Below are 57671 nucleotides of genomic sequence, written 5' to 3' on the forward strand. Positions count from 1 at the left end.
GCAACGATCTTGGCATTGCGCACCACTTGAGCTTGGTAAGCCTTGAACTCGGGGGTTAGGGCTTCTTTGAAAGCCACAGCCTTGGCAGCAATCACATGCATCAAAGGGCCACCTTGCAGGCCGGGGAAGATGGCGCTATTGATGGCCTTCTCGTGTTCTGCCTTCATCAAGATGATGCCGCCACGGGGGCCGCGCAGGCTCTTGTGCGTGGTGGAGGTCACTACGTCAGCGTAGGGTACTGGGTTGGGGTACACGCCTGCGGCAATGAGGCCGGCATAGTGGGCCATGTCTACCATGAAGATGGCACCCACGTCTTTTGCCACTTTGGCAAAGCGAGCGAAGTCAATGGCCAAGGAGTAGGCGGATGCGCCGGCAATGATCAGCTTAGGCTTGGTTTCGTGGGCCTTGCGCTCCATGGCTTCGTAGTCAATGGCTTCATTGGCATCCAAGCCGTAGGACACGACGTTGAACCATTTACCGCTCATGTTCAGAGGCATGCCGTGGGTCAAGTGACCGCCCTCAGCCAAGCTCATGCCCATGATGGTGTCGCCAGGCTTCAAGAACGCCAAAAACACAGCTTCGTTGGCCGATGCGCCGCAATGGGGCTGCACGTTGGCGGCATCTGCTCCGAAAATTTGCTTGATACGATCAATAGCCAGTTGTTCGGCTACATCGACGTGCTCGCAGCCACCGTAGTAGCGGCGGCCGGGATAGCCTTCGGCGTATTTGTTGGTCAGCTGGCTGCCTTGGGCGGCCATGACGGCGGGCGAGGCGTAGTTTTCGCTGGCGATCAACTCGATGTGGTGTTCCTGGCGAGCGTTTTCGGCCAGGATGGCGGCCCAGAGTTCGGGGTCGGCTTGTTCAACAAGAATGTTGCGGTCGTACATGGCAGTCCTTTGAGGAGATCGGGCCTGTGGGTCAATGGTGACAACAGGGCTGCCCAGGCGAACGGCTAATCACACAAACCGTGCAGGTCGTGCGGCACGCTTCCCAGTGGTGTCCCACGTCAGCAACCGGCTTCCTGAGGAAGACGGCGCCTATCGCCAGTCGCGTGCGAGCGAGAGTTTAACCGACTCAGGGCGCCCCGCGTCCGGTCAGGAAGGTTGAGTCAAGGCCGCCACATTCTCAACGGAGGGTGGAGCGGACGGTTCAACTACCGGCGTTATTACCGCCGGGTTAGGCTGAATGCTCTGGATAGGTTTGCCGGACACAACGCTTTGCAAGCGCGCGTATTCGGCCAAGACTTTGGCTGTATAGCCGCCATCCGACTTCATATTGCCGGCTCCCACATACAGTTTGAGCCCACCTTCGATGGATCCAGCACGGGCGATGCATTCCTTTAACACTTTGGCGCCAACACGCAGATTGGACACAGGGTCAAACGCGGCCAGTTTGCCGCCATAGCCCTCGTATTTTTCACTGTGAACTTTGGTCATAACCTGCATTAGGCCTTGGGCACCTACATGGCTTTGGGCAAAAGGGTTGAAGCCTGACTCCACCGCCATGACAGCCAATATCAGGGTGGGCTCTATTTTGGCGCGCCGACCCGTTTCAAAAGCCTCTGCAACTAACGCACTCAGCGGCTCTGGAGCGACGCTGTATTTCTTACTCAACCAAAAGGCGACCGCCGCCTGTTGCTTGGGGAGTTCTTGGGGATTGGTGGCCGTTGCGCGCTCAATGGCGTCAGGCTCCAAGCTCACGCTTATGCTCGGTGCATGGCGGTCTTGAAGCCATCCCATGAGGCGCATTTCAGTTTCAGTACGGATTTCTGGGTGGTAAACAAATGTGATGATGGCGAACATCACGGCTAGGCCAAGAAGTGCAAAACCGTTGTGTGTAATTTCAAAAAAACCTTGGGCGATGTCGTTCGCAACAGTGCGAATGCCTTTGGTGATGCGGGTAGTCGCTGTCATAGCTCTTCCTTCTTTGGCGGGGGTGGCCGGCCAGGTTTGCCAGGTCGGCAAGTCCTTGCAGGTCCCCTCGTTTGGGTTGGTACGCTATCAATATCCTGCGGCGTCGTCTCGACATGTGCAGCGATTTGAATATGCCGGGTTCGGCAGCGGGGCGGGTAATCCCTAGGCGGGATTTAAATTGGACGGATTCTATGGGTGCTTTATATGCCAAGTCAACCATATCAATCTTATTTGATATGGTTGACAGATTCTAAAAGATCGATTTTTCTCCGTTTTTGGGCTCGGAACTACCTTGGGACAGGGTACCTGCAGTGCAAGTCCAAAGGGTGCAAGAAAGGCTTTGCTTTTTCATCGGGTGTGTTTATGGGGACCTATGCAGCATCTATATATAAAGCAGCCGCCGCTGCAGTGCACTTACCCCAAGGGGAGGTCGGGGTGTCCGAATGAAGCCGCCACCTCTTTGCATTTTTGGTCTGCAAAGCTCACGCCTATGGCACGCTCTTCGGTCAAGAGAGGAGGGGCAAAACACGCTGTCGTCGAGGACTTGCTCCCCGGCTTTTTCGGTTCCTGCGTGCAATGCGCCAAAAACAATGCGGATTGTGTTGAAAACGCAGCGAAAATACGAAGTTGCTTATTTCATACCCACTTTACTCTGAGCTCGCTGTGACGTCGAACCAATCTGCTAAAAACACTGATATCGCCTCTCTGGACCGTCTGACTGGCGGAGCCTTTACCGCTGCCACTGCGGGGGAGCGTGCGTCCCGCATTCGTGACTGGTTGTTGACCCAGCCGGGCCACGAGCAGTTGGCCGACGTCTTCAAAGAACTCAGCGTGAAAGACAAGGGCGCCGCCAAATTGGTGCGAGAAAAGCTTGATGAGGCCCGTCGTGCCAAAGGTCAGGAAGCACTGGGTGCTGAATGGGCTGCCAAAGCGCAAGCCCTGATCGACACCGCCAAACTCAATATTGCAGACGCCCTTGCTTGGCAACGTGATGCCGCCAAAGCGGGTGCACCGTTGAGTAAAGAGCCATTGCTCACCCTGAAGGGACAGCTCTCTGAGCGTGTAAAAGGGATCGAAGACCTGCAACACCAGGTGCAGGTCCAGCGCGAAGCGGCAGTATTGCTGGCTCAGCGTATTGAAGTGCTGTCCACCAAAGCATTGGCAGATGCGCAAACGGCAGTTGATGCCCTGCGCACCGATGTGCAGCATTGGCAGAGCCAAGCCGAAACCTTGGTTTTCAACAGCAACTGGGTAAGTGTGGATGCCAAGTTCCCGGCTTTGTTGGATGCATCCAAAGGCCAGTTGTTGGTGGTGTGGGACGCTTTCCAGGCCGCATTGGCACTCGCCCTGACAGCGGCGCAAGATGCGGCGGCACCTTTGCCTCCCGTGCCGGTGTGGGCCGACGAGATCCGTGCGCTGCGCGGCGTGCCGGCAGAGGTGGCCCCCAAGGTTTCCAAGCCCAAGGTAGATCCCGAGTTGCGCGCACAAGCGCAAGCTGCGGTCAAGGCCGCGTTGGCCACCGTCGAGCAAGAAGTGAGCGAGGGCCATGGCAAAGCCAGCGCCGGTGCTGCAGCAGGCCTGCGCAACGCCCTGAAAGAGTTCGGCAAGCTGATTGATGCCAAGCTTGAAAACCAGGCCCACGCCGCTTTGTCGGCTGCAGGTGAGTTGGAAGGTTGGCAGCGCTGGCGTGCAGACCAGATCCGTGAGGAGCTGGTGGGCAAGGCTGAAGGTCTGCTCAAGCGCCCCGATGGTCAGGCGATCGGCGGCCGCAAGATGCAAGAAACCTTGCGCAGTCTTCGTGACCAGTGGAAGCAAACCGACCAGGGCGGCGTGCCCAACCATGCGCTTTGGAAGCGTTTTGACGAAGCCTGTAACGAAGCCTACAAGGTGGTGGAGAGCTGGTTGGAAAAGGTGAAGGCGGAGTCTGCCGAACACCGTGCCCAACGATTGGCGCTTATTGACGAGGTCAAAGCGTGGGCTGCGGCAAACCGTACCGCATTGGATGACGACTGGAAAGGCTTCAATCGCATCCTCTACCAGTTTTCCGACCGCTGGCGTGAAGCTGGCCATGTGGGCGAAAAAATGTTTGCTGAGCTGCAACCCTTGTGGAAAGCAGCGTTTGCAGAAGCAGCAGCTCCACTGGAGGCGGTTCAGGCTCAGAGCCTTGCAGCCCGCCAAGCCATGATTGAAGAGGCTAAGCAGCTTGGTGCCATGCCGGTACTGCGGATCGATGCGGTCAAATCCTTGCAGCAACGCTGGCAAGCCCAGGCCCACGCGATCCCGGTCGATCGCCGCCAGGAGCAAAAGCTGTGGGATGCTTTCCGCAAGCCGATTGACGATGCCTTTAATCGCAAAAGTGCAGACCGCGAAAAAGCAGAAGCTGCCTTGGGTGCGCGCGACCGTGCGGTGCTTGATGCGGCCAAAGCATTGGAAGCCGCTAACGCCTCTGGCGATGCAACCGCCATCCGTGCGGCCATGACAGCGCTCGACGCTGCGCTGCACGGTCAAGCCCAAGCCCAAGCGGATGTGGCCGCGGCAGGCGCCGGTGAACAGGCAGCACAAGGCTTGGTTCAGCAAGAAAATCCAGTGTCTGCCCAAGCAGAGTCTGCGCCGGTAGCTATCGAAAATGTAGCAACAGAAGCGGCTGCAGAGGTGGGGGGGGACTCCTCGGCCGCCGTGGCGCCTGTGGTCGCTCCCAAGCCAGCTCCCAAGCCGGTGGTGGCGGTGCGCGGAGACGACCGTCCCGGTATGAAGAAGGAGACTCCTGCAGATCCCCGCGCGTCCAAATTTGGCGACCGTAAGGATGCGGGACGGGGCGGACGTGATGCCGGCAAGCCCGGGTTCGGCGACCGTGCGCCTCGTCGCGATGACCGCGCCGGCATGGGCGACCGCAACGGTGCACCCATGAGCAGCGCGCCACGTTTGGGTGACACCGCTTTCCGTGCGCAACGCGAAGCGATGGAAAACGCCCAATTCGCCCTCAAAAAGCTGGCAGCTCAAGCCCATGGCGAGGCCTTGGTGCAATTGTTGTCTGCGTGGGAAAAGCGCGATGCTGCCCTGTTACCTACGGCTCAAAACTTGGGTGGTCGTGCTGCGGGTCAGGCCCGTAGTGCGTGGGTGAAGGCTGTCAGTGCCACGACTGCTGTGAAGCCTGAGGCGGCTTCGCAACACTTGTTGCGCCTTGAAATGGCCGCGGAGGTACCGACGCCTGCCGAGCATTTGGATGCCCGACGTGGCATGCAATTGCAACTATTGACCCGTCGTAATGACCCCGCACCTGCTCAAACTTGGGCGGAAGATACCGCGCAGGTATTGGCAGCAGCGTACGACGCAACACAAGCACGCCGTTTGCAAAATGTGTTGAAAGTTCTGTTGAAGCGTTAAACACGCAGCTCCGTGCCGCATAGCTTTGCGGCGCGGAGCACATTACGAGCCTGCTTGGTTGATCAGCAGGCGTTGTGCGGTGAGAGGCGGGTCCAGATGAGGGAGTCCGACATCGGCTGTAGCTCTAGCCTTAATACCTCGGCTCTGTCAGTCGCTTTTCCCTGGATATGCCAGTCGCTCAGGACCCAGCGCTGTGTTCCGTGCTCCATCTCGTGGGTGGCGGGTTTATGCGTGTGGCCGTGGATGAGATGCGTAGCTTTGGCAGAAGCAAGCGCTTTTTGCGCTACGTCGTGGTCCACATCTGCGTAGCTGGTCACTTCTTTCTTCTTTTCACTCTGCGATCTGATGTCGCTTGCAATTCCCCGGCGTTCTGCTAGCGGGCGCTTGAGAAAGTTGGCTTGCCATTCGGTAGACCTTACGGTGCGACGGAATGCCTGGTAATCCACATCATCCACACACCAAGCATCTCCATGGGTCAACACAATCCGGTGAGATGCGAAAGTCAGCGTGGTAGGGTCAGGCAATAGCTGAGCTTGTGCCGCAGTAGAGAACGTTTGGCTGAGCAAAAAATCGCGATTACCAACGATGCAACACACCGGTATCCGCGCTGCGGTGCTGCGAATAGTCGATACACAGGCTGACTCAAAACTCTGTGCATCCGTGAGGGTGTCATCGCCCACCCAGACTTCGAATAAATCGCCGAGTATGAAGAGTGCGTCTGCCTTGGTGTCCCGCATATAGCGGGCCCAAACTGCGTATGTTTGGGGCTCGCTGGAGTGCAGGTGGAGATCCGAGATGAAATCCACCCGCCGCCAGTGGGGCTGTGCAATCAGTTCCACTGGCATTTTTCCATTTACAGCGCCACGGCTTTTTCGATGATCACGTCCTCTTTAGGCACGTCATCATGGAACCCTTTTTTGCCGGTTTTGACAGCCTTGATTTTGTCAACCACTTCAGAGCCGACGATCACTTTGCCGAACACAGCGTAGCCCCAGCCTTGCATGCTGGGTGCGGTGTGGTTCAGGAAGCCGTTATCAGCGACGTTAATAAAGAACTGTGCAGTCGCAGAGTGCGGGTCGCCAGTGCGCGCCATAGCCAGGGTGTACGTCGAATTTTTCAAGCCATTGTTGGCTTCATTTTCGATAGGAGCGTCGGTTGGCTTCTGGGCCATTCCCGGCTCCATGCCGCCGCCCTGGATCATGAAGCCCGGAATCACGCGGTGGAAAATTGTGTTGTTGTAGTGGCCTTTGTTCACATACGCCAAAAAGTTGGCGCTGGACTTGGGGGCCTTCTCTTGGTCCAGCTCGATGGTGATAACGCCGTAGCCGGTGATGTGGAGTTCGACTTGAGGATTGCTCATGATTTAAGGGGCCAAAGTGGCCGAGTTGATAACGACAGGGGTTTGTGGCACATCTTGGTACATGCCTGCATTGGTGGTCGGAACACCACGAATTTTGTCAATCACATCCATGCCCTGGACGACTTTGCCGAAAACAGCATAGCCGTGGCCATCAGGGCGAGGTGCATTCAGGTTTTGATTGTCCACCACATTGATAAAGAACTGCGCAGTTGCGCTTTGTGGGTTGGCTGTGCGCGCCATGGCAATCGTGCCCCGGTCATTCTTCAAGCTGTTGTTTGCTTCCAGGGGAATCGGGTCCCGGGTCGTTTTTTGCTGCATATTAGGCGTGAAGCCTCCGCCCTGCACCATGAAATTGGGGATGACGCGATGAAAGACCGTGCCGTTGTAATGCTTGTCTTTTACATACCGCAGAAAGTTTTCGACGGTCTTGGGTGATTTGTCTGGATAAACCTCCACCGTGAAATTGCCTTGGGTCGTTTGAAACACAACTTTGGGGGCGGTATCCTGCGCCACCGCTGCTTGTTGCAAGAGCAGGGCGGTGCAAACGGTCAGGGTTTTGAGTCCTCGTTGAATCCATACGTGCATCACAGTACTCCTTCGTAAAAAATTTTCCATTGACCATTCTGGTAGCTCCAATACTGCCGCTTTGTCCAGCCAATACGGGAACCTTCGGCCACCTCGCCGAAGGTGGTCACCATGGTTTCGTTGCTATCGATCCAGTGGAGGTAAGAGACATCCTTCAGCTGGATCGTTCTTCCTCTGATTTTTTCCATCTCTCCGCGCAACAAAGGAGTCCATTGCTGGAGCGTTTTGCCGTTGCTGTTGAAGTCCGGGGTGTAGAAACTCAGCACCTGCTGCACATTACCGCCGGTTTTTGCATTGCGCCAGGCGAGAAGGGCACTTTCAAATCCCTTCGCGGCGTTTTTCGCGTTCACTGCCGGCACCCATTGCAGTTGCGACGCAATTACGACGGGTGTTGCCCGGATCGCGACTGTTTTGATGATGCGCTCCAAGTCCGGATTTGCAAGGACGATACAGCCATCCGTTGCAAGGGGTGCACGGGCGTATTGGGTGGGGGGGGTTCCATGCAGCCAGATGCCACTGCCGGTTTTCCCGCGTTTTGCATCCAAGACATTCGGATAGTTGATGGGGAGGGCTCCAGATCCGTAAAAATCTTTAAGTGTCTTGGGGTCTAAATTGCTGGTGATGTAGTAAACGCCCAAAGGCGTTCTCTGGTCACCCTCTACGGCTTTGGAGATTCCCGCTTTTCCGACGGAAATGTAATAGTCCGCAATCAGCGTTAAGCCGTTTCCTGAGTTCTCAAACAAATACAGGCGTGACCGGGAGGCGTCGACTGCAATCGCGTGGCGGGTGGTCGAGGCGAGTTGCAGAAACTGCGCAGGAACCATGCCTGTCGGTGGCCGCTCTTTAAGAGCCTTCACCCGCTTGCTGGATTCCTCACGCAGTTCCTTGAGCGCTTCGCTCGCGCTTTTGGCCATCGCAGGCGGAACGTCGCCCAGCGTGGTTACCTGCCGAACCCGTGAGGCCAGCAGATCGCCGTAGACCAGTTGTGCCAGCTGGAAAGTAGGCAAGTCTGCCGCAAGGCGTTCTGCTTTAAGAAGCGCTGACCGATTTTCACCCCGCCCAATGAGGCCGTAGACCTCAATCAGCCGGGCTTCTGCAGCGCCAGTGTCATCCTTGGCAGGATTTTTCGAAGCTGGGCTAACTGCCGGTTTTTGAGCCGGAATAGTCTTAACAGGATTTGCCGATGCATCGCCTGGATACAAACCCAGTCCTGCGGCAAACAACGGGAGGGTCCACAGAAAGGCGCGGATATGAGGCACATTGGATTTCAATGTGCGCAAAAGGCTATCGAACACGTTCCGACAGTGCTCCGACGCCTCAGTTGCCAACAGATTCGCGAACAATCAGCCAGCGATCACCAGTTTTGGTGAGCTCCAGAACTTTCCGGCTGGACACTGCCAACTCGTTGGCTTTGTAGTCTTGGCGAAATTTCGCGGTCGCCTTCGAGCCGTTGACGGTGATGTTGAGGTTGCTGATCGTAACCATGATTTTTGACTTTCCGGTAATGCGTTGGCGACGCTCTTCTTCCCAAGCAGACCGCTTCACGCCACCTGGTGTGTCAAAGTCGCGTCCGTAGGCTGACAAGTAGCCTTTCATATCGCGGGCAGCCCATGCTTTCGCCCAATTCCGTACAGCAGTTTCGACGTCTTTGCGTGCATCTGCGCCTGATGCTGGTTCGGCTTTAGGTTGAGCAGCAGGGGCGGCTGCCGCTGTTGCCGTTTGCGCCGGTGTTGCGTTCGCTGCCGGTACGGCGGGGGCTGCGGGTTTGCTGACCACGGGCTCCGGGGCAGGCTTTGCGGGCGCTGCCACGGGTGGAGGCGCCACGGGTGTCGGCGCAGACAGCGTTGAGGCTGGACGCTGACCTTTGGCGGTGGCCGGATTGAACAGTTCACGGATCAGAGCGAGCTTTGGTGGCACCGCTGCGTTGTTTGCGTCAAGTTGCAGTGCTTTTCCGTAGGCTTGGCTGGCCAACTTGGCATACACATCCCCCAGGTTCTCGTGGGCTGTGGTGTAGCTGGGGTTGGTGCGGATTGCCATCTCAAGGGCTGTACGCGCTTTGTCAAATTGGCTTTGACCGGCGTACAGGACTGCCAGGTTGTTATAGGGCTCCGGGAGCTCAGGATAGTCTTCAGTCAACCGTGTGAATGTTGCAATCGCGTCAGTGTTTTTGCCGGAGTCACGTTGGATCACGCCCTTCAGGAAGCGCATTTGTGGGTCACGGGGCTTTGCTGCAAGGTACTGGTCCGCCTTGGCCATGGCCTCCGGGAGCTTTCCATTGCGCACCAGCTGCGCAACATCTGCGTAGTCGTCGGCATGGGCTACTCCAAACGACAAGGTAGCGGCCAGTGCAACCCAGCGGATTGCGGAAAAAAGCGGGGATGGGGCTTGCTTCATAGTGCCTTTGAAAACTTGCTCGGTGAGTCACCCTCGGCGCAGGGCTTTATACTGCGGGCATTGTAGCCGAGGGGTTAGCGTGCAGCCCCGAGGACACCCCCCCCGATTTGATTGTTTGCGAGCCCTCTTTGCGTCCTTTTGTGATGTAGCGGGCTCGTTGTTTTTGTGTTCAGGTTTTTGATACCCATGAGTTTGCGCATTTTCAACACGCTAACGCGTTCGTTGCAACCCCTCACCCCTCTTGAGCCCGGTCACGTGCGCATGTATGTCTGTGGCATGACGATCTATGACCTGTGTCACATCGGCCACGCACGAATGATGATGGCTTTTGATGTGGTGCAGCGGTGGCTGAAGGCCAGCGATTTGAAGGTGACGTATGTGCGAAACATCACTGACATCGATGACAAGATCATCAGGCGGGCTCTGGAGCGCGGCATCACGATCCGCCAGTTGACCGATGAAATGATCGAAGCCATGCATGCCGATATCGGCGCGCTGCGCATTGAGGCGCCTTCGGTGGAGCCTCGCGCCACTGAATATGTGCCGCAAATGCTGTCGCTGATTGGCGAGCTGGAGGCCAAGGGCCTGGCTTACCGCTCGGGCAATGGCGATATGAATTACTCCGTTCGCAAGTTTGAAGGCTACGGAAAGCTGTCCGGCAAGTCTCTGGATGAACTGCGCGCCGGCGAGCGAGTAGCAGTTCAAGACGGAAAAGAAGACCCCTTGGACTTTGTGCTCTGGAAGTCAGCCAAACCCGAGGAGCCACCTGAGGCTAAGTGGGATAGTACTTTTGGTACAGGCCGACCCGGTTGGCATATTGAATGCTCGGCCATGAGCTGCGCCACCTTGGGCAAGACCTTTGATATTCACGGTGGCGGCGCGGACTTGCAGTTCCCCCACCACGAAAATGAAATTGCGCAAAGCGAAGGCGCCCACGGCCAGCCGCTGGCGCAGTTTTGGATGCACAACGGCTTTGTGCGCGTCGACAACGAAAAGATGAGCAAGTCGCTCGGAAACTTCTTCACCATCCGCGACGTCTTGAAGCAATACGACGCGGAAACCGTTCGCTTCTTCATCGTGCGGGCGCACTACCGCAGTGCCCTGAACTACAGCGACGCGCATTTGGATGATGCCCGCCAGGCACTCAAGCGCCTGTATACCGCACTGACGGTCGCTGCACCGTTGGACATTGCCATTGATTGGGCCAATCCCTTCGCGGCCCGTTTCAAGGCTGCGATGGACGAGGATTTTGGGACCCCCGAAGCCATTGCGGTGCTTTTTGATCTGGCGGGCGAGGTCAACCGCACACGCTCGGTGGAGTGTGCTTCGCTCCTCAAGGCCTTGGGCGGCTGTATCGGCCTGCTGCAAGCGGACGCCAAAGCGTACTTGCAATCTGGAGCAGGGCCGGACGAGGCGACCATTGCGCAGCGAATCGCGGAGCGCGCCGCGGCTAAAGCCGCTAAGGACTTTGCGTTGGCAGACACGATCCGTAAAGAACTGCTCGCCCAGGGCATTGTGCTGAAGGACTCCGCCGCAGGGACGACCTGGGAGGCGGCAGAGTAATGGCTTTTGCAATTCCTGCGACTGCCGAAGCAGTCATTACCCCCTATTTTTGGGAGGAGGCCTGCAAACATCTGATGAAAAAGGATCGGGTCATGAAACGCCTGATTCCGCAATTCGGGGATGCATGTCTCCAAACACGGGGCGACGCCTTTGTCACCTTAGCGCGCAGCATCATCGGTCAGCAGATTTCGGTGAAAGCCGCCCAAACCGTGTGGGACCGGTTTAGCCTGTTGCCCAAGAAGCTGACGCCCGCCAATGTCTTGAAGCTCAAGGTGGATGACATGCGCGCAGCCGGCCTCAGTGCCCGCAAGGTCGAATATCTGGTGGACCTGGCTTTGCACTTTGACAATGGTGCCTTGCATGTCAAAGATTGGGACAGCATGGACGATGAAGAAATCATCGCAGAGCTGGTATCTATACGCGGCATAGGCCGGTGGACGGCAGAGATGTTCATGATTTTTCACCTCATGCGTCCGAATGTGCTGCCATTGGATGACGCCGGTTTGATTACTGGCATCAGCCAGAACTATTTTTCGGGTGATGTGGTGAGTCGTAGTGATGCGCGCGAAGTCGCGGCAGCCTGGGCGCCATATTGCAGTGTGGCAACTTGGTATATTTGGCGGTCTCTCGACCCCTTACCGGTCGCGTACTAACGGGTGAGGCGCGTGGGCGCCTGTACCGCAAGAAGGAGAAAAACGTTGGCAAAAAAGACTTTCCTCGATTTCGAGCAGCCCATTGCGGAGCTCGAAGGCAAGATTGAAGAGTTGCGCTACGTGCAAAACGAGTCCGCGGTCGACATTTCTGCGGAAATCGACCAGCTGAGCAAAAAAAGCCAGCAGCTGACCAAAGACATTTACAGTGACCTGACCCCTTGGCAGATCACCAAAATCGCTCGCCATGCAGAGCGCCCCTATACCTTGGACTATGTGGGCGAAATCTTCACCCACTTCGTGGAGCTCCATGGCGACCGCCATTTCGCGGACGATTTGAGTATCGTGGGTGGCTTGGCCCGGTTCAATGGCACGCCCTGCATGGTGATCGGCCAGCAAAAAGGGCGCGATACCAAAGAGCGCGGCTTGCGTAACTTCGGGATGAGTAAGCCCGAGGGATACCGCAAAGCTTTGCGCCTCATGAAGCTGGCGGAAAAATTCAAACTCCCGGTCTTCACCTTCGTCGACACACCCGGTGCCTATCCGGGGATTGATGCCGAAGAGCGTGGACAGTCCGAGGCGATTGGCCGCAACATTTTTGAAATGGCGCAGCTCGAAGTTCCGATCATCACGACCATCATCGGCGAGGGCGGTTCAGGCGGTGCACTGGCGATTTCGGTGGCCGACCAGGTCATCATGCTGCAGTACTCGGTGTACTCGGTGATCAGCCCTGAAGGATGCGCCTCGATCCTCTGGAAAACCTCTGATAAGGCGCAAGAGGCCGCCGACGCCTTGGGCATCACAGCACACCGCCTGAAAGCACTTGGTTTGGTTGACAAGATTGTGAATGAGCCAGTAGGCGGCGCTCACCGCGATACCAAGCAGGCAGCTGCTTTCTTGAAGCGGGCGCTGGCCGATGCGTACCGCCAAATCAGTGACTTGAAGGTCAAAGAGCTGCTGGATCGCCGTTACGAGCGTCTCCAGAGTTATGGCCGCTTCACCGACACCAAGGCCACTGGGAAGTAAATGCCAGGCCGTGTTGCATGACACAGTCTCTTGAACACGCAATGCGGGCCTTCGGGCCCGCATTGCCTTTGGGGGTAGCCTACAGTGGCGGCGCAGATTCCACCGCGCTTCTGTTGGCATGTGTAGCGCGGTGGCCGGGGCAGGTGGTCGCAATTCATGTGAACCATGGTCTGCAATCTGCTGCACAAGGGTTTGAACAGCATTGCCAAGAAACCTGCGCGCGCTTGGCGGTGCCTTTGCACATTGCGAAGGTGGAGGCCCAACCGGCACCAGGTCAAAGTCCTGAAAACGCTGCCCGCATCGCCCGGTATAAGGCTTTTGAGTCTCTAGCCGGCACCAGGATTGCGGGAGATGCTATTCAATCGATAGCACTGGCCCAACATGCGGATGACCAGGTCGAGACCATGCTGCTGGCGCTGAGCCGCGGGGCGGGCATGGCAGGCCTTAGTGGAATGCCGGCACACTGGCAGCGTGGCGGTTTGCATTTTCACAGGCCGCTGCTTCAGGTTGCCGGCAAGACATTGCGTGAGTGGTTGGCGCAGCAAGGCGAGTCATTTGTAGACGACCCCACCAACGCGGATGTCCGTTACACCCGCAACCACATCCGGGCCCAAGTGATGCCGGCACTGGAAGCGGTGTTTCCGCAGTTTCGCGATACCTTCACCCGCAGTGCGCGACACGCTGCGCAAGCGAACACGCTTTTGGAGGAGCTGGCATCTGAAGACTGGAGCCAGATTGCGCACGCCGAGATGCAATTGCCGCTGATCCGGCCTCTGCAAGCCATATCTGTTGCGCGCCAAGCCAATGTCATTCGCCATTGGCTTAAAACGCTGTATGGCGAGATACCGCAAGCGGCGCAGCTATCCGAGCTGTTGCGGCAGCTCAAGGCCTGTACCACCCGAGGCCATCGCATTCATTTGAAGGTCGGCTCCGGCCATGTACAGCGGCGGGGAAGTATGTTGGTCTGGTTGAAAGAGCGTGAATAGGTGCTTGTGCGCCGATGAAATGTGGCTCTGAGGCAAGCTTTTGTGATGAAGGTACGCGAGTTTGGAAAAAAGCGCCCAGACTCATGCGATAATTTCGATTGCTAGGAAACGTGACCGAGTGGCCGAAGGTGCTCCCCTGCTAAGGGAGTATGGGGTGTAGAGCCTCATCGAGGGTTCGAATCCCTCCGTTTCCGCCAAAAATGAAAAAAGCCCATGTAAACCATGGGCTTTTTTTTGCCCGAAATTCCGGATGGCAGGAGGTATTCACCATGCGCATTATTTTTCTGGACTTCGATGGCGTACTCCACAAAGCGACAGAGATCGTCGATTGGCCGACCTCCGGGCTCAGCCTGAGTGAGTTTTCAGAACGGTTGCAGCTCTTTTATTGGGTGCCGCATCTAGCCGGGCTCTTGGAAACGCACCCTGAGGTGCAAGTCATCATCCACTCCACCTGGCGCAAGCAGTGCTCTGTGGAGCAAATGCAGGCCCTGTTGGGCCCGCTTGGCCCCCGTGTATTGGGAATGACCCACCGTGGGTTGCTGCGGGTGGAGTCGATTGCTGACGCCATCAAACGCCACGATATTCAGGACTACCTGATCCTGGACGATGATGCAGCCGCCTTTCCCGAGGACACGTCCGGTTTAGTCCTGTGCGACCCTCTCGCCGGTGTTTCAGATCCTCACACTTTGGCGCGCATCAAAGCCTGGTTGAAACGCGCATAGCGCTTCTCCGGCAGCGATGCCGGCACTCAGCCGGGGTTTTGCCGGCTACTTTTAAAAGGTGATGCCTGCCGGGTTGGAGGGCGAGGGCGCCGTTGGTCTCGGCGCTATTTCCGGCTCCACGGGAGGCCTGGCTGCTTCTGGTGCCTTCGCTGGTGCCGCTTTTTGAATGCTCACCAGCGGCGTCGCTGCGGGGTACCGGTAGGTCTGGGGCAGGATCGAGTCTTTCGGATAGCCCGCAGCATCCAGATATTGAACCCATTCCGCGTCTGAATAGCCTTTGAGTTTTTGTCCACCGATGGTGGCAAACGGCAACGTGGATTCACCTGAGAGCCGTTGCAACGCCTCGTTGTCTTCCGCGTTGGAGACGGTCTTTTCGTTGAAGGGAACACCGCGGGACTTCAGCAAGGTGCGGCCGGAGTCGCAAGGAGCGCATTGTGCTGACGTGTACAACGTGACGGGGAATTTGGCCACGATCTGGCGCAGCTCATAAGGCAGGCCTGCGGTGCCAGACGCTCCCGCCGTATTGGCTGCTTGAACGTTTGCACCGCCAGCTGCTTGTGCTGCGCTAGGTGGCTTGTCGGAGAAAGTCACCTTGCCATCCGGCCCCACAATTTTGTATACCCCCTGTGCTTGTGCCAGTCCGGTTAAGGACACGGCGATCAATCCGATGGCGATGGTGGTTCGAGTCTGCATGATCGTATTGGGCATCAAAAGGTGTAAAAAACTAAAAAGGCAACAGGGGAGCGGCGTTTACTGTACGGACATTCCTTGGTGCCGCAACAGCGCATCGATGGACGGCTCACGCCCCCGAAATGCTTTGAAGGACTCCATCGCCGGGCGACTTCCACCGGCTTCCAGGATCGCGGTGCGGTAGCGTTCGCCGGTTTTGGGGTCGGCTGTTCCATCCTCCGCAGCGGTTTCCTCGAAAGCCGCATAGGCATCTGCGCTGAGCACTTCCGCCCACTTGTAACTGTAATAACCCGCAGCGTATCCGCCCGCGAAGATGTGACTGAATGTGTGCGCCGAGCGGCTCCAGCTCGGGGAATGCAGCACGGCGACTTCGGCGCGCACCTGCTGCAGCAAGGGCATGATGTCGTCGCCGGGCGTGTGCTGCGAGTGCAGCAGCATGTCGAACAATGCGAACTCAATCTGGCGCAAGGTCTGCATGCCGCTTTGGTAGTTTTTGGCGGCCAGCATCTTGTCAAACAATGCACGGGGCAAGGGTTCGCCAGTGTCGACGTGGGCAGTCATGTGCTGGAGCACATTCCATTCCCAGCAGAAGTTTTCCATGAACTGGCTGGGCAGTTCCACTGCATCCCACTCGACCCCGCTTATGCCCGACACATCGCGTTCGTTCACCTGGGTGAGCATGTGGTGCAGTCCATGGCCGAACTCGTGGAACAGGGTGGTCACGTCGTCATGTGACAGCAAAGCTGGCTTTTTGACACCATTCACCTCCACACCATCGGCAAAGTTGCAGACCAGGTGGGCTACCGGGGTTTGCAGGGTGCCGGTGTCCGGGCGCAGCCAACGGGTGCGTACATCGTCCATCCAGGCGCCACCGCGCTTGCCGCTGCGGGCGGTCGGGTCCAGGTAAAACTGGCCGATTAGGCTGCGGCCTTGTGGGCCGACGCGCTCCATGCGGTAGAACTGGACGCCGGGATTCCACACCGGTGCGGTGTCGGGGCTGATTCCTACATCGAACAGGGTCTCGATGATTTTGAACAAGCCTGCCAGCACTTTGGGGGCGGTGAAGTACTGTTTGACCTCTTGCTCGCTGAAGGCGTAACGGGCTTCTTTGAGTTTTTCTGAGATGTAGGGCCAGTCCCAGGGTTGCGGGTCGCTCAGTTGCAACTCGTCTTTCGCAAAGGCGCGCAGGTCGGCGACATCCTTTTCGGCGAACGGACGGGCCTTTCGGGCCAAGTCACGCAGAAACTGAATCACGGTTTCGGGGGAGTCGGCCATCTTGGGCACTACGGACAGCGTGGCGAAGTCGGGGTAGCCCAACAGCTGGGCCTCTTCTTTGCGCAGAGCCAGGATGCCATTGATCACGTCCGTGTTGTCGAACTTGCGGAACTCCTCGGCCGCTTCCTGGGACGCACGGGTTGCATAGGCCCGGTACAGCATGCCCCGCAGTGCGCTGCTGGTCGCAAACTGCATGACCGGCAGGTAGCACGGCATTTTGAGCGTGAGTTTGTAGCCCTCTTTCCCATCGGCTTCTGCGGCACTGCGCGCGGCCTGCACCACATCGGCCGGTACACCGTCCAGCTCTGCCAGGCTGGCGTAGTAGCTGAAGGCGTCGGTGGCATCGAGGGTGTTCTCGCTGAACTTCTGGCCCAGTTCTGCCTGCTTTTCCTGGATTTCGGCGAATCGTTCGCGCGCCGCGCCTTGCAGGTCCGCACCACCCAGTACAAAGTTGCGCACCGCGTTTTTGTGGGCCTGCAGTTGCTCCGGGTTCAAGGTGGTTTTGTCAATCGCCTTGTACTTGGCAAACAGGCGCTCGTCTGCGCCCAAACGCGTCCAGAACTCGGTCACTTTGGGTAACGCCTCGTTGTAAGCAGCCCGCAGTTCAGGGCTGTCTGCGACGCTGTTGAGGTGGCTCACGGCGCCCCAAGACAAACCCAGGCGCTCGGTAGCGACATCGAGCACTGATGCGATAGCTTTCCACTCGGCAGGAAAGTCGTCTGCAGTCACCTGCTGCAACGCTGCGTCGGCCTGTGCCAGCAGCGCATCCACCGCAGGGCCGACTTCCGCCGGGGCGATGCGGTCAAAGAGGGGCAGGGGTGCGTTTTGGAGCAGTGAATTCATGGTGCCAGAGTGTGTGAGGTGAATACGGGGTCAGATACGGGCGAGGGCAGATTAAACAAGCCCCCGTGCGGCCGCATCCCGCTCGGCCGACTCCATGGTGTTGACCAGCAGCATGGTGATGGTCATCGGGCCGACGCCGCCGGGCACCGGGGTGATATGACTGGCTACGGTGCTCACGCCGATAAAGTCCACATCGCCACAGAGCTTGCCTTCGTCATTGCGGTTCATGCCGACATCGATCACCACCGCGCCTGGTTTGACCATATCTGCGGTCAAGACATTGCGCTTGCCCACGGCAGCCACCACCACGTCGGCCTGCAGAGTCATGGCTTTGAGGTCGGGTGTAGCACTGTGGCAAATGGTGACGGTCGCATTTTTTTGCAGCAGCATCATGGCCATGGGCTTGCCCACGATATTGGAGCGACCGATAACTACTGCATGCTTGCCGCGCAGGTCGTAGCCGATGCTTTCGAGCATCTTCATGCAGCCATAGGGCGTGCAAGGCCAGAAACCGGGCTGACCGACCATTAAGGCGCCAGCGCTGGCGATGTGGAAACCGTCCACATCTTTGGCGGGAGCGATCGACTCGATGACTTTGTTGGCGTCGATATGGGCAGGTAGTGGCAGCTGCACCAGAATGCCGTGAATGGCGGGGTCGTTGTTCAGGGCTTCGACCCGGGCCAGCAACTCGGCCTCGGTCATGGTGGCCTCGTATTTTTCGAGGACCGAGTGCAAGCCTGCGTCGGAACAGGCCTTGACTTTGTTACGCACATAGACGTGGGAGGCCGGGTTGTCACCGACCAGCACTACGGCCAGACCGGGCGTGAGCCCTTTGGCTTTGAGCGCTTCGGTGCGGCGCGCGACATCCGCGCGGAGTTGAGCGGCAAGGGCATTGCCATCGATGATTTGGGCGGTGTGGGAGGTGGTCATTCCGGATCTTGAAGTAAAAACGCCCGCAGCGGAGGCAGAGCGGGCGCGAATAGCTATGAAAGTGATAGCGTCAAGTTTTGGGGGCGTTTTGGCCGAGCGCGATTTTCAGCAGATCGGCCACGGTGTTGGCGCTGAGCTTTTCCATGATGTTGGCGCGGTGCGCCTCCACAGTCTTGATGCTGATGCCTAGGTCATCGGCGATTTGCTTGTTCAAGCGACCCGCCACAATGCGCTCCAGCACTTGGCTCTCCCGCAAGGTGAGTTTGGCGAGCAGGGCATCGCGGTTCACCGCCAGCTGGTAGTCGGCAAAGGTGTCTTTGGCGTGTTCGAGCATGCGCTCAACCAGGCCCACCAGCTGCTCTTCATTGAAAGGCTTCTGGATAAAGTCCATGGCGCCTTTTTTCATGCTGTCGACGGCCATGGGCACGTCTCCGTGGCCAGTAATGAACACGATAGGCAGAGGCGACTTGGTCTCAATCAAGCGGGTTTGCAGCTCCAGCCCGGTCATGCCGCCCATCCGGATGTCGACAATCAGGCAGGCGACTTCGCGCGCGTCGTAGCGGCTCAAGAAAGATTCTGCGGAGTCGAAGCAACGTACCCGGTACCCCTTGCCCTCCAGCAACCATTGCAGCGAATCGCGCACTGCTTCGTCATCATCGACTACGTAAACCGTTCCTTTTTTAGGGATCAAGCTCATTCGGTTATCCGAGGTTGGGTTGGGAGGGCGGCTCCGAGAAAGTCAGCGTGCCGTTGTCGTTCAAGGGCACCCAGAAAGAGAATCTGCAGCCCACAACGTCAGGGCCATTGTAGATGTTCTCCGCCGTCATTCGGCCCAGGTGCGACTCCACGATCGAGCGGCACAAAGACAGCCCGATCCCCATGCCATCGGCCTTTGTGGAGTAGAAGGCTTCGTACAGGCGGGCCATGACTTCCGGCGCCAAGCCCTTGCCGGTGTCCTGGACCGAAAACTCGACGACGGGCTTGCCTTCTATACGCTTAGGCCCGACTCGTAACTCCACAATCCGATCCGATGTCTGGCGCAAGGCCGAGTCAATCGACTCGGCCGCGTTGCGCAGCAGGTTGACCAGCACTTGCTCAATCAAAATCGGGTCCACCATCACCATGGGGATGCGGGCTGCGACATAGGGGTTGAGCCGCACGTTAAATCGACGCAACTCAATTTCAGCCAGCTCCACAGCCTCTGCCACCATGGTGGAGACCTCAGACAGGGTGCGGTTGGGCTCGCTGCGTTTCACAAAGCTGCGGATGCGCTGAATGATCTGTCCGGCGCGCTGGGCTTGCTTGGCCGTCTTTTCAAGGGCGACCAACAGATCCGGCTCCGAGATCCGTTTGTCTTTGATGCGGGAGACCATCCCGTTGCAGTAGTTGTTGATCGCGGTGAGTGGTTGGTTGAGCTCGTGGGCCACGCTGGAGGCCATCTCTCCCATGGTAATCAGGCGGCTCGCGGTTTGCGCCCGTTCAGTCTGGATGGCGGCTTGCTCTTCGGCCAAGCGACGGGTGGTGATGTCGGTGGCAATCACCATTTGGGCAAGGCGGCCATCGACCCAGCTCAGGTAGCGGGTGCGTACCTCCAGCCATTTCCCGAGTGCGGTGATAAAAATCTCGGCGCTTTCGGAGTCGCTGTCTTGCAGGGTGGTGGTGGGCAGGCCCGCAAAAGAGTCCACGCTGTCGTCGGAGTCGTGATTGGTTGGGCTGCTTGGCATGCCAGCCTCTGCAACTAGTTGCAAGTGGCCGCCTGCCTGCACGCCAAACCACTGGCGGTACAGCTTGTTGGCAAACAGCAGCTCATCACTGCCCAAGGGGGCGACCGAGATGGACGCGTCTAGGGCTTCCAGCACCGTGGTGAACCGCTGGTGCGAGGCGGTAAGTTGCTCGCGCACCCGGTTGGGCTCGGTGATGTCGGTCATCGATGTCACCCAGCCGGTCTGGGTGCCAATGGCATCAATGAGCGGCGATACGTAAAGCCGGGCGTCGAACAGGCTACCGTCTTTGCGCTTTACGCGGACTTGAATGCCGCCTGGGGTGGCGTTGCCAGTCAACTCTTCCTCCAGTCGGGCGGCTACATGTTCACGTTCGCTGTCAGGCCAATAAGGAAAAGGAGCGGTGCGACCCACAAGGTCCGATTCAGTCCAGCCCGTCATCTGGCAGAAGGCGGCATTCACATAGGTGATGCGCCCTTGCAGGTCCATGGCGCGCATACCGGTGAGCATCGAGTTCTCCATGGCTCGGCGGAAATTGGTTTCGGACATAAGCGCCTGCTGTGCCTGCAAGCGTCGGCGGGTGTGGCGCCAGTTGGCGATCAACATCCATGCCGTCAACACACTGAGTGCACTCACCAGCCAGAAAAGTCCGCTGCCGATGACGCCCAACGAAGCGCGGTAGGCCTGCGCCCGGATGACCAGGCCGGACCCGACGGGCGAGACCGGCATGGAGTACTCGTTGCTCGGCGCAGCCCATGGCAGGAACCGGCTGACCAGCTTGCGGGTAGGGATGCTGGTTCCGGCCAAGAGGCGACCGCTGGAGTCTTGGAGCGAAATCGCATAGCGGGCCGATACCTCAGATGGAACCCCGTAGCGGTACAGGCCATCGACCGAATATTCGGTGATCAACACGCCGGAGAAGCGATTTTTCGCGCTCAGCGGAATCAGCAATTGCAGCAGAGGGCCTTCATCTTTGTTCTGGGGCGGCTGGATATACAACAACTGGTTGAGCTGGCGGGCGAGTATGTATCCGGCGTCGCGGTCTTCTTTCGCGAGCACATCGCCCGGCATTTGATAAGGGCCCGACGAGTTAGCCCCCATACCCAGGCTGGCACGGGTGCGCTTGCGGTCGTCCACCCAGGCGAGTGCTTGAACTTCCGGGTATTGGTCGACCAGGTTGGATGCGCGGGATTTGAATTCCGAAACATCCAGCTCTCCGTTACTGATTTCTTGCGCGATGCGGCTGATTTGTTCTTGTCGCTCCAGGAGTCGCAGGCGCAAGCGCTGCTGGGTGTATTCGACATCGCGTTGAACGGCTTCTTGCTCGCGGTCCATCTCTTCGAGCCGCAGGTAGCCCAAGGCGGCCACGATGGCCGCAAAAAACAGCATCACAGCGGCCAGGGGGGCCAGCATGGCGACCCGGTCTTGGCGGTGGGGCGTCAACCGGTGCCACCAGCGTTTGGCGCCATCTACCGTCGGGATGCTGAGCGGTTTGGGTAAGGAAATCACTTTGGAAAAAGGCATTTCCTGAGTGTAGGGGAGGGGGCTGGTGTGACACGTAAGTAAGTGCTGCAAAGCAGCATAAATATTTCAATATGTGAAACGCATAGGCATGATTTGAAATCATGGCGTAAATATGCGAAACTAGACAACTCGCACTAAATTACGCCAAGCATTAGGAGGCATCGATGGCAGCAGTTCCCCAGAATCCTTTGGGCGTGTCCGATATGGACAGCCAGGAAACCCGCGAATGGATGGATGCGCTCAGCGCTGTCATCGAGGCCGAGGGCCCTGAGCGCGCGCACTTCCTGCTGGAGCAACTGCTCGAGCACGCTCGCCAGAAAAGCATCGACATGCCTTTCTCGGCCACCACCGGTTATGTGAATACCATCGAGCCCCAGGACGAAGAGCGCTCCCCCGGCAACCTCGAAATCGAGGAGCGCCTGCGCGCCTATATGCGCTGGAACGCCATGGCCATGGTCGTAAAGGCCAACCGCCACAACCCCGCAGATGGCGGGGATTTGGGTGGTCACATCGGCTCTTTTGCCTCGCTGGCCAGCCTGTTTGGCGCCGGCTTCAACCACTTCTGGCACGCTGAAAGCGAAAACCACGGCGGCGACTGCCTCTACATTCAGGGCCACGTGTCCCCCGGCGTGTATGCCCGCGCCTACCTCGAAGGCCGCTTGACGGAAGAGCAGCTGCTCAACTTCCGCCAGGAAGTGGATGGCAAGGGTCTGTCGAGCTATCCGCACCCCAAGTTGATGCCCGAGTTCTGGCAGTTCCCTACCGTGTCTATGGGCCTGGGCCCCTTGATGGCGATCTACCAAGCCCGTTTTCTGAAATACCTGCACGCTCGCGGCATTGCCAATACCGAAAACCGCAAGGTCTGGGTGTTCTGCGGCGACGGCGAGATGGACGAAGTGGAGTCTTTGGGCGCGATTGGCCTGGCGGCCCGCGAAGGCTTGGATAACTTGGTGTTCGTGATCAACTGCAACTTGCAACGCTTGGACGGCCCGGTGCGTGGCAACGGCAAGATCGTGCAAGAACTTGAAGGCGAGTTCCGCGGTGCCGGCTGGAACGTGATCAAGCTCTTGTGGGGCTCCGGCTGGGATGCCTTGTTGGCACGCGACAAGGACGGCGCGCTCAAGAAGATCATGATGGAAACCCTGGACGGCGATTACCAGGCCATGAAGGCCAACGATGGCGCCTACGTCCGCAAGCATTTCTTCGGCAAAGACCCCCGCACCCTGGAGATGGTCTCCAAGATGTCCGACGAAGAAATCTTCGATCTGCGCCGTGGCGGCCATGACTCCAAGAAGGTGTACGCAGCCTTCCACAAGGCCGTGAACCACAAGGGCGAGCCCACTGTTTTGTTGATCAAGACCGTCAAGGGCTTTGGTATGGGCAAGGCCGGTGAAGGCAAGAACACCGTTCACCAGACCAAGAAGCTGACCGACGAAGACATCAAGGCCTTCCGCGACCGCTTCAACATCCCCGTGCCGGACAGCGAGTTGCCCAAGGTGCCGTTCTACAAGCCTGCAGACGACACCCCTGAAATGAAGTACCTGCACGAGCGCCGCAAGGCCTTGGGTGGCTACTTGCCGCACCGCCGCACCAAGGCGGACGAGAGCTTCACCGTGCCTTCACTCGAAGTGTTTAAGGCCGTCATGGAGCCCACCGCCGAAGGCCGTGAGATCTCGACGACCCAAGCCTATGTGCGTTTCCTGACCCAGTTGTTGCGCGACCAGGCCTTGGGCCCACGCGTGGTGCCGATTCTGGTGGACGAGGCCCGTACCTTCGGTATGGAAGGCTTGTTCCGCCAAGTGGGTATCTACAACCCCGCAGGCCAGCAGTACACCCCGGTCGACAAAGACCAGGTCATGTACTACAAGGAAGACAAGGCTGGCCAGATTTTGCAAGAAGGCATTAACGAAGCCGGCGGCATGAGCAGCTGGATCGCTGCAGCCACCAGCTACTCCACCAGCAACCGCATCATGGTGCCGTTCTACGTGTACTACTCGATGTTCGGCTTCCAGCGTATCGGCGACCTGGCCTGGGCGGCTGGCGACATGCAAGCGCGTGGCTTTTTGTTGGGCGGCACCTCCGGCCGTACCACCCTGAACGGTGAAGGCTTGCAGCACGAAGACGGCCACAGCCATATCATGGCCGGCACCATTCCGAATTGCATTTCTTACGACCCGACCTTCGCCCACGAAGTCGGCGTGATCCTGCACCACGGCTTGAAGCGCATGGTCGAGAAGCAAGACAACGTCTTCTACTACCTGACCCTGTTGAACGAAAACTACCCCATGCCCGGCCTGCAGCCCGGCACGGAAGAGCAGATCATCAAGGGCATGTACCAGTGCAAGGCAGGCCCTGAGCTGGCCAAGGCACCTCGCGTGCAGTTGCTGGGCTCCGGCACCATCCTGCGCGAAAGCATTGCTGCGCAAGAGCTGCTGGAGAAAGACTGGGGCATCGGCGCTGACGTGTGGAGCTGCCCAAGCTTTAACGAACTGACCCGCGATGGCCAGGACGCTGACCGCTGGAACCTGCTGCACCCGCTGGAAACTCCACGTGTGCCTTTCGTGGCCGAGCAGCTGAACAAGTCCACCGGCCCAGTGGTGGCATCCACCGACTACATGAAAGCGTACGCCGAGCAAATCCGTCCGTTCGTGCCGAAGGGCCGGACCTACAAGGTGCTGGGCACAGACGGCTTCGGGCGCTCCGACTTCCGCAGCAAGCTGCGCGAACACTTCGAGGTGAACCGCCACTACATCGTGGTTGCCGCCCTGAAGGCCCTGAGCGAAGACGGCACCGTGCCCGTGGCCAAGGTGGCAGAAGCCATCGCCAAGTACGGCATCAACACCGACAAGGTCAACCCCCTGTACGCCTAAGAACTCCGGAGACAACAACATGGCATTGGTAGAAGTAAAAGTCCCGGATATCGGTGACTTCGACGAAGTCGCAGTCATCGAACTGCTGGTCAAAGTGGGCGACACCGTGAAGGTGGAGCAAAGCCTGATTACCGTGGAGAGCGACAAAGCCTCCATGGAGATTCCTTCCAGCACCGCCGGTGTGGTGAAGGAAATCAAGATTGCGCTGGGCGACAAGGTCAAGCAAGGCTCCGTGGTCGTCATGGTGGAAGCCGCTGGTGCTGCTGCAGCACCCGCTGCAGAGCCAAAAGCGGCTCCAGCGCTCGCGGTGTCTGCGCCGGCAGCTCCTGTTTCTGTAGCGGCAGCCCCGGTTGCTGCGCCTGCAGCCTCCGGCCCCGTGAATGTGTTTGTGCCGGATATCGGCGACTTCAAAGACGTGGCCGTCATCGAACTGCTGGTCAAGGTTGGCGACACCGTGAAGGTGGAGCAGAGCCTGATCACTGTCGAGTCGGACAAGGCTTCCATGGAGATTCCTTCCAGCACCGCTGGTGTGGTGAAGGAAATCAAGGTCAAGCTGGGCGACACCGTGAACATCGGTGACTTGGTGGTGATTCTGGAAGGTGTGGCTACTGCTGCTCCGGCTCCTGTGGCGGCGCCGGCTGCTGCAGCGCCCGTAGCAGCGGCTGCGGCACCCGCTCCGGTAGCTGCTGCTGTTGCAGCGCCTGCTGCTGTGGCGGTGCCCGCGCATGCGCCCGGTGGCACCACCCTCGGTTTGCCCCATGCATCCCCATCCGTGCGTAAGTTCGCCCGCGAGCTGGGCGTGCCCCTGAACGAAGTCAAGGGTTCCGGCCTCAAGGGCCGTATCACCGAGGCGGACGTGCAAGGCTTCACTCGTTCTGTGATGAGCGGTGCGGTGCAAACGCTGGCCATTGCCGCGCAAGCCAAGGCTTCCGGCAGCAACGACGGTGCAGGCTTGGGCTTAATCCCATGGCCCAAGGTGGACTTTGCCAAGTTCGGCCCGATCGAACGCAAGGAAATGTCCCGCATCAAGAAGATCAGCGGTGCCAACCTGTTGCGCAACGCGGTCATGATTCCGGCCGTCACCAACCACGACGACGCCGACATCACCGACCTCGAAGCCTTCCGTGTCTCGACCAACCTGGAGACCGAAAAGTCGGCAAAAGCTGGAAATAACGCAAGCGTTAAGGTCACCATGCTGGCTTTCCTGATCAAGGCCTGCGTGGCTGCGCTCAAGAAGTTCCCTGAGTTCAACAGCTCGCTGGACGGCGATGCTCTGATCTACAAGCAGTACTACCACATCGGTTTTGCGGCCGACACGCCTAACGGCTTGGTGGTGCCTGTGATCAAGGACGCCGACAAGAAAGGCATCTTCCAGATCAGCCAGGAAATGGGTGAGCTGGCCAAGAAGGCCCGTGACGGCAAGCTCGGCCCAGCCGACATGAGTGGCGCAACCTTCACCATCTCCTCATTGGGTGGCATTGGTGGCCGTTATTTCACGCCCATCATCAACGCCCCTGAAGTCGCCATACTGGGCGTCTGCAAGAGCGAGATGGAACCCGTGTGGGACGGCAAGGCCTTCCAGCCACGCCTGATGCTGCCCTTGTCGCTGACCTGGGACCACCGCGTGATCGACGGCGCTGCGGCTGCCCGCTTCAACGTGTACCTGGGCCAGATCCTGGGTGACTTCCGCCGCGTGCTGCTTTAAGACAGGAACCTGAATATGGCAATCGTAGAAATCAAGGTTCCCGATATTGGTGACTTCGACGAAGTCGCTGTCATCGAACTGCTGGTCAAAGTCGGCGACACCATCAAGCCTGAGCAAAGCCTGATCACCGTGGAGTCCGACAAGGCCTCCATGGAGATCCCGGCCAGCCACGGTGGTGTAGTGACCGAACTCAAGGTCAAAATCGGCGACAAGGTCAAGCAGGGTTCTGTGGTCGTGATGCTCGAAGCTGCTGGTGCAGCTTCTGAAGCAAAACCGGCTGCGGCGCCCGCCACATTTGCGCAAGCAGCTCCTGTTTCTGTAGCGGCCCCCACGGGTCCGGCCCCAGTGGCTAGCAGCTTCGGCGGCAGTGCAGATATGGAGTGCGACGTGGTCGTCATCGGTGGCGGGCCCGGCGGCTATTCGGCAGCGTTCCGTGCTGCGGATTTGGGCCTCAAGGTCATTGTGGTCGAGCGTTACGCCACCCTAGGCGGCGTGTGCTTGAACGTGGGTTGCATTCCCTCCAAGGCATTGCTGCACGTGGCAGCCGTCATGGACGAAGTCAGCCACATGGCGGACCTGGGTGTGGACTTCGGCGCGCCCGTGGTCAACATTGACAAGCTGCGCGGCCACAAGGAAAAGGTCATCGGCAAGCTGACTGGTGGCTTGGCGGCCATGGCCAAAATGCGCAAGGTGACCACCGTGCGCGGTTACGCCAATTTCGTAGGTGCCAACCACCTCGAAGTGGAAGAAACCAGCGGCACAGCGCAAGAGAAGACCGGCAGCAAGAAAATTATCGCTTTTAAGCGCGCCATCATCGCAGCCGGTTCGCAAGCCGTGCGCCTGCCTTTCATGCCCAGCGACCCGCGCGTGGTCGATTCCACCGGCGCCTTGGAGCTCAAAGAAGTGCCCAAGCGCATGTTGATTTTGGGTGGCGGCATCATTGGCTTGGAGATGGGCACCGTCTACAGCACGCTGGGCGCACGCCTGGACGTGGTGGAAATGATGGACGGCCTGATGCAAGGTGCCGACCGCGACTTGGTCAAGATCTGGCAAAAGATGAACGCCAAGCGATTCGACAACATCATGCTCAAGACCAAGACCGTGTCCGCACGCGCCTTGCCTGAAGGCATTGAAGTGACGTTTGCGCCGGCGGAAGAGGGCGGCACCGCCCCCGCACCGCAGGTGTACGACCTGGTGCTGCAAGCCGTGGGCCGCACGCCCAACGGCAAGAAGATCAGCGCCGAGAAAGCCGGTGTGGCGGTGACCGACCGTGGCTTCATCAACGTCGATATCCAGATGCGTACCAACGTGCCGCACATCTTCGCCATCGGCGACATCGTGGGCCAGCCCATGCTGGCGCACAAGGCGGTGCATGAGGCGCACGTGGCGGCTGAAGTGATCGCCGGTGAACTGCAAGGCAACAAGGAATTGGCTGCGGCTGCGTTCAACGCCCGTGTCATCCCCAGCGTGGCCTACACTGACCCCGAAGTGGCATGGGTCGGTCTAACCGAAGACCAGGCCAAGGCGCAGGGCATTAAGGTCAAGAAGGGCCTGTTCCCCTGGACGGCATCGGGCCGCGCCATTGCCAACGGCCGCGACGAAGGCGTTACCAAACTGCTGTTTGATGACTCTCCGGAAGCGCACGGCCACGGCAAAATCCTGGGCGGCGGCATGGTCGGCACGCATGCGGGCGACATGATCGGCGAGATTGCACTTGCTATCGAGATGGGCGCAGACGCAGTGGACATCGGCAAGACCATCCACCCGCACCCCACGCTGGGCGAAAGCATCGGTATGGCGGCGGAGATTGCGCATGGCAGCTGCACGGATGTGCCGCCGCAGAAGAAGTAAGTTCGCTGCTCAAGAACGCTATAAATTCAGTAGCTAGCCACGCAGATCCCATCAGGACTGCGCGGTTTTTCTTGATAGTCTTCTTATGAAAAAGGCAGCCTCACAGGCTGCCTATTCGAATGAAAATCGTCAGATACTTTTACAGTTTTGTAGTTGCATCAAAAACGGCTTTGGCTTGGGCATGGCAGAACGGGGGCTCGTAGGTGCCGTGGTAGTTGCCGTAATAGGTTGTAGGTGATGTTTCCAAAACCTTGCCATAGACTGATTTGATGAACGGATCTACGTCTACGGAACTTACATTGCTTAGGCTACGTGTGTCAAAGTCGGCTTTCATCACCAATTGATGTATTGCGGGCGGAACTGTGGGGTCTCCAGATCCACCACAGAGCAAAAGCTTGGATTTGGGGCTCCAGCCCAAAAGATCATTTTTCTTGCCCGCCAAATAGAGTGGGCTGTTGTCGTTTGTTCGGCTGTCGGTGATGAACGCTGCTTGAAACAGCGCGTCGCGGGCTTGGTCAGGCGTTTCGCCCAAAGCGCCTGGAAGTTTGCCGCCGGTAACTAAGGTGGTGTAGTTCAACGTAGCGCTTGGCAACAAATTTTCGATACCTGTTGCGTAGGCCGGCTTAAAGGCCGAATTAACGTCGGTGTAAATGTCGCCGTATACCTTTTGCCAAGCAGTGACTAAGTAGGTAACAAAAAACTGATACCCCGCGATGGCATTGGGCAGCTTGAACGAGCCTGACAAGTTGTACGGTCCAGCCAAGTGAGCGCCTGCAACAACCGAAATCTCGTTTGCGTTGTCACGTTCGATGGCGCGGTGCGCTGCCATGGAAGCGTGTCCGCCCTGTGAGTAGCCAGTCAACATCACCTTACCCGAGAGATTTGCGCTCACCTTGGTAGCGGCGTTTCGCGCAGCGCGGATGGAGTCAATGACCGCGCTGGCTTCAGAGTCAGCATGGAGGTAAGGGTGATAAGAGTAGTCGGAGTCTGCAAATCCGAGATAGTCGGTTGCAACTACAGCATAGCCGTTGGCTGCGTACATGGCAGTGAGCAGAAATGTCTCGGGGTCTTCAGGATTTGCCAACGTCCGCGTTTTTTGTACGTCGGTACCCTTTGCATATGCGACCAAACCTGCGGCTGTAGTGCACGTCCCGGTGGGCGCCAGCATGACCGCGGAAGAGCTAGCTGCCTCGCCCGCCACCCCTACGGTTTTGTATTTCAGCTTGATGACCTTGACGTCACATTTCGCTAATCCAGTCAAAGCCTGCAAGCCATTTCCAGCAGTCAAGGCGTCGATGGAACTGGCCGTCAATGTGGCGAGCGTCGTGGGTTCACCAATTAACTTGCCCCGGTCTAGCGTGGCCTCCAGTGTTCCCCCTGTAGCTGCACCGACACGTAGATCATCGTAAGACTTTCCAGCCGCCTCGAGCGAAGCTTTCAATTTGTCCAAGATGACGTCATCGGCGTCGCCCACTTTGAAGACCCCAGTGAGAATATCGCCTGCTGGGGCACTTCCCGCTAGGGCTGTGACTTGTGTCTTTGCGTAGGTCTTAGCTGCAGCTAATCCAGTCTGAATCTTGCTGCCTGTTGCAGCGCTGAAAGATTCCATGGCATCGCTCGGACGTCCACCGAATGCTCTGGCAACCACAATGTCGGTGAGCGGCGTCACGTTGGTGCGACCGGAGGCACTTGCAAAGCTGTGCAACGTGGTGGAGCCTTTTGTGACCCGAATGAGGCATGGTGCGGTCCGATCGCCAAGCTTCAGATCGAACATTCCGTTCGCATCGGTTGTTCCCGTGATCGTGCTACCGGTGGTGCACTTGGCATTGATTGCGGCATTCGCCATAGCGGCACCGGTAGCTGCCAGGCCGGTGATCGATGCAGTATCTCCGCTACTGCCTCCGCCACAAGCTACGAGCGTGCTCAGGACTGCAGAGCTCACTGCAATACGTTTGAAATTGGACATGGTTCTGGCTCCAAGTTTTGTTAAATAGAACGGGCGTTCTTTTTTTTGGATATTAGAAATATCCATGCTCCTTGGGCATACGGAGAAACCCGTCATGTGTCACATGGGTTACCGATGTGCCTATGTTCCACTGACAGGGACGCTGCGACAGTTGCCAAAAAATCGGGGGGCGAGGAGAGGTGGCGTTGCACAACGTCAAGTTTTCAAATTGAACTTTGTATGTTGCCGAGGGGAGCAAAGACTTTCGCCTCCGATACGGGACAATGAACCCAGTTTGAATTTGCGTGTCCCCCTATGCTTTTTTTCACCCGTTCACGAAATGTTTTCCTGCTTGCAGGCCTGTGTTGCCTGCTGTGGGGTAGCGCCTATCCGGCTATCAAGCAGGGCTACGCTTTATTGGAGATCAGTCGCAGCGACTTGGCTGCCCAGATTCTGTTTGCGGGCTATCGGTTCGTAGGGGCTGGCGCTTTGCTCCTGATGTTCGCCAAGCTCACTGGCAAGGACGTGCGATTGCAGCGCGCTCAGGTGGGTGAAATGGCTGCACTGGGGGTGTTCCAAACCACACTGCAGTACATCTTTTTCTACATCGGCATTGCCAACACCACCGGGGTGAAAGCGTCCATTCTCAACACCTCCGGCGTGTTTTTCAGTGTGCTGCTGGCGCATTTTTTGTACCACAACGACACCCTGACATGGCGCAAGATATCAGGTTGCGTGCTGGGCCTCGCAGGGGTGCTGGCGGTGAACGTGGGTGGGTTGCTGGGCGATGCCCATCCGACCGACACAGGTTTCTCCTGGCTGGGAGAAGGCTTTGTGGTGCTGGCTGCGCTGGTGTTGTCGTCCGCATCCCTGTATGGAAAGCGGCTTTCACAACACATGGACTCAGTGGTCATGACAGGCTACCAACTCGGTATCGGCGGGGTGGTGCTGGTAGGCATAGGGTGGGGCGCCGGGGGCCATATCAGTGGCTTTTCGTGGCCAGCGGGCGTGCTGCTGGCTTACATGGCACTGTTGTCGGCAGTGGCTTTTGCGCTCTGGGGCGTGCTACTCAAATACAACCGCGTGAGCACGGTGGCTTTGTACAGCTTCCTGGTGCCGGTGTTTGGTGCAGGCCTATCCGCACTCTTTTTGGGCGAGTCACTTCTGGAGTGGAAGTACCTCGCCGCTTTGGTGTTGGTGAGCCTTGGCATCTACCGCGTTACCCAAGAGGCCTGAGCACCACCATCGAAATCACTCCAGGGTGGCGCCAGACACCTTGACCACGCGCTCCCACACCGGTGCGTCTTTTTTGAACTGAGCGTTGAACTGTTCGGGGCTGCTGCCGACGGGAATAAAACCCATCTGCAAGATGCGGTCACGCACATCGGGCAGCGCCAGGATGGCTTGCACCTCTGTGCCCAAGCGGGCCACCACCTCGGGTGGTGTTTTGGCCGGCGCGCTCATGCCCAACCAGCCGGTGACCTGAAACACCTCGTCCTTGATGCCTTGCTCGGCCATGGTGCTGACTTTGGGCAGCGCGTCCATGCGCTGGCCGCCGGTCACTGCCAGCGCTTTGAGCTTGCCTGAGTCGATATAGGGGCGGGCAGACTGCAGGCTGGCAAAAGCCATTTGAAACTGGCCACCCACCAAATCTTGCAGCATGGGGGCCTCGCCCTTGTAGGGCACATGGTTCATGTCCGCCTTGAGCTTGTCAGACAGCCAAGCACCGGCGAGGTGAGAGTAAGAGCCCATGCCCCATGACCCGTACGCCACCTTGTTTTTGTTTTTCTCAATGTAGGCCAACAACTCGGGTGCGTTGGACACCTGAAGCTGCGGATTCACCAGCAACACGACCGGGGCCAGAGCGATTTGCGTGATCAGGGCTTGGTCTTTTTGTGGGTTGTAGGGCAGTTTTTCGTACAGGTACTGGTTGATGAGCATGGTGGTGCCCAGTGACAGCAGCAGGGTGTGGCCGTCTGCAGGGGCTTTGAGTGCCGCATCGGTGCCGGTAACGCCGCCGGCCCCGCCACGGTTGTCCACCAGGACTGGTTGACCCAAGCGGGCTGACAGCTTTTCGCCGATTGCACGGGCCGTGATGTCAGTGGCACCACCGGCTGCGTAGGGCACGATCAGTTTGATGGGTTTACTGGGCCAGCTTTGGGCCATAGCGGTACCCGCGTGCCCGAGAGTAGCAAGTGCTGTTGCGGCCGCCAGGGCGGTGACCAGTGTGCGGCGTGGGATGAGTGTTGTCATGTCTACGTCTCCTCGTTGTGGTTTGGGTGAAAGGGTTTTATTCGGGTAGCGTCAGCACGCCCCGGGCGCGCAGCGCCTCCAGTTGGGCGTCGGTCATGTGTAGCAGTTGCGTCAGCACCTCGCGTGTGCCTTCGCCCAGGGTGGGCGGCGCATTGCGGATCGGCAGGCGCTGACCGTCCAGCCGGTAGGGCGGTGCAAATACTTGGGTGGTACCTGCCACAGGGTGCGGCATGTTTTGCACCAGCCCGCCACGTTGGGTGCGCTCGCTGGTGAGCGCTTCGTGCAAGCCAGCCACTTTGCCGCAGGGGATGCCTTGGGCCATCAAGCGCTCCAACAGCACCTCGCGTGGGAACTGGCAGATCAGGTCGGTGAGCAGGGGAGCCAAAGCCACCCGGTTGCGGGCACGCTCCACGTTGGTGGCAAAGCGGTGGTCTTCGACGATGTCAGGCCGCATCACCACCTGGCGGCAGAACTTGTCAAATTGGTTGTTGTTGCCCACTGCAATGATCAACGGGCCGTCGGCCGCCTCAAACATGCCATAGGGCATGATGGACGGGTGGGCATTGCCATAGCGGGCGGGGTCTTTGCCCAAGATCAGGGCGTCCAGGCCGTAATAGCCGGTGACCATCACGCCGCAGTCGTAGAGCGCCATCTCGATCAGCTGGCCTTTGTGGGTGCGCTCACGGCGAAACAGTGCGGCCAGCACGGCCTGTGCAGCGTACATACCAGTCATCATGTCTACCACTGCCACACCGAATTTCAGTGGCGGCATGCCGGCGTCGCCATTTAAAGCCATCAAGCCGGCCTCGCCTTGAATAACGAGGTCGTATCCCGGGCGCTTGGCCTCAGGACCGCTGGTGTCGTAGCCCGCGATGGCGCAGTAGATCAGGTCGGGCTTGATGGCCTTGAGTTGCTCAAAGCCCAGACCCAGCTTTTCGGCGCCACCGGTCTTGAAGTTGTGGATAACCACATCGAACTGCGGCAGCATCTCCCGGACGATGCTGATGGCCTCGGGGCTTTGCAGGTCCAGGGTGATGGACCGCTTGTTGCGGTTCATTCCGTTGTAGTACGTGGTCTCGGTTTTGCCAATGCGAATGCCCCAGTCCCGGGTGTCGTCCCCGCGACCGGGGTGCTCCACCTTGATCACTTCGGCGCCAAAGTCAGCCAACACCTGGCCGCATAGTGGCCCTGCAAATACGCGTGAGAGGTCCAGCACCCGCACGCCGCTTAAGGGTAGGTCGGGCGGGGTGGTGTCGGGTTGGGGTGGAGTGGGTTCCATGTCATGGCGTTTCAATAGGGTGTGAGTCATGGTCGTTATGGCTCAAACGCAGGCAGCTGCCTGCCCTAGAGCGATAAAGCGGGCCAGGTGGTGGTCTTCGTCGCCAAACTGGTGGTCAATCATCACCAGGCGCTTGGCATAGTGCGCCAGTGGCAGCTCCCAGGTCATGCCGATGCCGCCATGCATCTGGATGCTTTCTTCCGCCACCAGCGTGCCGATACGGCCTACGCTGTACTTCGCGGCAGACAAGGCTCGCTCCCGTGTTGTGCGATCGGTGTTGTCTACTGCAGCTGCGGCGTTGATCACCGCCGAGCGAGCTTGCTCCACTTCCAGCAGCAAGTCGGCCATGCGGTGCTGCAGCGCTTGGAAGCTGCCGATCGGCACCCCAAACTGTTTGCGGGTGCGCAGGTATTCCAGCGTCTGGTCTTTGGCCATGTCCATGGCGCCCAGGCTTTCTGCTGCCAGCGCCAAAAGCGCGTAGCCGTTGATGTGCTCCAGTACAGCTAAGCCTTGGCCCTGTGTGCCGAGCAGGGCGTTGGCATCTACCGCCACGTTCGTAAAGGTGAGCTCTGCAGTATGGCCGCCGTCGATGCGGCCATTCCCACGCCGGCTCAAACCCGGAGCATCGCCCGGGATAAGGAATAAGCTGATGCCGTCGGCGTCCAGCGGTTGGCCCGCGGTGCGGGCCGACACCAATAGCAGGTTGGCCGCATCGCCCATGGGTACCACCGCCTTGCGGCCATTCAGCACCCAGCCAGTGGCTGATGGAGCGACTGCCTGTGTTGCGCTCACGGTGACATGGCTTAGCTCGTAATGGCTGCCGGGCTCCTCGTGTGCCAGTGCCGCAACGCTTGTGCCCGCCATGATGGATTCCAGAGTGGCCCGCTGCGCGTCGGTGCCCGCTGCGATCAGCGCTTGCCCGACTACCAGCGCGCCTAGCAAAGGCTCTACCGCTAAGTTGCGACCCAGGCATTCGAATACCACGCTCACATCAAAACCGGTGCCGCCAAAGCCACCTGCATCCTCCGGAAACAGCGCGCCGATGGTGCCCAACTCCGCCAAGGCCGCATAGACCTCCCGGGAAAAGCCAAGCGCGCTGCCAGCGCTCTGGTGGCGGCGCTCGATCGCATTTTTTTCAGAGAGGAAGCGATTCAGCGAATCCGCCAGCATGCGGCGGTCTTCGGTGTGTTGGAAGTTCATGGGTGCGTCCCTTTTGCCAAGGCTCAAAAGCCCAAAATCATCTTGGAGATGATGTTTTTCTGGATTTCGTTGGAGCCACCGAAGATCGACAGCTTGCGGTAGTTGAAGTAGTGGGCCGCTGCGGTCGCGGCCTCGGGTTCCCCTGGTGGTGTCTCTGCATACCCGGCGTACTGCGCTTCTTCTTCAAACGGAATGGCATAGGGCCCCATGGCACGGCGGATGAGCGACAGGATTTCTTGCCGGATCTCGGTGCCGCGGATTTTGAGCATGGAGCTCTCCGCCCCGGGCGCACTGCCGCTGGCGGCAGCGGCTATGACCCGCAGATTGGTGGTCTTCATATTCTCAAGATCGATGTCTACACGGGCTATACGGGCTGCGAACAGCGGGTCTTGGTCGAGGGGTTTACCGTTTTTCAAGACCCGCGCGGCAATCACTTTGAGCTTGGCCAGCGCCGCAATACAAAAGCCCACGCCGGCAATACCGGTGCGCTCATAGGTGAGCAGGTATTTGGCGTAAGTCCACCCCTTGTTTTCTTCACCGACCAAGTTTTCGGCGGGCACTTTCACGTTGGTGAAAAACACCTCGTTCACCTCGCAGTCGCCATCCAGCGTCCGGATAGGGCGCAAATCCACACCCGGTGAATTCATGTCCATCAGCAAGAAGCTGATACCCGATTGGGCTTTTGCCTCGCGGTCGGTGCGCACCAGGCAAAAAATCATGTTGGCGTGCTGGCCTTGGGTGGTCCAGGTCTTCTGACCGTTGACAATGTAGTGGTCGCCGCCAGGGTCGGTGACCCTGACTGCAGTGGTCTTGACCGACGCCAGGTCTGAGCCTGCGCCGGGTTCGGAGTACCCCTGGCACCACCAGTCTTCGCCGCTCAGGATGCGCGGCAGCCAGTGCGCTTTTTGCTGCGCATTGGCATATTTGATGAGCACCGGACCCAGCATGTTTACGCCAAACGGCACAATGCGCGGGCCACCCGCCAGTGCACATTCGGTGTCGAAAATAAACTTCTGCACGGTGCTCCAGCCGGGGCCGCCATAGGCCTCGGGCCAGTGGTTGGCTAACCAGCCGCGGCTGTTGAGGATGGCGTGCCATTCTTGCTGGTCGGCTTTGCTCAGGCGTTGGCCAGCTTTCACCTTGTTGGCAATGCGGGAGGGCAATTGGTCTTTGAGGAAGGCCCGCACATCATCGCGATAGGCTTGCTCTTTGGGGGTGAATTGGAGATCCATATCGATGCTTCGGTAAGCCCGCTCAGAAAATTTCAAACAGTCCGGCAGCACCCATGCCACCGGCGATACACATCGTCACTACTCCCCACTTGACGCGCTGACCCTCTGCGTTACGGCGGCGGCCTTCCAGCAAGATGTGGCCCGCCAGCCGCGCACCGGTCATGCCAAAGGGGTGACCGATGGCGATCGCACCGCCGTTCACGTTCAGACGGTCGGCCGGGATACCCAGGGTTTGCTGGCAGTAAATGGCTTGTGAGGCAAATGCCTCGTTCAGCTCCCACAGGTCGATGTCGTCCACCGTCAGGCCGTGGCGCTTGAGCAGTTTGGGCACGGCAAAGACCGGTCCGATACCCATTTCATCCGGCTCGCAACCCGCAATAGCCATGCCACGGAAGGCGCCTAGCGCTTGCAGCCCCAGGCGCTCGGCCTCTCCCGCCTCCATCAGCACGCAGGCGCTGGCACCGTCAGACAGTTGCGAGGCATTACCGGCGGTAATGAACTGGTCCGCCCCTTTCACAGGCGCCAGTTTGGCCAAGGATTCGTAGGTGGTGCCCGCGCGGTTGCAGGTGTCCCGGTCGACCGTAGCCTCGCGTTGGCTTACCGTGCCGGTGTCTTTGTCCGTGACTGCCATGGTGGTGGTGATGGAGACAATTTCATCGGCATACCGCCCGGCGGCTTGCGCCTGGGCTACTTTGCGCTGGCTTTCGACCGAGAAACGGTCTTGCGCTTCGCGGCTGATGTGGTAGCGGCGGGCCACTATATCGGCGGTGTCGATCATTTCCATGTAGAGCGCGGGTTTATACTCCTGGATCCACGGGTCCAAGCCGCTTTGACCGTCCTGGCGCGAGCGAATGCCTGAAATACTCTCCACACCACCGGCAATCATGGCCGGCGCTCCGTCCACCACGATGCGCCCGGCAGCGATGGCAATGGCTTGCAAGCCTGATGCGCAGAACCGGTTCACGGTGGTGCCGCCGATGGACAAGGGGAGTTGCGAGCGGATGATGGCCTGGCGAGCCACATTGCGCCCGGTGATGCCCTCGGGGTAGCCGCAGCCCAAAATGGCATCCTCGATCAGCGTAGGGTCAATGCCTGCGCGGTCGACCGCAGCACGCATCGCAAAGCTGGCTAGCGTGGGGCCCGGCGTAATGTTGAGTTCGCCACGGTGCGATTTGGTCAATGGCGTGCGAGCGGTCGAGACGATAACGGCCTGGCGCATAAAAAGGGCTTCCTTAGGTTGCGGTGTGGTGTTGCGTGGGGTTTGCTACCTGCCGCCGCAGCGAGCGGTCGGCAAAGGGGCAGGGTTGAGTGGGTTGGCTGCAATCAGGAGCGCAGCTGGTTCAGGCTCGCGAAATCTTGGCCCTCGGCCACCAGTGCTTCCAGCAAGGGTGCGGGCTGCCAGAACAACGGGTCCTCTTCGGCGAAGGCCCGTATGTCGGCGAGGATGTTGGAAAGACCCACGGTGTCTGCGTATCTCATGGGGCCGCCCCGAAAGCGCGGGAAACCGTAGCCGTAGAGGAATGTCACATCAATGTCCAGCGGCCGCAGTGCAATCCCATCGGCCAGCACCTTAGCCCCTTCGTTGACCATGGCGGCCATGTAGCGGCGCATGATTTCCTCGGGGGGGAAGCTTCGTGGGGTGATGCCTTTTCTGTTCCGTTCGTCGTCCACAATGGCGAGCACCTCCGGATCAGGCTGGCCGGTGCGGGCGCCTTGCGGGTAAAGGTAAAACCCGCGGCCGGTTTTCTGGCCGAACCAGCCGCGCTCGCAGATGCGGTCAGCGATTTCGACATAACGGGCTTTTGGATCGCGTGCGGCTGCACGGCGTTTGCGGGTGGCCCAGCCGATGTCGCCGCCGGCCAAATCGGTCACTTGGCAGGGACCCATGGGGTAACCGAAAGCCCGCACCGCAGAGTCAATCTCGTAGGGGCTGGCACCGTCTTCCATCATGTAGTCGACCGCCTGCTTGTAGCTCGCCAAGATGCGATTGCCGATGAAGCCGTCGCAAACGCCTGCTCGGACTGGCACTTTTTTCATGCGTTTGGCGAGCTCAAAGGCAGTCACCACCACATCGGGGCTCACGCGGGCTGGCACCACGATTTCCAACAATTTCATGATGTTGGCCGGGCTGAAAAAGTGCAGACCGATCACGTCTTGCGGGCGGCGGGTGGCTGCAGCAATCGCGTCGATATCCAGGTACGAGGTATTGGTTGCCAGTACCGCGCCGGCCTTGCACTCCGAGTCCAGCTGCCGGAAAACGGCTTTTTTGACCTCGAGGTCTTCGAACACTGCTTCGATCACCAGGTCGGCTGCTGCAAGGTCGGCAAAGTCAGTACTGGGCCTAAAGCGGGTGAGGGTGGCCGCCTTGTGCGCTTCGGTGATGCGGCCTTTGGCGATCAAACCATCGTAGACCTTGGCCACATTGGCGACGCCACGGGCAAGCGAGTCCCCATCGCGCTCAAGCATGGTTACCGGCAGCCCTGCATCCAGCGCCGCCACAGCAATGCCAGCTCCCATGGTGCCCCCGCCTATGACCGCCAAGCTAGCCACTGCGCGCGGCGCGGCGCCACGGGCTTCGGGCACTTTGCTCACCTCACGCTCGGCAAAAAATGCGTGGATCAGACCTGCACGTTGCGGGCTGTCGATGCAGCCTCTGAACAAACGCCGCTCCAGACTCAGTCCCTCGTCAAAAGGCAACTCTACGGACGCGCGCACCGCCTCCAGGATCTTGAGTGGTGAGTACAGCCCGGGCGACTTCTTGGCCGTATCTTGAGCCAGATCACTCAGCTCTGACAGGGAAATCTCAGGCTTGGTCATCGCGATATTGCGCACACGCCGTACCGGCGCACCTTGGGCCAACAGTTCGTTGGCATAGGCCAAGCCAGCATCCAGGGCGGCGAGCCTGCTATCTGTCACGCGGTCTACCAACCCGGCTTCAAATGCGGCTTGCGCGCCCATCGGTTTGCCACTGAGCATGAACTCCGCGGCAGCTTTCGCGCCCATGAGGCGGGGTGCGCGTTGTGTGCCACCGGCCCCGGGCATCAGGCCTAGGTCGACCTCCGGCAAGCCGACCTTGGCGCCGGGCAGGGCTAAGCGGTAGTGCGCACTCAGCGCTACCTCCAGTCCACCACCCAATGCGGCGCCTTGCAGGGCAACCACTACCGGCTTGGTACACGCCTCGATGCGGTTGCACACGTCGGGCAGCGATGGTGGCACGGGGGGCTTGCCAAATTCGCGGATGTCTGCCCCGGCAATAAAGGTTTTGCCCTCGCTCACGATCAATACCGCGCCCACATCCGGCTGCACCTCGCCCTGCTCGATGGCGGCAAAAAGGCCTAGGCGCACCGCTGCGCTCAGCGCGTTGACGGGCGGGTTGTTGACGGTAATGACCCACACGCGGCCATACCTGTGGCTGGTCACTGCGGGTGACGGGTTGTCGTGCTCCATGCGTTTGTCTCCATTGTTGTTGTCGTGAGAGCAGAGGCTATTCTTTTGGAGCGGCTCATTTTTTACAATCACAAAATAAATTGACAAACTGTCAAATATTATTTGACGCTTTTGCCATCGGATGACCCGTATGCTGTTTAACGCCACCACACCAAGACACCGGCAGGTCCATGAGTCTTGACCTTTCTTCTCTGACCCTGCTGGTGGAGATCATCGACGCGGGCAACCTGAGCCAAGCGGCCCGCAAGCTCAAAATGACGCGGGCCAATGTGAGCTACCACTTGAGTCAACTAGAGAAAACAGTGGGTCTTCAACTGGTACACCGCACAACTCGCCGGGTGGAACCCAACGAGGTGGGTTGGCGGCTGTATGAGCACGGCCGCGCCATCAGCAACGAGATCCTTGCCGCCAAAGAAACCATCAGCAACTTGGGGCAGGAGTTGCAAGGGCGCGTGGGCCTCAGCATGCCCAGCGGCTTCGGGCAGATGGTGATGTCGCACTGGCTGATCGAGTTCAAGGGGCTGTACCCCGGCATCGTGCTCGATGTGGTGTTCGAGAACCGGGTGGAAAACCTGCGCGATGAGGTGGACATTGCCATCCGCATCCTGCCCGAGCCGCCTGAACAACTGGTTGCGCGTGACATGGGCACCGTGCGCTACCTGGCGTGTGCATCCCAAAGTTATGCCCAAGCCCATGGCCTGCCGACCCAGCTGGACCAACTGCGCACGCTGCCAGTGATTACCGCCAATGTGGTGGGGCGGCAGCTCTCATTGCGCGGCTACAAAGGCAACGAGCGGCACGATGTGCTGTTAGCCCCGACCTTGATTTCAGACCATTACCCGTTTTTGCGGCAAGGTGTTCTGGCGGGCTTAGGCATCGGGCTGGTGCCCGACTATGTGGTGCAGGATGTGATCGCCAATGGCGAGGTGGTGACCGCGCTGGATGACTACCGCCTTAGCATTTTTGGCACCCAGATGTACTTGCTATACCTTCCGAACCGCCGCCAGACGCGCGCGGTGCGCACCTGCATTGACTTTCTTTTGGCTAAAGCCAACCCAGCCACGGGTTGAGTACCTCACCCAGACCAGTCGGGCACATATTCTCTGCAGGTTATTTTGAGAACGGGGTCAGCATGTCCTCGCTTTGCTCCCACAAACTGTGCGCTGCGCTACCGTCGGTATCCTGAAAACGCAGCGGCATCGGCTTGGTTTTGTGGTACATCTCACCCGGCTGCCAGTCGGTGCCGGGCTGTCCTTCGGCAAGCGCAGTCAGGCGCTGCCCGCTGGACTCCGGGCTGATGGTGAAGAGGTATTTCAAAGGGGTGTGGTACAGCACCCGCATAAGGTGGCTGGTCTCGCTGGCAAAGTTGCTGCGCACCACGCCGGGGTGAAATGCCACTGCTGCAATGCCTTCGACACCATACCGACGTTGGAGTTCGCGGGTGAAAAGAATATTTGCTAACTTGCCGTTGCCATAAGCCTGCTCGGGCCGGTAGTGGCGTTCGTTGTTCAGGTCGTGGACATCAAAGCTGCCGCCAAAGACATTGGCCGCAATACTGGCGGTTTGAATTACTTTGGCTTGGCCCGCTATCAGTTGCGGCATCAGCAGCTTGGTTAAAAGGAAGGGGGCAAGGTGGTTCACTTGAAAGGTCTTTTCGAACCCGTCCTGGGTGAGCTCCCGCTGGCCCATGATGCCGCCTGCGTTGTTGGCCAGCACATGGATGCGCGGGTGATGTGCAAGCTCTAAGGCCAGCTGTTGCACATCGGCCAGTTGGGTGAAATCGGCCACATGAAATGGCGCCGCCAGATCGCGGGCCAGCGCTTCAGTTTTGTCGCGTGAGCGGCCCACGAGGATGACGTTGTGCCCTTTGGCCTTGAGCTGCCGAGCACTGGCGGCGCCGATGCCGTCGCTGGCGCCGGTGATAAGAATGGTGTTCATGCACTCACTGTGCCACAAGCGCAAGGTGGCCCATGGGCGTATTCAGGTGTCACCGGTGGCTAGCGCAAAGCCTTCATCCAGCCAGCCGGTGATGCCTCCAGCCATGATCTTGACCGCTCGCCCCAAGTGCGCCAGCTGGAGCGCGCCACGGGTGGCGCCGTTGCAGTGGGGCCCGGCGCAGTAGGTCACAAACAGCGTGCCCGCAGGCCACTGTGCCATAACTCTCAGCAGCAGCTGGGTTTATCGCCCAGGCAGTATCGGGCGATGTTTTTAGGTTAAATCGAACTCAGGCGCTCGTATTGATTGCGCAAGTAGCTATAGATTTGATAGCGTTTTGAATGGCGACGAAGAGCTTTTGGTGGGTGATGGCAGGCTCTCCGGTGTATCCACTGCCGATGGGTTGTGCGTGCTGAACAGCGCTGGCAGCGCACTGCACAGTGTGGGTGGGAACTTTTGCAGGCCCCGGGATTCCGATACGCACTTTTGCTTCACCACCCGAAACGCCTATGCACCCACCTCGCTCCCGCCGTTCCCTGTTGGTTCGTGGTGCCGGCATGTTGGCTACCACCGGTGCGCCGGCCTGGCTTGTGCCAACGGTTGCGCAAGCCCAGTCGGTTTTGCGGCCCACACCCCGGCAGGCTGAGGGGCCGTTTTATCCGGTAGCACTGCCCAGTGACCAAGACTTTGACCTGCTGCGCAATGGTGGTGCGGTGTACTCCAAAGCCCAACCGGTCTGGGTTGAAGGGCTAGTGATGGACACCCGCGGCATGCCAGTCGCTGGCGCGGTGGTTGAAATCTGGCAATGTGACCACGAAGGGCACTACCACCACCCGCAAGACGGCGGCAAAGCGGACCCGAAGTTCCAGGGCTTTGGCCGGGTGGCGGTGGGCAAAGATGGGCGCTACCGCTTCCGTACCATGCGGCCGGCCCCCTACAGCGGGCGCACGCCTCACATCCATGTGAAGGTCAAGTTAGATCGTAAGGAGCTGCTCACCACGCAACTTTATGTAGCGGGTGATCCGGGTAACCCGCGCGACGGGCTCTGGCAGCGCCTTGACCTGCAAGACCGGGCGGCGCTGACACGCGAGTTCAGTGCTTCGGCGGATGGGCTGCGTGTCGACTTTCCTATCGTGGTGCAGGTCTAAGCGCCAAAGCCAACTCTGCAGCGGACTCTTTGACCCAGTTAGCGCTTGGTTCAGCGGTGTGTGTGGCCGGCACTTAGTTGCTGCGGCTGTTTTCTGATGACCCCTTTGGCGTGGATATCGTGCTCATCATCGATCCGACTCACACCCTGCCGCCGATCATTGGAGTGGTGGCGGCTTGGCGCACGGACTCCTCACCGGTGGCGAGTTTGACGGTGTTTAGCCACGGTTTCATGAACGGTGCTGTCGCGCCTGACGGAAAGCTGCGGATTACGGGCCTGCTCATGGGGCGGGAACTGCACTATGCGTTCAGCTTTGACCGAGGACTACCTAACGCCATCGGCCGGGCGCCCGCCACACAGGTCAGCGGCTGCCCGTCCGCCCGTAGCTCCCACGTTGCGTTGGATAGACCAGCGGATGTGGGGACAGCGGCACTGCCACAGTACTTGTATGGGGGCATCAGGCGGCGGACCAACGCAGTCAACTTCTGTCTGCGGCAGCTATGATGAGATCAACGATGGAACCAAAGATTGCCCCGCATCACAAGCCGGTCAGCAGGAGTGACGAAGAGGTCTACCGACCCGTTACTTGGGAGCCTTCTTTTTCTTTTCTCAAAGCCGCAGTGGTCGCCATTTTTCTGAGTGGTGTACTGGTGACTGCGGCGATTTATGCCTTTATCCCCAATGGCCTGAGCGCAGCGCTGCGCACGAGCACCATCTTGCTTGTGGGCGCTGCGGGTTGGTTCTTTTTGTGGCGGAAAAAGTTACAGACAACAGTTACCGCACTGGGTGTGGGTATGTGGTGTTACGTCGCCTTGATGATGTTTGTGGGCGGCGGCGTTATAGCACCGGTCCAATTCGTGTTCCCGCTGGTCATTTTCTTACTGGGTTGGCTGGTCAGCACCCGGGTCGCGCTCATCGTCGCTGCCTTGACCTCGGTGGTCACGATCCTCGCCGTTGTCGCAACAAAAGGGGGGTGGCTGCCGCAGTCCGCCGACTCGCCCCCTTAGCTGCATGCGCTGGTACAGATTTGCGTCTTCCTGATGGCAGCTGTCTTGATGCACTTCCTTGTCTTGGCGTATCAGCGCCGGCTGCGTGAGCTGGACCTTGTCAACACCCGGATCGCTCTGCGGAGTCGTGATCTGGAGTTTGCAAAGTGGGAGTTGCACCAAGCGCAAGCGCAAGCCCAGGTCGGGAGTTGGGTGTATTCGGTCGCATCCGACAGCATGCAGCTATCCGATGAGGCCTGTCGTATTTTCGGACTGTCGAATGGCGCTACGTTGAGCCGTGATTTGTTCTTCGACCTGATACCGGTCGACGAACGAGAGACCTTCTTTGACCTATGGCGTGACGCGGCGCGGACTCAGTCCGTCTTTGAGTCTGAGCACCAAGTCAGTGTGCATGGGGGGCTGCACTGGGTGCTGCTAAAAGCGAGATTTGAGCGGGATGACCAAGGTGCCGTGTTCCGGGTGACTGGTACCACCCAGGACATTCACACCCGTAAATTGGTCGAGCTGAACTTGCGGCAGTCCGAGCAGAAGTTTGCGACCGCATTTCAATCCAGTCCGGTGGCGGCCTCGATCGCAACGCTCGCGGAAGGGCGATTCGTTGAGGCCAACGAGAAATACCAGCGTGACTTCGGCTGGGACCGTGCCGAGTTGTTGGGAAAGACCGCGCTGGAGATGGGCTTCTGGCCCGAGAGCGAGATGCGGCTCCAGTGGCTGCGCGCACTAAAGGCCAGAGGCAGCGTGGTGGACTACGAGACGAGCTGGGTGCACAGGAATGGCGATATCCGCAAGGTCAGTATCTCGGGGGAAATCATGGACCTCAGCGGTGTCCCGTGCATTCTGGCCTTTGTCACTGACATTACTGAGCGCAAGGCGGCCGAGGCCCAGATACACAGTTTGGCATTTTTTGACGCACTAACAGGGTTGCCTAACCGCAGGTTGTTGCTCAACAGGCTGGGGCTCGCGCTGGTAACGGCCCAGCGTAACCACCGTTTGGGGGCGTTGCTGTTTATTGATCTCGACAACTTCAAAACATTGAACGATACCTTTGGCCATAACAAGGGGGATCAGCTATTGCGGCAGGTTGCAGAACGCTTGGTCGCCGCGATCCGTGACGGCGATACGGTGTCGCGTTTGGGGGGCGACGAGTTCGTCATCTTGCTCGATGACTTGGCGGATGACGCATTAATGGCAGGTCGCCAAGCCGAGGTTATTGCAGGAAAAATTCTGCTGGAGCTTGACCGCAGCTACGAGATTGGAGAGATCCAGTTTCACAACACGCCCAGTATCGGCGTGACTTTGTTCGGCGACCGGCTTGAAGACACTGAAGAGCCACTCAAGCGGGCGGATACGGCCATGTATCAGGCCAAGGCTGCGGGCCGAAACACGGTCCGGTTTTTTGATCCGATGATGCAAGCCGCCGTTTCCGCCCGCCTGCAGCTGGAGACGGACTTGCGGTCCGCCATGGGCGGGGCAGAGCTTTTTTTGCTGTACCAGCCTCAGGTCGATGAGCGCGGCCGGATCATCGGTGCGGAGGTGTTGGCACGCTGGGAGCACCCGCAACGTGGATTGATTTCACCGGTTGACTTTATCCCTGTGGCAGAAAGCAGCGGGCTGATTTTGCCTTTGGGGGAGTCGATCATTCGCAGCGCCTGTGAACAGCTGAGCCAGTGGGCCGATCAGCCCGACCTGGCATCACTGGAATTAGCTGTGAATGTCAGTGCCCGGCAGTTTCGCGATCCGGAATTTGTGCCCATCGTTCTGAGGATACTCAAAGAAACGGGCGTCAATCCCCGGCGCCTCAAGCTGGAGTTGACCGAAAGCATGCTGATTGAAGGTGTTGATTTGGTGATTTCCAAGATGAAGCTGCTCAAAGCGCATGGGCTTGGCTTTGCTCTGGATGATTTCGGCACGGGCTACTCCTCGCTGGCCTATCTCAAGCAGCTGCCCTTTGACCAGATCAAGATCGACCAGAGTTTTGTGCGGGATGTGCTGGACGACCCGAACGACGCAGCTATCGCTCGCATGGTGATTGTGTTGGCGGAAACGCTGGGCCTGAAGGTGATTGCAGAGGGGGTAGAGACCCAAGCGCACTGCGCACTGTTGATGGAGCTGGGGTGCAAGGGTTTTCAGGGCTTCTATTTCAGCCACCCGGTGAGTGCCAGTGCGATGGAGCAGGTCATGCGCCATCCACGGCTACCGTGAGCAGCTCTTTCTAGCTGGCACCTTCTCTGCTTTTTAAGCACTGAATGGTCAGCTTCTGCTCTAAGTCAGCCGGCAAACTTTTGTTCTCTCGACCCCAATTGGCGCCTGAGAGCCTGCTTCCAGCAAAGTAGGCGAAAATAGAGGGCTTTTCGTAACCGGCACTACCGGCATTCATTTCCGGCCGGGTTTTTTCATCTTTTGCCCACCCCAAGCTTGTCCATGCACGACGTAAATTCCTCGAAGATCTCTGTTGAGAAGATCGGCGGCACCTCGATGACCGCCTTTGGTGATGTGCTGCGCCACATCATGCTGCACAACCCCGCACGCATTTACGGTCGTATCTACGTGGTGTCTGCCTACTCCGGCGTGACCAACCAGCTGCTGGAGCACAAGAAAACCGGCGAGCGGGGCATTTACGCCCTGTTCGCTGAGGGCAAGGGTTACCAGGACGCACTGACTGGCTTAGCAGCCAGCCTTAAAAAGCTAAATGCTGCCTACGCCGACATTGGTTTGCCTTTAGCAGTTGCTGATGCATTCATCGATCAACGCATTGCCCAGGCTCGCGAGTATTTGGGCGCCATGCACCATGTGCTGGCCAGCGGGTACCTCAGTCGCAAAGACGTGCTGTTGGCTGCCCGCGAGGTGCTGGCCTCCATCGGTGAGTCGCACAGTGCGTTCAACTCGGTAGAAATCCTCAAGGCTAATGGTGTGAACGCGGTCCTGATGGACCTGGCCGGTTTTGACGACAACGAAGCCTGGAGCATTGATGAACGCATTGCCCACAGCTTCAAAGACCTGGACCTGGCCAACAACGTAATTGTGGCCACCGGTTACACCAAAGGCACCGAAGGCATCATGCGCGAGTTCGACCGCGGCTACTCCGAGGTTACCTTCAGCAAAATCGCAGTAGAAGTGCGCCCCGCCGAAGCGGTGATCCACAAGGAATTCCATCTGTCGTCTGCCGACCCCAACCTAGTGGGTCTGGAAAACGCCATTGTGGTGGGTGCCACCAACTACGACGTAGCCGATCAGTTGGCAGACGTGGGCATGGAAGCCATTCACCCCAAGGCGGCCAAGCCGATGGAACTTGCCGGTATCCCGATCCGCCTGAAAAACACGTTTGAGCCTGACCACCCCGGTACTTTGATCACCAAAGACTTCGTGGGTGAGCGCGCCCGTGTGGAAATCGTGACCGGCACTGACAAGGTCACTCTGATCGAGATCCACGACCCCAGCATGGTAGGCACCGTCGGCTTTGACGCCAGCTTGATGCAAGTGTTCTGCAAGCACGACATCAGCTACATCCTCAAAGCCACTAACGCCAACTCCATTGCCCATTTAGTGTGGGACAACCAAGTCACGCCCGAGCTCGTGGCCGAGCTGGAAGAGCTGTACCAGGTGGTCACTGTCAAGCCGAGCGCCATTGTTTGCACCATCGGCTCCAACATTGGTATCCCCGGTGTGCTGGCCAAGGCTGCTCAGGCGCTGGCGGACGCACAGGTTAACGTGAACTGCGTTTCCCAAACTCTGCGCCAAGTGAACATGCAGTTTGTGATTGAGCGTGCTGATTACAAGACGGCCGTCATCGCCCTCAACATGGCGCTGTGTGTTAACTCGGGTACGCCAGTGCCTCGCGTCTAATCACATTTCATTCTGCTATATATTTGATAGCAAGCTGCGCACACCCTTAAAGGGCTGCGCGGCTTTTTTATGGGTCAGGAAAAAACCCGTTCCCATACCCAGTAGGCGGCCAGTGCGAACAGCGCAATAGACCCGCCGCGCACCACCACGCTGCCGTACCAAGCTTGGCGCACAAAGAGTTGGGACACCGCCACCCACAGCAATACGGCTAGTAGTTGACCGGCTTCGACCCCGAGGTTGAACCCCAACAAGGCCCAGCCCAGGAGCGCCGATGGTGCCGCCGCTTCGGTGAGCAGGCCCGCAAACCCATAGCCATGAATCAGCCCGAAGCCCAATGCAAGCCGCCAAGGGCTGAATGCTTTGACAGGAAACACGTTCAGCAGTGCAGTCACGCCGATTGAGGCGGCAATAACGGGCTCCACCCAATCGGGTGATGCGGACGTGATGCCCAAACTAGCCAACGCCAGCGTGATGGAGTGCCCGACTGTGAAGGCTGTGACAGTGCACAGCAAAGCCCACCACGGCCTGGTATCGGTGAGCGGTTCCGGACCAGACTTGCGGCCCAGAACAAGCTGTAGTGGCAAAACCAGCGCGAGCAAAAACGCAAGGTGGTCATAACCTTCCAGCAGGTGGTGCATGCCTAAACCAAAGTAGCTCAGCACAGTCTGGCCTACGCCGGTAGGTGCCGCTTGGCTCGCTGCATTGCGGGTCACGAGCAAGATGGGCCCGGCTTGCTGCGGGGCAGCGGTCGTCAGCAGGTCACGCCCGTTGACATTGCCGCTCACGAGCAGGCGGTGGTTTTCGTCTTCAGTTTTGAAGAGCGTGTAGCGGATGCTTTCTAGCGCTGCACAGTTTGCTGTGCTGGAAAGCTTGATATAGGCCCCGTCGCTGTAACGTTCCAGTCCTGCATATCGCCATTGCAGCGGGCAGCCCCCGCTGGCTCCCTGGATCAATGCGTTGCTTTGGATCAGCGCTTCCACCGCAGGCGTGGCATCTTGTACTTCACCGAAGGTGACAAGTCCGTCTGCATTGGCGTCCACGGGTAACACGACATCGAGGTCTTTGATGGCCACTGCCAGCTGTAGTGTCACTTGATCAGTAGTCTGCTTGACGTCGAGGTAGGCATCACTACCCTTGTGCGCCAAGGCGGGTAGGGCGATGAGCGCACTGCACAAAAAAGCGGTCAATTGCTTCATGATTTTTCTCCCTGGATGCGCGCATCCACCAGGCCAGTTCGCTGTATATCTCCGCGCAAGCGGGCCAGCGCGGGCATGTCGCTGGCGGCACGGGCACTCTGAATGGCTACCCACCAGTCAATAGGTTCTTTTTGCAGATCGAGGTTGCGCTCTGCCATGGTGGTTGCCTTTGCGAAATCTTCATCGAGCCATAGGGCTATCAGGGCCTCTTCGCGGCCATGCAGCTCCAACTTGTCTCCGCGTCGCTTCAGCTCGACTTGTCGTTCGCGCAGTGTTTGCCGCAGTTCAACCCAACTCGCATCACCCCCGCGCTTTTTGGCGGTTGCTTGCCGCAGTACAACCGCGTCAGTTTCGGGCAGTCCCGCGAGCACCTTGAGTGCTTGTTTGTGTTTTCCGGTGCGCAGCAGCAGGTCAGACAGCGCAATACTGGTGTAAAGGTCGCTCTCGTGCTTGAGACTGCTTTGGTAGGCTCTGAGGGCAGCGTCGTCTTTTCCTGCACGCTCTTCGCTCTCGGCCATCAGTGAGAGAAGCCAAGCCCGTGTTGCGGTGTTGTCGGCGGCGGAAATGAGTGTTTGCAATCCAACGCGTGCTTCATTGGTTTTACCTTGGAGCGACTGAGTCTCGAGTTGGCAGGCCTGGGCGTAAAGTGCTTGCCCGGCGCGGGCAACAGCCTCGCATGCCTGCAATGCACGTGCATAGTTACCAGCCAATCGCTCAAGTGCCGCCAAGTTAAGCCAACCTTGCGCTTGAGCAGGGTTTAGTTTGACCGCTCGTGTTAGCACGCTGCGGGCCTCGCTGAACTCGTGGCGCCCCTGTTGAATGGTGGCTTGCAGCACCATCAAATCGGTAGGGGCATCGGGCTTGTTCCACCAAGGAGCCAACATCGCTTGGGCCCGGCCCCAGTAGCGGGTGTCGCCGGTTTGGCGGGCCGCCGTAATCATTTCGCGCGCACCTAATGCTGCGTCTTGAGGATTGGGTGCGGCAGTGTCGGATGCAGCGCTCCGGCTTTTGGTAATGAAAGGCAGTTTTTCTATAACCTGATCACGCTCGGTTGCATTTATCGGAGTTGCAGCTTGAGCCATGTGCATAGACACGATGACACCGAGGCACACCCACCATCTCTTGTTCATCTGCAGACTCCCTGAGGTCACTTGGGTACTGAGGTTTGAAATAAAAACGGGAACTTAAAGTTCCCGTGCATCAGGGCACAGCCTGCGCTGTGCCCTGAGGGTCTGAGTGCACTCAGTGCATCAGATGTCTGCAGGCTCGTCTGTGTCGCTGGTTGCGAGAGTTACCGAGCCCAGGGCTGCAGGTTCCGATGTGTCGTTGGTGCTAGATGCCGTCAGGCGTTGAGCCTCCGACACAACCACTGAGGTCGATACCTCAACACCGGCCACCACATCGGCGCCGGGCGCGTTTTGAGTGAGCGGATCTACGCTACCGCCGCCGCAAGCAGAGAGCAAGCCCAAAGCAAGTACAGCCGGCAAAGTCCATTTGGTAGTAGGCATGAGCGCAACTCCTTAGTTCATTGCGCCTGGATTTGGCGTGTTCAAGTATGGAAAGCCGGAGAGGAACGGTACTGTGGCTTGATCGACCGCGTCATGGATCTTGGCCGAATCTGCGCCCAGGGGTACGTTGGATGGCTTGCACTCGGAGGTCAAGCTTGACACACCCGGAACACCGTTCAAACCAAGTGCGTTGGAGTCTCCGTTGATTACGCACAAGCCACCGAGCACCGCGACCAATGCAATGTCAACCACGTCGTCCTTTGGGCGACGACCATTTGGGAATCCAGCGTTGTCTGTTCCTCCTGCCAGTGCATTGCCAGCCACGCCCAAGCGGTTTTGCTCTGCAAAGGGCACTGGAGCTTTGCCGGTGTCTAATCGCAACATTTCGGAGGGTGTCGCATTAGTCGGCTTGTTGATGCCATTAATACCGGTCAAGAAAACAGTCGCGAGGTCTGTACGCGGTAAATTTTTCGGAGCGACTGCAGCCGCGTCTTTGGCCAGCACGAGTCCTAGAAGTGCGGGCAGTGTTGGGTTTGTGACGTACGTCAAGAACTGTGTGTCGTCTTGTGGCTTGGATGCATTGAATTTGTCTTTGTCCTTCACGCCAATGACCAATTCGTTCACAAGCGGGTTGCCCAAGCGAGACACTTGTACCCAAGCGCCGCCAGCTTTTTCGCTTGCCTGATGACCAGAGCCTGGCTTGCCATTCAGCAAGCGTGCTTGGCGCAAGCTGGCAGTAGTCCAGCCACCGATGACAGGATCAGAACCAGCGGTCAGGCAACTCTTGTGGATTTCCATTGCGATGCTGGTGACGTTTGACTTTTGAATGATGTGGTTGCCTCCATTGCCAGCTGCGTCTTTATTCGCGGGCTCCAGTAAAACGCCGGTCGTTGAGTTGACAAGGTCAAAAACAGTACCAAGGTTCACCGCAAAGCCTTCTTGTCGTTGTCCAACGAAGACCTTGCCCGGCACGCTGCAGCCGGGGATAGTCATTTCGTGAATGTGCTTGTTTGCATATGTTTCGTAGCTGGACTTATTGCCTAGCGTCTTTTCACCAATGTAGTCCACAGGCTTCTCAAACGTTTTGCTACCACCGCTGGCCTTCACGATCGACGATGAGGTGCCCTTGCGACGGTCGCCGCGCACCACGTTCACGGTATAGGACTCGTTCAAGTTGAGGTTGGCGTCGTTGACGTTTGCGACAGCACCAGCTTGGATGAGGGGAATTGCGACATTTTTCGCGCTGCCGATATCCAAGCCCACATTGTTGAGTTTGTTGTTGAACTTGAACTGGAATGTCAAGTCCTCTTTGGCGTCACCGTTGTTGTCGATGTGGATTTCGTACAGCGCGTTCGGATCCATCGAAAAGTAATTGGGACCACCGTAGGGTGTCTGCAATGGCTGGTAGTTGGCAATCAGGGTGATATAGTCAGAGCGACCGCCGGTCCCGTTAGAGGCCACGCCTTCGTAACTGCGGAACATGTAAAAGTCAGTCCCGTCGACCTTGGGGCTGGTGGTGATGAAAGGCGCTTCACGATGGCTCGAGGCCATAGCGCTACCTGCTGCGGTTGCCATTAAGCAGGCGAGGACGATGCTGCTGCGTTTGAATTTCATGCGTTGCTCCGGTGTGTTGGACTGATTCGTGCCGACTGGCACACTGGGTACGCGACACGCAGCGTGGTGGATTCAACTTTTTGTGCGCACAAGAAAAATTGTTTGTCACGCACACCCAGATCGAGCCACCAGCCTTGTATTTCGACCAGTTGACTCGAATATAACGTTTATCTGTTATTTTGGTTTAAAAATGTTAAAAAATTAAACCCTATTTTTGTCCAGCTTCCTGCTGAGCGTGCGGCGGTGCATGCCGAGTCGTCGAGCAGCTTCAGAAATGTTGAAATCACTTTCGGCCAGCACTTCGTGGATGCGCTCCCATTCCAAGGTCTTGATTGAGCTGGATCGGTTGGTTAGGGCGACTTCGGTATTGCCCTCATCGAGGCCAAATGCGGCTTCTATATCGTCGGTGTTAGACGGCTTAGCCAGGTAGTGACTCGCGCCTAGTTTGATCGCCTCGACGGCCGTGGCGATGCTGGCAAATCCGGTGAGCACCACAATGCGCATGGCTTCGCTGTGGGCATGCAGGGCACGCACACACGCGAGCCCGCTGGCCTCGCCTTTGAGTTTGAGGTCGACTACCGCAAACTCCGGGGTGTGTGCGGCTAGCAAAGCCTCCACGCCTTGAAGACCATCAGCACGCAGCACCCGGTAGCCGCGTCTCTCGAAAGAGCGGGTCAGAGTGCGGGCAAAGGCTTCGTCGTCTTCAACAATCAAGAGCAGGCGGTCAGTGTCCATGGGGTGCTTCAGATTCGGTTACGGGCATGGAGAGTTCGTTCATGGACAGCGTAATCGTGACGCGGGCACCGCCAGACGGCAGGTTTTCGGCGCGCAAGCTGCCACCGAGGGTACGGGCAACATTCATCGATAAAAATAGTCCAAGTCCACCGCCGGGCTTGCCCTTGGTGGATTGGTAGGGTTGCCCAAGTTGGGATAGCACATGCGCGTCAAAGCCTGCCCCGCGGTCGGTAATGGTGATGCACAGCACATCTGCATCGCGGCTGGCATGGAGTTGCACCCATTGGGGCGAAGCATCGCGCGCGTTGTTCAGCACGTTAAACACCATTTGCTCAAGGGTGGTGTCCGCGACCATGGCCGCGTCGTCGTTGATTAGGTTGTCATAGACAAAGGTGTCTACCGCTCGGGTGGCGCGCCACTGGTGCACCAAATGATCTAAAAAGCTGCGCACCGTGGTTTGGCTGGAGTGTTCGCCCCGGGTTTCACCTGCGGAGAGCAAGATACCGCTCACAATGCTTTTGCACCTTTGCACCTGAGCTTCCATTTCTGCGATGTCGTCCTTTAGGCTTCTGTCTCGCATGATGTTCGGCATGTGTTTCCAGTCACCCAAGATTACAGCTAGCGTGGCCAGTGGAGTACCTAATTCGTGGGCCGCGCCAGACGCAAGCAAGCCCATCCGGACAATATGCTCTTCCTCCGCGGCGCGTTGTCGCGCAGCAGCTAAGCGTGCGTCGCGTCGGCGCAGGTTGCTGTTGATGCGGGTGATGAATACCACCACGAGAACCGCATTCAGTAAAAAGCAGACCAGCAAGCCCAGCACATACGGACTAGACAATCCATCTTGCAGGTTAGGTGCTAGCGAGAGGGGTAGGCTGGACGTAGCTAGAAATATCACGCACGCAGATGCAATGGCTACGATGAAGACGATATACCCACCCCGAAGCAGCATGGCCCCTACCGCGATCTGAAGCAGGTACAAGAAAACAAACGGGTTGCTGATACCCCCACTCAAGTAGAGCTGGGCCGTAAGCGCTGCAATGTCGACGAGCAGCCCAATGAACAGCTCCACCTCATACACTGCCTGGCGGGTGTGCCAGCGCAGCAAGCACGCGAGATTAAAAAAAGTCATGGCACCCACGATGGCCAGCATGGGCTCCACCGGAATCTCCATACCCAATCCGTGACGCGTGACCTCGATCGTGAGCAGTTGACCGGCCGCTGCAATCCACCGAAGTTGGATGAGCTGATGAAGGTTTCTCAGGCCGGCATAGGCGTCGTTGCGCTGTGACGGTGCAGTAGGTGCTGCGGCGAATTTGTTAGCGCTGGTTTCCATGGGGGGTATTGTGGCCTTCAAGGCGCAAGCGCCGCTCATAACGGACCACAAACCCTCCAGCCACCAACACCATCAAGGCCAGACCGAACCATGTGAAGGCGTATACCAAGTGGCTGTTGCTAAAGCGAACTACGGTCAACCCTTCTCGCGGCCACGGGCCAGCGGATGAGGGGCGGGCTTCAAGGTTGTTATTCAAGGTGGTGTCCGGCAAGCCGGAGTCCAAGAAAAACGGCGCAGGACTTTTGAGTTGTTGAGCTTGTGCAATCGCGGTAACGTCGCGTGAAAACCAGCGTTGCGAAGCAGGATCGTTTCTCCGCAAGAAGCCACCGTCGGGTTCTGATTTGCGCAGCAAGCCCTGAATGGTGACATTACCCACAGGGGCACCGTTCTCACCGGCAGGTGGCTGCCACTGCGCGCGTTGGTTGCCAGGGATGAAGCCCCGGTTCACCAGCAGGCTAGATCCGTCGGATAGCGCTAGCGGGGTCAGGACCCAATACCCGGAGCCTAGCGCGGTGGTGGCTTGCGCGAGTACCGTCTTGTCAGTCAACCAATAGCCCGAGGCTTTGACATAAAGATACTCGAAGGCAGCCGGCTGCAGGGCAGCCCACTGTTGGCTCTCAGGCAAGGCTACAGGGGGTTGTTGCAAGCGCTGGGTCACGCGCTCGATTAGCTCCAGTTTCCAGGTGCGGCGCTCTAGTTGCCAGGTTCCGAGCCGCAATAAGCCCACTACAAGCACGAGACAAAGTACGGCCACAAAGACCAGCCGCCACCTTGAACGCCCGCCGACCTGCAGTTGAAGCGGCGAGTCACTCAAGATGCAATACCTGCACGGGGTTTAGAGGCCGGCCTTGGGCTCAGCGGCTGGTGCCGCTTGCTCCATCGCTGGCATATCGGTGTGGCTCGGCATCATGTTGGCGTTCATGTGGAACATGACCCACAAAGTGCCCGCAATCGCAATTGCGACGAACACCACAGTGAAGATGGTGGACAGCAAGGTCCAGCCACCCTCTACCTTGCCGTTCATGTGCAGGAAGTAAAACATGTGCACCAAGATTTGGATGACCGCAAATGCCCCCAGCACCATGACAGCGGTAGGCCGGTCAGAGATCACTTTTGCCATGACCAAGTAGAACGGGATCGCCGTCAAGATGATGGATAACAAGAAACCCGTCATGTAGCCCGAAAAGGTGCTGTGAGGTTCATTGGCATCGTGACCGCCGTGCGCGTGGTCATCGTGCCCGTGCGACGCATGAGAATTGTGTGCGTTCATTTACAGCACTCCCATCAAATAAACGAAGGTAAATACACCGATCCAGATCACGTCCAAGAAGTGCCAGAACATCGACAAACACATAAGGCGACGGTTGTTGGCAGGTGTGAGACCGTGCTTCTTGATTTGCATCATCAGAACGACCAGCCACACCAAACCGAACGTCACGTGGAGACCGTGGGTCCCCACCAAGGTGAAGAAGGCCGATAAGAAAGCGCTGCGTTGCGGTGTGGCCCCTTGGTGAATCAGGTGATAAAACTCATACAACTCCAGAGCCAGGAAGCACAAGCCGAAAAGGCCCGTCACTGCCAACCAAATCAGGGTTCCTTTCACATCGCCGAGTTGCTTGCGCAGCATGGCAAATCCGAAGGTGATAGACGACAGCAGCAAGAACGCGGTATTGATGGCGACCAACGTCAGATCAAACAGCTCCGCTCCGGTGGGGCCGGCCGCATAGCTGCGGCCCAAGACGCCGTAGGTCGCAAAGAGGGCCGCGAAGATGAGGCAGTCGCTCATCAGGTACAGCCAGAAGCCGAGGGCCGTTCCGTTTTCCGGGTGGGGCTCATGGGCCAGGTGGTACTCGCGGGGCGAGAGTGCGCCGGCAGCGGCGCCGTGTGAGTTGTTCATGTTAGACATGGCGGGCCAATTGGAGTGTGCGGGCTTCTTCGGAAGCATTCACTTGCGCAGCAGGAATATAGAAGTCACGCTTGTAGTTGAAGGTGTGGGCGATGGATACCAAGAGCAGTGCAGCAAAAGATGCACCTGCGAGCAGCCACATATGCCAAATCAACGCGAAGCCGAAAACCAGTGACAAACCGGAGATAACGACGCCTGCCGCGGTGTTGGCTGGCATGTGGATCGGCTCGAAACCGCTCAAAGGGCGCTTGTAGGCGTGCTTTTTCATGTCCCACCAGGCGTCGATTTCATGCACCACAGGCGTGAATGCAAAGTTGTAGTCGGGTGGTGGCGACGAAGTAGCCCACTCCAGCGTGCGGCCACCCCAGGGGTCGCCGGTCCAATCCCGCAGCTCTTCGCGCTTGAGGTAGCTCACCAGCAGTTGGATGAGGAAGCAGGCGATACCGGCGGCAATCATGGCCGCGCCGATGGCTGCGATCACAAACCAGATCTGCAGCGATTGGTCTTCAAAGTGGTTCGCACGGCGTGTCACGCCCATCAGGCCCAGCACGTAGAGCGGGGTGAATGCTACCCAGAAACCGACGACCCACAGCCAGAAGGAACGAACTCCCCATTTGTGATCGAGTTTGTAGCCAAAGGCCTTGGGGAACCAGTAGTTGATGCCCGCGAACATGCCAAACACCACACCGCCGATGATCACGTTGTGGAAGTGTGCAATCAGGAACAAGCTGTTGTGCAGCACAAAGTCCGCGGGTGGCACAGCCAACAACACACCTGTCATGCCGCCCAGGGCAAAGGTAATCATGAACGCAACCGTCCACATCATCGGCAACTCGAAGCGGATCCGCCCCTTGTACATGGTGAACAGCCAATTGAAGATCTTCGCGCCTGTCGGGATCGAGATGATCATGGTCGTGATGCCGAAAAACGCATTCACACTGGCACCGGATCCCATGGTGAAGAAGTGATGCAGCCACACCACGTAAGCCAAGATGGTGATGCAAATGGTGGCGTAAACCATGGAGGTGTAACCGAACAGGCGCTTCTTGCTGAAAGTCGCGACGATTTCTGAAAACACGCCAAATGCCGGCAAGATCAGGATGTAAACCTCGGGATGGCCCCAGATCCAGATCAGGTTCACGTACAACATGGGGTTGCCACCCAAATCGTTGGTGAAGAAATTGGTGCCGGCATAGCGGTCCAGCGACATCAGCACCAGCGCAGCAGTCAGGACCGGGAACGACGCCACAATCAAAGCGTTAGTGCAAAGTGCCGTCCATACGAACACTGGCATGCGCATCAAATTCATTCCAGGCGCGCGCATCTTGATGATGGTAACTATCAAGTTGATGCCGGAGAGCGTGGTCCCCACTCCTGCGATCTGTAGCGCCCAAATGTAGTAGTCCAAGCCGGTGCTGGGGTTTTGGGCGCCCAAGTTGGATAGCGCAAGCCAGCCGGAAGTGGAGAACTCACCCAAGAACAGCGAGAACATGACCAAAACGGCACCGGCGGTCGTCATCCAGAAGCTGAAATTGTTCAGAAACGGGAACGACACGTCCCGTGCTCCGATTTGCAGCGGAATCAGGTAGTTCATGAGTCCGGTGACCAATGGCATGGCCACGAAGAAAATCATGATCACACCGTGGGCTGTGAAAATCTGGTCATAGTGGTGCGGCGGCAGGTAACCCATGTTGTCGCCAAAGGCCATGGACTGTTGCAAACGCATCATCACGGCATCTGCAAAGCCGCGCAGCAGCATCACCAAACCGAGCACCATGTACATGATGCCGATCTTCTTGTGGTCGATGCTGCAGACCCAATCACGCCAGAACGGGCCCCATAGGCGGAACTTGGTCATCAGGGCAAACACGCCCAAACCACCCAATACGACCATGATGAATGTTCCCAAAATAATGGGGTCATGCGTCATGGGCACAGCATCCCAGCTCAGCCGGCCTAGCGCCCAGTGGGTATCAGTCAAAGTTTGTGAGGACATATAAAGTCTCTTTAGCAATGCACCCGTGACCACGATCGGCCACCGGAGCGAAAGTTATTGTTGGATGACGGCGCGGTTGGCGTTGCGTGTTTCGAGCGCCGCG

The 57671-nt window shown here is 58.4% G+C and carries 47 protein-coding genes, 1 tRNA gene, 1 pseudogene and 1 riboswitch (2 of these 50 running past the window's edge); of the genes and pseudogenes, 17 read left to right on the forward strand and 32 right to left on the reverse strand.

Features of this window, described 5'->3' with window-relative positions; genetic code table 11:
- Nucleotides 1-887 carry the 5' portion of a serine hydroxymethyltransferase gene (gene glyA / locus U5L73_RS09655; protein ID WP_322562160.1) on the reverse strand. 358 nt of this gene lie to the left of the window's left edge, so only the first 887 of its 1245 coding nucleotides appear in the window; its start codon is at nt 885-887; its stop codon lies off the left edge, out of view.
- 44 nt (nt 888-931) lie between these two features.
- Nucleotides 932-1061: riboswitch (ZMP/ZTP riboswitch) on the reverse strand.
- A gap of 33 nt (nt 1062-1094) precedes the next feature.
- Nucleotides 1095-1913 carry a lytic transglycosylase domain-containing protein gene (locus U5L73_RS09660; RefSeq protein WP_322562161.1) on the reverse strand — a complete coding sequence of 273 codons (819 nt, stop codon included), beginning with the start codon at nt 1911-1913 and terminating at the stop codon, nt 1095-1097.
- A gap of 663 nt (nt 1914-2576) precedes the next feature.
- Here U5L73_RS09660 and U5L73_RS09665 point away from each other — a divergent pair.
- Complete coding sequence (locus tag U5L73_RS09665; protein ID WP_322562162.1) at nt 2577-5297, forward strand: DUF349 domain-containing protein; 2721 nt, start codon at nt 2577-2579, stop codon at nt 5295-5297.
- A gap of 62 nt (nt 5298-5359) precedes the next feature.
- Here the strand turns inward: U5L73_RS09665 and U5L73_RS09670 are convergent, their stop codons facing one another.
- The 5 genes from U5L73_RS09670 to U5L73_RS09690 all read right to left on the reverse strand — a co-directional run bounded on the left by U5L73_RS09670 (nt 5360) and on the right by U5L73_RS09690 (nt 9636).
- Entirely contained in the window at nt 5360-6136 is a 777-nt protein-coding gene (locus U5L73_RS09670) for a UDP-2,3-diacylglucosamine diphosphatase (RefSeq protein WP_416221291.1), read from the reverse strand.
- 14 nt (nt 6137-6150) lie between these two features.
- A complete protein-coding gene (locus tag U5L73_RS09675; protein ID WP_322562164.1) occupies nt 6151-6657 on the reverse strand; it encodes a peptidylprolyl isomerase in 507 nt (168 codons plus the stop codon).
- Between the two features lie 3 nt (nt 6658-6660).
- Nucleotides 6661-7242, reverse strand: coding sequence for a peptidylprolyl isomerase (locus tag U5L73_RS09680; RefSeq protein WP_322562165.1), 582 nt, complete (start codon nt 7240-7242; stop codon nt 6661-6663).
- Nucleotides 7242-8450, reverse strand: a complete 1209-nt coding sequence (locus tag U5L73_RS09685) for a L,D-transpeptidase family protein (RefSeq protein ID WP_416221330.1) — start codon at nt 8448-8450, stop codon at nt 7242-7244. The genes U5L73_RS09680 and U5L73_RS09685 overlap by 1 nt, the downstream gene beginning before the upstream one ends.
- A gap of 109 nt (nt 8451-8559) precedes the next feature.
- A complete protein-coding gene (locus U5L73_RS09690) occupies nt 8560-9636 on the reverse strand; it encodes a tetratricopeptide repeat protein (RefSeq protein WP_322562167.1) in 1077 nt (358 codons plus the stop codon).
- 186 nt (nt 9637-9822) lie between these two features.
- On the opposite strand from U5L73_RS09690, the gene cysS reads away from it, so the two are divergent.
- The 6 genes from cysS to U5L73_RS09720 all read left to right on the forward strand — a co-directional run bounded on the left by cysS (nt 9823) and on the right by U5L73_RS09720 (nt 14583).
- On the forward strand, nt 9823-11199 hold the full coding sequence (cysS, locus tag U5L73_RS09695) for a cysteine--tRNA ligase (RefSeq protein WP_322562168.1): 1377 nt from the start codon (nt 9823-9825) through the stop codon (nt 11197-11199).
- Nucleotides 11199-11852: a DNA-3-methyladenine glycosylase 2 family protein gene (locus tag U5L73_RS09700; protein WP_322562169.1), complete on the forward strand. Its 654-nt coding sequence runs from the start codon at nt 11199-11201 to the stop codon at nt 11850-11852. The genes cysS and U5L73_RS09700 overlap by 1 nt, the downstream gene beginning before the upstream one ends.
- A 45-nt stretch (nt 11853-11897) precedes the next feature.
- Nucleotides 11898-12875, forward strand: coding sequence for an acetyl-CoA carboxylase carboxyltransferase subunit alpha (locus tag U5L73_RS09705; protein ID WP_322562170.1), 978 nt, complete (start codon nt 11898-11900; stop codon nt 12873-12875).
- Nucleotides 12876-12892: 17 nt separating this feature from the next.
- On the forward strand, nt 12893-13861 hold the full coding sequence (gene tilS / locus U5L73_RS09710; RefSeq protein WP_322562171.1) for a tRNA lysidine(34) synthetase TilS: 969 nt from the start codon (nt 12893-12895) through the stop codon (nt 13859-13861).
- Nucleotides 13862-13965: 104 nt separating this feature from the next.
- Nucleotides 13966-14058 (forward strand) — tRNA-Ser (locus U5L73_RS09715).
- 72 nt (nt 14059-14130) lie between these two features.
- Nucleotides 14131-14583 carry an HAD domain-containing protein gene (locus U5L73_RS09720; protein WP_322562172.1) on the forward strand — a complete coding sequence of 151 codons (453 nt, stop codon included), beginning with the start codon at nt 14131-14133 and terminating at the stop codon, nt 14581-14583.
- Between the two features lie 51 nt (nt 14584-14634).
- Here U5L73_RS09720 and U5L73_RS09725 read toward each other — a convergent pair whose 3' ends face one another.
- The 5 genes from U5L73_RS09725 to U5L73_RS09745 all read right to left on the reverse strand — a co-directional run bounded on the left by U5L73_RS09725 (nt 14635) and on the right by U5L73_RS09745 (nt 21566).
- Complete coding sequence (locus tag U5L73_RS09725) at nt 14635-15291, reverse strand: glutaredoxin domain-containing protein (protein ID WP_416221292.1); 657 nt, start codon at nt 15289-15291, stop codon at nt 14635-14637.
- 42 nt (nt 15292-15333) lie between these two features.
- Nucleotides 15334-17391 (reverse strand): M3 family metallopeptidase, encoded by a 2058-nt coding sequence (locus tag U5L73_RS09730; protein WP_322562173.1) that lies wholly within the window; start codon nt 17389-17391, stop codon nt 15334-15336.
- A gap of 51 nt (nt 17392-17442) precedes the next feature.
- Entirely contained in the window at nt 17443-18321 is an 879-nt protein-coding gene (gene folD / locus U5L73_RS09735) for a bifunctional methylenetetrahydrofolate dehydrogenase/methenyltetrahydrofolate cyclohydrolase FolD (RefSeq protein ID WP_322562174.1), read from the reverse strand.
- A gap of 70 nt (nt 18322-18391) precedes the next feature.
- On the reverse strand, nt 18392-19018 hold the full coding sequence (locus U5L73_RS09740; RefSeq protein WP_313875956.1) for a response regulator transcription factor: 627 nt from the start codon (nt 19016-19018) through the stop codon (nt 18392-18394).
- A gap of 4 nt (nt 19019-19022) precedes the next feature.
- Nucleotides 19023-21566: a PAS domain S-box protein gene (locus U5L73_RS09745; protein WP_322562175.1), complete on the reverse strand. Its 2544-nt coding sequence runs from the start codon at nt 21564-21566 to the stop codon at nt 19023-19025.
- Between the two features lie 164 nt (nt 21567-21730).
- Here U5L73_RS09745 and aceE point away from each other — a divergent pair, with 164 nt between their 5' ends.
- From aceE to lpdA, 3 genes are read left to right on the forward strand one after another with little or no spacing between them, the layout of a single operon-like run.
- The gene (gene aceE, locus U5L73_RS09750) at nt 21731-24436 is read left to right on the forward strand and encodes a pyruvate dehydrogenase (acetyl-transferring), homodimeric type (protein ID WP_322562176.1); all 2706 of its coding nucleotides are present in this window, start codon (nt 21731-21733) and stop codon (nt 24434-24436) included.
- Nucleotides 24437-24455: 19 nt separating this feature from the next.
- Nucleotides 24456-26141, forward strand: coding sequence for a dihydrolipoyllysine-residue acetyltransferase (gene aceF, locus U5L73_RS09755; protein ID WP_322562177.1), 1686 nt, complete (start codon nt 24456-24458; stop codon nt 26139-26141).
- A 15-nt stretch (nt 26142-26156) separates the two neighbouring features.
- Nucleotides 26157-27992: a dihydrolipoyl dehydrogenase gene (gene lpdA, locus U5L73_RS09760; protein ID WP_322562178.1), complete on the forward strand. Its 1836-nt coding sequence runs from the start codon at nt 26157-26159 to the stop codon at nt 27990-27992.
- A gap of 139 nt (nt 27993-28131) precedes the next feature.
- Here lpdA and U5L73_RS09765 read toward each other — a convergent pair whose 3' ends face one another.
- A complete protein-coding gene (locus tag U5L73_RS09765) occupies nt 28132-30024 on the reverse strand; it encodes a lipase family protein (protein WP_322562179.1) in 1893 nt (630 codons plus the stop codon).
- A 228-nt stretch (nt 30025-30252) separates the two neighbouring features.
- On the opposite strand from U5L73_RS09765, the gene U5L73_RS09770 reads away from it, so the two are divergent.
- Complete coding sequence (locus U5L73_RS09770; RefSeq protein ID WP_322562180.1) at nt 30253-31173, forward strand: DMT family transporter; 921 nt, start codon at nt 30253-30255, stop codon at nt 31171-31173.
- Between the two features lie 15 nt (nt 31174-31188).
- On the opposite strand, the gene U5L73_RS09775 is transcribed toward U5L73_RS09770, so the two are convergent.
- The 6 genes from U5L73_RS09775 to U5L73_RS09800 form a co-directional block, all read right to left on the reverse strand.
- Nucleotides 31189-32190 carry a tripartite tricarboxylate transporter substrate binding protein gene (locus U5L73_RS09775; protein WP_322562181.1) on the reverse strand — a complete coding sequence of 334 codons (1002 nt, stop codon included), beginning with the start codon at nt 32188-32190 and terminating at the stop codon, nt 31189-31191.
- Nucleotides 32191-32227: 37 nt separating this feature from the next.
- Nucleotides 32228-33469: a CoA transferase gene (locus tag U5L73_RS09780; RefSeq protein ID WP_322563485.1), complete on the reverse strand. Its 1242-nt coding sequence runs from the start codon at nt 33467-33469 to the stop codon at nt 32228-32230.
- 42 nt (nt 33470-33511) lie between these two features.
- Entirely contained in the window at nt 33512-34669 is a 1158-nt protein-coding gene (locus U5L73_RS09785; protein ID WP_322562182.1) for an acyl-CoA dehydrogenase family protein, read from the reverse strand.
- 23 nt (nt 34670-34692) lie between these two features.
- Complete coding sequence (locus U5L73_RS09790; RefSeq protein ID WP_322562183.1) at nt 34693-35901, reverse strand: acyl-CoA dehydrogenase family protein; 1209 nt, start codon at nt 35899-35901, stop codon at nt 34693-34695.
- A 22-nt stretch (nt 35902-35923) separates the two neighbouring features.
- Entirely contained in the window at nt 35924-37120 is a 1197-nt protein-coding gene (locus U5L73_RS09795) for an acetyl-CoA C-acyltransferase (RefSeq protein WP_322562184.1), read from the reverse strand.
- A gap of 104 nt (nt 37121-37224) precedes the next feature.
- Nucleotides 37225-39348: a 3-hydroxyacyl-CoA dehydrogenase NAD-binding domain-containing protein gene (locus U5L73_RS09800; protein ID WP_322562185.1), complete on the reverse strand. Its 2124-nt coding sequence runs from the start codon at nt 39346-39348 to the stop codon at nt 37225-37227.
- 170 nt (nt 39349-39518) lie between these two features.
- On the opposite strand from U5L73_RS09800, the gene U5L73_RS09805 reads away from it, so the two are divergent.
- On the forward strand, nt 39519-40418 hold the full coding sequence (locus U5L73_RS09805) for a LysR family transcriptional regulator (RefSeq protein ID WP_322562186.1): 900 nt from the start codon (nt 39519-39521) through the stop codon (nt 40416-40418).
- Nucleotides 40419-40458: 40 nt separating this feature from the next.
- Here U5L73_RS09805 and U5L73_RS09810 read toward each other — a convergent pair whose 3' ends face one another.
- Together U5L73_RS09810 and U5L73_RS09815 are read right to left on the reverse strand one after the other, a co-directional pair.
- On the reverse strand, nt 40459-41286 hold the full coding sequence (locus tag U5L73_RS09810; protein ID WP_322562187.1) for an SDR family NAD(P)-dependent oxidoreductase: 828 nt from the start codon (nt 41284-41286) through the stop codon (nt 40459-40461).
- A 42-nt stretch (nt 41287-41328) separates the two neighbouring features.
- Nucleotides 41329-41493: pseudogene (locus U5L73_RS09815) on the reverse strand (rhodanese-like domain-containing protein); the annotation flags it as partial.
- 299 nt (nt 41494-41792) lie between these two features.
- Between U5L73_RS09815 and U5L73_RS09820 the strand changes: the two are divergent.
- From U5L73_RS09820 to U5L73_RS09840, 5 genes are all read left to right on the forward strand, one after another.
- Nucleotides 41793-42431 (forward strand): protocatechuate 3,4-dioxygenase, encoded by a 639-nt coding sequence (locus U5L73_RS09820; protein ID WP_322562188.1) that lies wholly within the window; start codon nt 41793-41795, stop codon nt 42429-42431.
- A gap of 110 nt (nt 42432-42541) precedes the next feature.
- Nucleotides 42542-42934, forward strand: coding sequence for a hypothetical protein (locus U5L73_RS09825; protein ID WP_322562189.1), 393 nt, complete (start codon nt 42542-42544; stop codon nt 42932-42934).
- A gap of 11 nt (nt 42935-42945) precedes the next feature.
- Nucleotides 42946-43437: a hypothetical protein gene (locus tag U5L73_RS09830; RefSeq protein ID WP_322562190.1), complete on the forward strand. Its 492-nt coding sequence runs from the start codon at nt 42946-42948 to the stop codon at nt 43435-43437.
- A 48-nt stretch (nt 43438-43485) separates the two neighbouring features.
- Nucleotides 43486-45639: a putative bifunctional diguanylate cyclase/phosphodiesterase gene (locus U5L73_RS09835; protein ID WP_322562191.1), complete on the forward strand. Its 2154-nt coding sequence runs from the start codon at nt 43486-43488 to the stop codon at nt 45637-45639.
- Between the two features lie 219 nt (nt 45640-45858).
- Nucleotides 45859-47280, forward strand: a complete 1422-nt coding sequence (locus U5L73_RS09840) for an aspartate kinase (protein WP_313875976.1) — start codon at nt 45859-45861, stop codon at nt 47278-47280.
- A 74-nt stretch (nt 47281-47354) separates the two neighbouring features.
- Here the strand turns inward: U5L73_RS09840 and U5L73_RS09845 are convergent, their stop codons facing one another.
- The 11 genes from U5L73_RS09845 to cyoA all read right to left on the reverse strand — a co-directional run.
- Complete coding sequence (locus U5L73_RS09845) at nt 47355-48476, reverse strand: HupE/UreJ family protein (protein ID WP_322562192.1); 1122 nt, start codon at nt 48474-48476, stop codon at nt 47355-47357.
- Nucleotides 48473-49606, reverse strand: a complete 1134-nt coding sequence (locus tag U5L73_RS09850) for a tetratricopeptide repeat protein (RefSeq protein WP_322562193.1) — start codon at nt 49604-49606, stop codon at nt 48473-48475. Before U5L73_RS09850 ends, U5L73_RS09845 begins: the two co-directional genes overlap by 4 nt.
- Nucleotides 49607-49726: 120 nt before the next feature.
- Nucleotides 49727-49984: a hypothetical protein gene (locus tag U5L73_RS09855; protein ID WP_322562194.1), complete on the reverse strand. Its 258-nt coding sequence runs from the start codon at nt 49982-49984 to the stop codon at nt 49727-49729.
- Nucleotides 49985-49996: 12 nt separating this feature from the next.
- Nucleotides 49997-51598: a DUF4331 domain-containing protein gene (locus U5L73_RS09860; RefSeq protein ID WP_322562195.1), complete on the reverse strand. Its 1602-nt coding sequence runs from the start codon at nt 51596-51598 to the stop codon at nt 49997-49999.
- A gap of 201 nt (nt 51599-51799) precedes the next feature.
- Nucleotides 51800-52333 (reverse strand): response regulator transcription factor, encoded by a 534-nt coding sequence (locus U5L73_RS09865; RefSeq protein WP_322562196.1) that lies wholly within the window; start codon nt 52331-52333, stop codon nt 51800-51802.
- Complete coding sequence (locus U5L73_RS09870) at nt 52323-53666, reverse strand: ATP-binding protein (RefSeq protein ID WP_322562197.1); 1344 nt, start codon at nt 53664-53666, stop codon at nt 52323-52325. Before U5L73_RS09870 ends, U5L73_RS09865 begins: the two co-directional genes overlap by 11 nt.
- Nucleotides 53650-54480, reverse strand: coding sequence for an SURF1 family protein (locus tag U5L73_RS09875; protein WP_416221293.1), 831 nt, complete (start codon nt 54478-54480; stop codon nt 53650-53652). The genes U5L73_RS09870 and U5L73_RS09875 overlap by 17 nt, the downstream gene beginning before the upstream one ends.
- A gap of 21 nt (nt 54481-54501) precedes the next feature.
- A complete protein-coding gene (gene cyoD / locus U5L73_RS09880; protein ID WP_322562198.1) occupies nt 54502-54936 on the reverse strand; it encodes a cytochrome o ubiquinol oxidase subunit IV in 435 nt (144 codons plus the stop codon).
- Nucleotides 54937-55572: a cytochrome o ubiquinol oxidase subunit III gene (gene cyoC / locus U5L73_RS09885; RefSeq protein ID WP_322562199.1), complete on the reverse strand. Its 636-nt coding sequence runs from the start codon at nt 55570-55572 to the stop codon at nt 54937-54939.
- On the reverse strand, nt 55565-57568 hold the full coding sequence (gene cyoB / locus U5L73_RS09890) for a cytochrome o ubiquinol oxidase subunit I (protein WP_322562200.1): 2004 nt from the start codon (nt 57566-57568) through the stop codon (nt 55565-55567). The genes cyoC and cyoB overlap by 8 nt, the downstream gene beginning before the upstream one ends.
- A gap of 54 nt (nt 57569-57622) precedes the next feature.
- Nucleotides 57623-57671, reverse strand: partial view of a ubiquinol oxidase subunit II gene (gene cyoA, locus U5L73_RS09895; protein WP_322562201.1) — the final stretch only. Its footprint extends 998 nt past the window's final position; the window shows 49 of its 1047 coding nt (coding positions 999-1047); the start codon falls outside the window, past its right edge; it ends in the stop codon at nt 57623-57625.

It is taken from the genome of Rhodoferax sp., from assembly GCF_034520025.1.
In the GTDB taxonomy this organism is placed as follows: domain Bacteria; phylum Pseudomonadota; class Gammaproteobacteria; order Burkholderiales; family Burkholderiaceae_C; genus Allorhodoferax.

What these genes read in the sequence shown, in the direction of transcription:
- U5L73_RS09700 (WP_322562169.1), top strand. Translation starts at nt 11,199, where the DNA reads ATGGCTTTTGCAATTCCTGCGACTGCCGAAGCAGTCATTACCCCCTAT.
- aceE (WP_322562176.1), top strand. Translation starts at nt 21,731, where the DNA reads ATGGCAGCAGTTCCCCAGAATCCTTTGGGCGTGTCCGATATGGACAGC.
- lpdA (WP_322562178.1), top strand. Translation starts at nt 26,157, where the DNA reads ATGGCAATCGTAGAAATCAAGGTTCCCGATATTGGTGACTTCGACGAA.
- U5L73_RS09865 (WP_322562196.1), bottom strand. Translation starts at nt 52,333, where the DNA reads ATGGACACTGACCGCCTGCTCTTGATTGTTGAAGACGACGAAGCCTTT.
- cyoB (WP_322562200.1), bottom strand. Translation starts at nt 57,568, where the DNA reads ATGTCCTCACAAACTTTGACTGATACCCACTGGGCGCTAGGCCGGCTG.
- U5L73_RS09830 (WP_322562190.1), top strand. Translation starts at nt 42,946, where the DNA reads ATGGAACCAAAGATTGCCCCGCATCACAAGCCGGTCAGCAGGAGTGAC.
- U5L73_RS09790 (WP_322562183.1), bottom strand. Translation starts at nt 35,901, where the DNA reads ATGGATCTCCAATTCACCCCCAAAGAGCAAGCCTATCGCGATGATGTG.
- U5L73_RS09845 (WP_322562192.1), bottom strand. Translation starts at nt 48,476, where the DNA reads ATGAAGCAATTGACCGCTTTTTTGTGCAGTGCGCTCATCGCCCTACCC.
- U5L73_RS09675 (WP_322562164.1), bottom strand. Translation starts at nt 6,657, where the DNA reads ATGAGCAATCCTCAAGTCGAACTCCACATCACCGGCTACGGCGTTATC.
- U5L73_RS09820 (WP_322562188.1), top strand. Translation starts at nt 41,793, where the DNA reads ATGCACCCACCTCGCTCCCGCCGTTCCCTGTTGGTTCGTGGTGCCGGC.
- U5L73_RS09810 (WP_322562187.1), bottom strand. Translation starts at nt 41,286, where the DNA reads ATGAACACCATTCTTATCACCGGCGCCAGCGACGGCATCGGCGCCGCC.
- folD (WP_322562174.1), bottom strand. Translation starts at nt 18,321, where the DNA reads ATGACCACCTCCCACACCGCCCAAATCATCGATGGCAATGCCCTTGCC.
- cyoD (WP_322562198.1), bottom strand. Translation starts at nt 54,936, where the DNA reads ATGAACGCACACAATTCTCATGCGTCGCACGGGCACGATGACCACGCG.
- U5L73_RS09770 (WP_322562180.1), top strand. Translation starts at nt 30,253, where the DNA reads ATGCTTTTTTTCACCCGTTCACGAAATGTTTTCCTGCTTGCAGGCCTG.
- U5L73_RS09680 (WP_322562165.1), bottom strand. Translation starts at nt 7,242, where the DNA reads ATGCACGTATGGATTCAACGAGGACTCAAAACCCTGACCGTTTGCACC.
- U5L73_RS09850 (WP_322562193.1), bottom strand. Translation starts at nt 49,606, where the DNA reads ATGAACAAGAGATGGTGGGTGTGCCTCGGTGTCATCGTGTCTATGCAC.
- U5L73_RS09805 (WP_322562186.1), top strand. Translation starts at nt 39,519, where the DNA reads ATGAGTCTTGACCTTTCTTCTCTGACCCTGCTGGTGGAGATCATCGAC.
- U5L73_RS09740 (WP_313875956.1), bottom strand. Translation starts at nt 19,018, where the DNA reads ATGAGCTTGATCCCTAAAAAAGGAACGGTTTACGTAGTCGATGATGAC.
- U5L73_RS09800 (WP_322562185.1), bottom strand. Translation starts at nt 39,348, where the DNA reads ATGGAGCACGACAACCCGTCACCCGCAGTGACCAGCCACAGGTATGGC.
- U5L73_RS09860 (WP_322562195.1), bottom strand. Translation starts at nt 51,598, where the DNA reads ATGAAATTCAAACGCAGCAGCATCGTCCTCGCCTGCTTAATGGCAACC.
- U5L73_RS09720 (WP_322562172.1), top strand. Translation starts at nt 14,131, where the DNA reads ATGCGCATTATTTTTCTGGACTTCGATGGCGTACTCCACAAAGCGACA.
- U5L73_RS09870 (WP_322562197.1), bottom strand. Translation starts at nt 53,666, where the DNA reads ATGGAAACCAGCGCTAACAAATTCGCCGCAGCACCTACTGCACCGTCA.
- U5L73_RS09795 (WP_322562184.1), bottom strand. Translation starts at nt 37,120, where the DNA reads ATGCGCCAGGCCGTTATCGTCTCGACCGCTCGCACGCCATTGACCAAA.
- U5L73_RS09745 (WP_322562175.1), bottom strand. Translation starts at nt 21,566, where the DNA reads ATGCCTTTTTCCAAAGTGATTTCCTTACCCAAACCGCTCAGCATCCCG.
- U5L73_RS09725 (WP_416221292.1), bottom strand. Translation starts at nt 15,291, where the DNA reads ATGCCCAATACGATCATGCAGACTCGAACCACCATCGCCATCGGATTG.
- cyoC (WP_322562199.1), bottom strand. Translation starts at nt 55,572, where the DNA reads ATGTCTAACATGAACAACTCACACGGCGCCGCTGCCGGCGCACTCTCG.
- cysS (WP_322562168.1), top strand. Translation starts at nt 9,823, where the DNA reads ATGAGTTTGCGCATTTTCAACACGCTAACGCGTTCGTTGCAACCCCTC.
- U5L73_RS09660 (WP_322562161.1), bottom strand. Translation starts at nt 1,913, where the DNA reads ATGACAGCGACTACCCGCATCACCAAAGGCATTCGCACTGTTGCGAAC.
- aceF (WP_322562177.1), top strand. Translation starts at nt 24,456, where the DNA reads ATGGCATTGGTAGAAGTAAAAGTCCCGGATATCGGTGACTTCGACGAA.
- U5L73_RS09775 (WP_322562181.1), bottom strand. Translation starts at nt 32,190, where the DNA reads ATGACAACACTCATCCCACGCCGCACACTGGTCACCGCCCTGGCGGCC.
- U5L73_RS09855 (WP_322562194.1), bottom strand. Translation starts at nt 49,984, where the DNA reads ATGCCTACTACCAAATGGACTTTGCCGGCTGTACTTGCTTTGGGCTTG.
- U5L73_RS09780 (WP_322563485.1), bottom strand. Translation starts at nt 33,469, where the DNA reads ATGGAACCCACTCCACCCCAACCCGACACCACCCCGCCCGACCTACCC.
- U5L73_RS09840 (WP_313875976.1), top strand. Translation starts at nt 45,859, where the DNA reads ATGCACGACGTAAATTCCTCGAAGATCTCTGTTGAGAAGATCGGCGGC.
- U5L73_RS09690 (WP_322562167.1), bottom strand. Translation starts at nt 9,636, where the DNA reads ATGAAGCAAGCCCCATCCCCGCTTTTTTCCGCAATCCGCTGGGTTGCA.
- U5L73_RS09785 (WP_322562182.1), bottom strand. Translation starts at nt 34,669, where the DNA reads ATGAACTTCCAACACACCGAAGACCGCCGCATGCTGGCGGATTCGCTG.
- tilS (WP_322562171.1), top strand. Translation starts at nt 12,893, where the DNA reads ATGACACAGTCTCTTGAACACGCAATGCGGGCCTTCGGGCCCGCATTG.
- U5L73_RS09730 (WP_322562173.1), bottom strand. Translation starts at nt 17,391, where the DNA reads ATGAATTCACTGCTCCAAAACGCACCCCTGCCCCTCTTTGACCGCATC.
- U5L73_RS09765 (WP_322562179.1), bottom strand. Translation starts at nt 30,024, where the DNA reads ATGGATATTTCTAATATCCAAAAAAAAGAACGCCCGTTCTATTTAACA.
- U5L73_RS09835 (WP_322562191.1), top strand. Translation starts at nt 43,486, where the DNA reads ATGCACTTCCTTGTCTTGGCGTATCAGCGCCGGCTGCGTGAGCTGGAC.